Source organism: Leptospirillum ferrooxidans C2-3, assembly GCF_000284315.1.
In the GTDB taxonomy this organism is placed as follows: domain Bacteria; phylum Nitrospirota; class Leptospirillia; order Leptospirillales; family Leptospirillaceae; genus Leptospirillum; species Leptospirillum ferrooxidans.
Genome location: NC_017094.1, coordinates 1843317 through 1900987, shown reverse-complemented (window position 1 = coordinate 1900987; position 57671 = coordinate 1843317). Strand labels below are relative to the sequence as shown.

Here is a 57671-nt window from a genome sequence, read left to right as displayed (position 1 = left end):
GCGGGGAATCAGGGAGCTCATGACTCCGCCCATTGTTTCGATTCCCAGTGAAAGGGGTGTGACATCCAAAAGGAGCATGTCCTTTCGTGCGCCGGACAGGATATCACCCTGAACGGCTGCTCCTTCACCGACAACGAGATCGGGGTCATGCTCATCGTAAATGGGGCGATTGAAAAGGGCTCCTACCGCTTCCTTGACCCTCAGAAGTCTTGTCGCTCCTCCGACCAGGATCACACCGTCCACCTCTCCAGGCATGACTCCGGCATCGGAAAGGGCCTTATGGACGGGAATCAGGGTTCTCTGGACAAGCGGTTCGACCCATTTGTTCATTGACTCCCTTGTGAGGGTTGTCTCAAAACCCAAGGCCGGAATGGATACGGTGGTCTCCGTTTTTTGAGAAAGGACAATTTTGGCTTTTTCTGCTTCCTTTCGCAGAAGGTCCCTGACCTCAGGCCTGTCTTGATCAATTCCCTTTGGAAGGATCTTGAGCCATTGATCGATAATGGCCTGATCAAAATCATCGCCGCCCAGATGGGTGTCTCCACTAGTCGCCTTGACCTCGAAGACGCCCCTGCGGATGGAGAGAAGGGAAAAGTCAAAGGTTCCTCCGCCCAGATCATAGACTGCGTAAAGACCATCTTTTCCGGCTCCGAACCCGTAGGCCAAGGCGGCCGATGTCGGTTCATTGAGAATCCTGAGGACATTCAGTCCTGCCATCTCTCCGGCATCTTTTGTCGCCTGTCTTTGTGCATCATTGAAATAGGCCGGAACGGTAATGACAGCATCGGTCACTGTTTGGCCAAGGGCGACCTCTGCCCTCTTTCTAAGCTCGGAAAGAATCATCGCGCCGATCTGGGGGGCGGAAAGGTGTCGATTCCTGAAACGATCGGGAATCAGGGGAAGACCATCAATGTTTTCCACGGGGTATGCCAATTGCCGGATTTCACCTTCGACATCGGCAAAGGAGCGTCCCATAAGTCTCTTGGCAGAATAGATGACCACCGTTTCGGGGTCGTTGAGGCGGGCTTTTGCAGCAAATCCGACCTGAACACCTGAAGAGGAAAGGGCTACGACCGAAGGAAGAAGCTTCCTGCCTTCCGCGTCGGAAATAACACGAAGCTTGCCGTTTTCCATTATGGCGACAAGGGAGTTTGTTGTTCCCAGGTCGATTCCGATGACGGTTCTTGTCACGATGTCTCCTTAACTGTTGCTGGAGTTAAAATCTCTCGTCTGATGGACTGGATATATTTTCTATACTCAAGGTCTCTTGAAAGCCGGGCCTTTTTTTTCTGAAGAATCTCGATCATCCCATCCGGATCGGCCGGTCCTGTGGATGCGTTTTCCATGTCGGACTCGAGATGGTCGATCTCCATCATGCTTTCCAAAATGGCCTTTTCAAGGATACGTGTCTCTTTTTCAAGGCGCGCAAAAGCCTCTTCCTGATGTCCTACGGCAATCTCCGACTCAAGCTCCTCTTTCAGCTCCATGAGCTCCATCAAATCTTGTGGGTTAAGTCGCTTTTTGGGATCAATCACCGGGTTGCCCGGTTTTTGAAGGCTCAAGTAGTAGGCGGCCCGGAGAAATGGGTCCTTGAGCGTTTTGAAGGCCTGATTCAGTCTGGAAGCGTTTGTGAGACTGATTTCCTGTTCCACATTGACCTCCATTCGATGGAAGTCCGGGTGGAAAAGGCGACTTTTCTCATGAAATTTTTCGGTCAGGATCCCAGAATCGATCACAAGACTGTGAGGAAGACCCAAAATATCGAAATAGTCCCGACCCTCCTTGAATGGCTGGATCTTGACGCATGTTCCACAAAGATCGGCTTCTTCAAGAGTTCCCTTGCAATTCCAGCAAAGGGAATTGGCCATATCTCCAGAATGCCGATGGGCGTTTTTTCCCATGGATCGATACCTCCTGTCTGTCTTGCTGATTTCAATACTGGCAAAAAGAACGTAACCCCCGGCTTTTGGGCCGGGGATCAGGTGTCGGTTTGTTCCTAGACGGCAAAAGATGTTCCGCAGCCACAGCTGTGAGTGGCATTGGGGTTCTGAAACTTGAATCCGCCACCCATCAGCCCATTGCCCTGATAATCAAGAACGGATCCATCAAGGTAAACCTGACTCTTGGGGTCGATGAGCATCTTGATCCCCTTTGGTCCTTCCATCACATTGTCGAACTCGCCTGGCTCTTCTTCAAAGCGGATCAGGTAAGACATGCCGGAGCAGCCGCCTCCCTCAATTCCGAGGCGAAGAAATTTCCCTTCCGCTTTCTGTGTCCTGGCAAGTTTCAATACTTCATCGGCCGCTTTGTCTGTTACGCTGATCATGTGGCACCTCCTGGATTTGGTTGAAGTGACTGATCATCCGGACATCATGGTTGCCGGATGACGAGACGTGTTTAGCGGCTCTTTTTGTCCTGGTAGTCCTGAATAGCTCCCTTGATCGCATCTTCGGCCAAAACGGAACAGTGAATCTTGACAGGGGGCAGGTTCAATTCCTGGACGATGTCCGTGTTTTTAATCTTGAGAGCCTCGTCGATCGTTTTTCCCTTGACCCACTCGGTTGCAAGCGAGCTTGATGCAATGGCGCTTCCACAGCCAAAGGTCTTGAACTTGGCTTCTTCAATAATACCATCATCATTGATCTTCAGCTGAAGCTTCATGACATCGCCGCACTCGGGTGCGCCGACAATACCTGTGCCGACATTTTCGTCGGACTTGTCAAATGAGCCCATGTTTCTTGGGTTGTTATAGTGGTCGATGACCTTGTCGCTGTATGCCATTTGAATTCCTCCTGATGAGATTCTGTCGTATGTTGCTTGATGCTCCTATTAGTGGGAGCTCCACTGTACAGACTTGATGTCGATGCCTTCTTTTGCCATTTCATAGAGGGGAGACATGTCCCGAAGCCGGGAAACGGCCTCTTTGACCCTTCGAATGGTCGTTGTGATTTCTTCTTCCGTATTGAACCGTCCAAGGGAGAACCGAATGGAAGAATGGGCCAGATCGGAACCGACGCCTAGAGCTCTCAGAATATAGGAAGGCTCAAGGGTGGATGATGTACAGGCCGATCCAGAGGACAGTGCAATCTCTTTAAGACCCATGAGTAGAGCTTCTCCCTCGACATAAGCGAAGGAAAGATTGGAGACATTCGGAGCCCTGTGTTCTTTGTCACCATTGATGACAACGTAATCAAGTTCCTTGATAATTCCATTTTCAAGACGATCCCTGAGAGCGGCAAGACGGGGAATTTCTTTATTCCAGTTTTCCTTGAGGATCCTGCAGGCAGCACCCATTCCCACAATTCCGGGAGTATTGAGTGTTCCGGATCTGAGACCGCGCTCATGTCCACCGCCATCGATCATTGGTGTCAGCTTGACTCTCGGATTTTTTCTCCGGACATAGAGTGCCCCAACCCCTTTTGGCCCATAGATCAGATGTGCGTTAAGGCTTAAAAGATCAATATTCATTGTGTTGACATCGAGGGGAACCGTCGATGCTGCATATGCGCCATTGACGTGGAAAAGGATACCCTTCTCCTTTGTGATGGCCCCGATTTCAGCCAAGGGCTGAATCGTCCCGATCTCGTGGTTGGATGCCATCATGCTGACGAGAATCGTATCTGGCCGAAGAGCTTTTTTGAGCGTTTCAATCTCAACCCGACCTTCCTTGTTGACAGGTAGCGTGGTGATTTCATAGCCTGCGCGGGAAAGAGTGATTGTTGGATCAAGAATGGACCGGATGTCTGTTTCAAGGACAATGATGTGCCGTCCTTTTTCTTTGTACATTTCTGCGACACCCTTGATGGCCAGATTGTCTGACTCGGTCATTCCGGATGTGAAAACGATCTCCTTGGGGTCCGCGCCGATAAGGTTTGCGACTTCTCCTCTGGCCTTGTCGATGGCTTCTTCCGCTTTCCAGCCGAAAGGATGGTTCCTTGAATGGGCGTTTCCAAAGTCTTCAGTGAAATACGGGATCATGGCTTCAAGCACTTTGGGATCAACGCGGGTGGTTGAGTTGTTATCTAAGTAAATCAAGTCGTCCATGGGCTACTCCTAAGGCATCGGGTACATCGTGAATGAATTCATCAAGAGTCATTGTTTCGAGTAGCCAGAGAATCTTTCCCTGGATCCTCTCGAGAGGGGATCTGACATCACAGCTTGATATCTGCTGGCACACCCGGTCACCCCCTTCAGAACAGGAGAGAATGACCACAGGACCTTCCACTGCCGAAATGACATCCAAAATGGAAATTTCCGATGTCGCTTTCTTCAGCGAGTACCCTCCACGGGGGGCCTGATAACTTTGGATCAGGCCTTTCTTCGAGAGGGCGGTCAGAACTTTTGCCAGAATCTCCGGAGGGATCTGGTGGGCGTCTGCAATCTCCCGGATATTTGTAATGCTACCTTCCCCCTGATGGGACATGAAGTTTAGGGAAAGAAGGGCATAATCCACTTTTTTGGTCAGTTTCAACACAACCTTTTTTCTCCGACTTGTTTTATCGCAGACCAATTAGGTCCGAGATAAATTTACCAAGCAATCCCACTTGTGTCAAGGGCTGTCTTTTGCGAAGTGGAATTGGAGGACGTTTTTTAAAAACCAGTGGTGCTCCATGAGGAAATGAAAAAGGAGCACTGCACCGGTGGAAGAACACGATTGCTTCTTTTCAGGCTTTTGTCGGAACCGCCGGTTGGGGGATTGAAACCGGTTTCGAGTGGTCCCATAGGACATCAAAGGTCTTTTCCATTCTCCTGATACGTTCAAAAAGGATCAGGTTAGCCTGGATCACGAGTTGCCTCTGAAAGGGAATCGGGTCATCTGCCCAGCCTTTTGAGCCCTGAATCAGTATTCTCTTGTCAATGATGAGGTATGGTCTGAGCCATGAAGGAGTGTCTGGTGGCAATATCCGGACTTCGGCTCCTGCCCGGACAAGCTCCTGTATGTCTTGAGCGTTGACGGAAAGAGTTCCCGGTTTTACAAGAATTCTGACCGAGACCCCTTTTTTTCTGGCAGAAGTGATGGCCTCAACAACCCGATAGGGTTTGATGAGGTGATAGAAAATCAGGTCAATCGATCGATTGGTCATGCCAATTCTTTTGGCCACAATGTTTCTGGCGAAAAGCCCCCGTCCGGTGGCCTGGCTTCCTGCGTCCTCCATGCCAATGCCCATTCCGACAATGACCCCAATAAAAAGAATCATGATCATGGAGGTTCGACTAAAGGGAGTGAGGTTGAATGAGCCCATATGGGTTTTGGGAAAGGGGGGCTCAAGAGACAGAATGTATCGGCCAAAAAGGGGGAAAAAGATATTGGCCCCGATAAAGCCGGCAAAGACAAAAACGGTATTGGAGGATAGGGTCCATAGAAAGAGAAGCGCGCCCAAAAGCGAGATGACAAGCAGGTAGGCATTTTTTTTGATATTTTCGGAGATCAGTCCTCCAAGCCATATGCGCACGACAATCAGATGCAAAAGGGCTGCCGGAGTAAAAAGGGCCATCGACCAGGCGACAAGTCGAAGTCCCTTGACCTGATCGGCCATGAATGCGCTTGTGAGTCCGGACATGGCCAGAATCAGGGCGATGATCATTGTGAAGGAAACGGCCATGATGGTCATCATGAAGTTCTCGTTCCGAGCCCGAATCTCCGGATCTGGGCGAAAATCCGATTCCTCAAGGCCTGAACGGGTGTCCGTCAGTTTTCTGGTTGTATTTTCACGTTCCTGGGGAGGGGATTCGATATCGTTTGAATTTGTATTGTCTGTCACGAGGCGGATCCTTTTTTCACGGAAAGAGGTTTTGTCGGTATGGATGAGTTTTTTTGAAGTCCGGTCAGAGAGATGGATTTCATGTGGAATCGTCCGCCGATGCGTTCGGCCAGAAAAATGGTGACCGTTACCGGGTAGGAGGCAGGCTCTCCCGGAAACGTCAGGATGGATGTCATATGGTCTCCATTCTGAAAATGATGGTCCGGTGGTGGGTTGAATGTTCCCAGAATAAGTCCTCCCTGACCATCGACCATAGTCGGTGGTTCATAGGAGCCGATCTCGACATACGGGGTTCCAGCGGGAGGGTGAAATTCCACATTGATCTGCAGGTGGATATTCTTGGTGCCGGATTTCAATGAAATGGCAGAGAGGGAGATATTCGGGTCCTGATAGGTTCCGTTTTTTTGGGTCGAAAATGCCAGAGGAGCTTGTGTCGATGTAATTGGCCCCCCAGGTCGCTCCGCCGGGGGAGGGGTTTCCTTGAGTGTCATGGATTTGAACATGGCGGAAACGGCAAGACCCACGAACAGCCCCCCGAGGATGACGATCCAGTCCCTAGCCTTGAACTTTCGGAAAGGTGCCAACAGAAAATCAAACATCATTGTTTCCTTTGGGTGTCAGGTTGTTCTTTCGCAGGGACCGTTTCGGGCAAGGTTTCGGGAACAGGTTCGATCTTGACTCTCGAGACCCGGTGCTTGTCCATGTCGACAATCGTTATTTTCAGTTTGGGAAGATAAAAAAACTCTCCTCCCCTTGGAATGGTTTGAAGCTGTGAGAGAACAAATCCGGCGAGCGTTTCGTATTCATCTCCCTCCGGGATGGCAAGTCCAAAGTCTTCCCGAAGATCTCTCACGGATAGGGATCCATCGACGAGGTAGGAGCCATCTTTCAGCCGCTCCACGGGTTTTTGGATGTCATCGCTCTCATCTTCAATTTCCCCAACAAGTTCCTCAAGAAGGTCCTCCATTGTGACCAGCCCCTCAAGAGAGCCATACTCATTTAAGACAAGGGCCATCTGGGTTCTTCTCTTCTGCATCTCTTTAAGGGTATGGGCGACCTTCATGGTTTCGGGAATGAAATAGGGAGCATGGATCAATGTTTCGATTCGGGTCGGGTTTTTTCGGGCAAGCTGTTCAAGAATGTCCTTGTAATAGAGAATGCCGATAACATCTGGAGATCCTTCCCTGATGACGGGGTATCGGGAAAAGCGGTGATCCGCCAGAAAATGGATCGCCTCCTCCATCCCCATCCTTGCATCGATCGTGATCATCTTGACCCTTGGAATCATCACCTCCCTTACGGAGATGTCGGTAAACTTGAAGACGCTCTGGATCAGATCCTGCTCTGTCCGGTTGATGACTCCCTGCTCCGTTCCTTCCTTCAAAAGAAGGTCAAGCTCTTCCGGGCTGATGGGGTAGACGCTGCTTCCGGGTTTGATCCCGAAGGATCTAAGGATCCATTGGCTTGTTGTCGTTACCAGAAGAACCGGCACCCTTAAAAATTCGGACAGAAACAAAATTGGCCTGGAAAGGGAAAGGGCGATCTTCTCGTTTTGCTGGATGGCTAGGGTTTTGGGGGCAATTTCACCAAGGACCAGCATCCCGTAGACCTGCAGAAGAATGATTCCTGAAACGGAGAGTGGCAAAAGAAAGTGAAAGCGTTCAACCATTGGGGATGTAATGAGCAGGGGCTTCAAAATCTCATAGGTGACGGTTCCCGTCAGGGCTGACGCCAATGAGGTGATCAGCGTCATCAGGACCTGGACCGTCGCGACAAAACGTTCCGGATCCCTTCTGAGCTTCAGGAGGGCCTGTGCTTCCGGTGTCCCCGCCTGAGCGATCTGATGGGCTCTTGAGAGTCTCAGTGAAATGGTGGAAATCTCTGCCGCAGCAAGGATGGCGTTGATCAGAATAAGAAGAGCTATTGCCGTGGCATCAAGCCAAAGGGGAACCATACTCTCCTTAAAGAAAGATTTGAAAATTGAGGTGCATCAACCCGAAAATATGTTTAAATTTAAGTATTTATTGATGCAACTCCTGCCTTAGTCAAGATAGGCCAATAATTCATTATCGATGATCTGGTTCCGCTTGACAATAAAACACTCTCTTCCTAATATTGTAAGGGCAGGTCCAATGCTGGAGCCCTATGATTTTCGGCTTCCGGTAGTGGTGGAGGACTTATCTTAGGTAAGTATACGTTATTATTGTGTTTTGAGGTTTTGTGGGGTTTGGCCGATCCCGTCGATGGAGGATTAGAAAAATGACAGAAAACATGGTACCAAACAATGTGGGTCTCGGCTCATGGATGGCTCTTCTGGCTGTGGTGATCGTCCTTTTCTCTTGGGGAATCGTTACCTCTTCTTCCCAGAAGTAAATCCCCTTCCCCCGTTCACTCAGGGGGTCTTCTCTCCGGCCTTGCCGGGGAGTCTGTTGTTCCGGACGGGAGGTTTATCCTCCCGTTTTTTTTTCCTCGTTTCTCTTTAATCATTATCGAACAAATGATGAACTTCCGCATAATCCCCGATCATGGACTGCTTTGTGAATCTGCCGGACGCTCCGGTTCAAATGATGTCTGGAGGGGAACATTGAACCCGGCCTTGTTTTTGAATCGATTGTCAGTCTTTTTTCTGCTTCTTGCATGTTGTGGCTGTGTGGCCGTATCTCACCCGGCTTCGACCGGGCCCGACCCTTCTCTCGACTATATCGGTTCAGGCGAGTCCTCCACTTTTGGCAGATCTTTTGAAAAAGCCCAAAAGATAGCAAGGAAAGAGGCGATCGTTAGCCTTGTGACAGTTGTTTCAAGCGATGTCATTGATGTTCATTCGAGATTTTTGGGTCTGAACGGGAAGACCTCCTCGGCCAGTGCAAGTGTGCTTGTTTCGAAACTGAACCTTTCCGGAAAGGTCCGTTTTTATGAAACTCGGCCCCCCGGAAAAGTTCGAATCCTGGCCTATCTTCCAAAAGCCGATATCCTAAATGGAGTTTCTTCGAGAAATCGGCCGGCTCAGACTCCATCGGGGATGCTGAGTTCCGGTCAAGTGATCCCGGTCACCGGGACAGGCTTTGCAAGCCTTTCGGATTATGGCTTTTTGGATGCTCGTGAAATTGCGATGAGAAGGGCGATGAAAGATGCCCTGATGAAGGGGCGAATGCTTTACCAGGGTGATGTCATTGCCCAGAATGTCCAGATGGGATCCATTCATGAGCGATCTCTTTTTCTCCAAAACTCTTTTGATATTTTGGGGATGAAGCTTTCCGTTCTTCCGGAGATCGAAAAATCCATTGAAGGAATTCATGTCAGGCTGCTTGCGGTTCGCGTCAGCCTGACCCTCAGGAGGAAATCTCTTGATGGGCCTGTTTTTCAGGTTCGGCTCGATCATCCCTTTTACCAAGATGGAGAGAGCGCTCATCTTTCCTTTTCCGTCAACGAGCCTCTTTATATTGCGGTTTTTGACAGATATGGATTTTCCGGATCGGTCGTCGGGATCATTCCAACCGCCGAACATCTCCCGGAGAACGTTCATTACCGTTCAACACGGGAACAGTTTTTTGCCACCTCCCCGGGTGAGTTTCTCTATCCTCCGGATGATCCAACGGTCTCTCTCGTGGCATCATTACCCTCGGGGGTTACAAAAGTATCCGAGGAATATCTTGTCATTTTCGCCAGCAAGAAGCCCTTTCCGTTCCACCCCCGGTACGATCAGGGCAGCCCTTATTTCGAGCTGGACCGGAAGGTGTTTCGGACCTTTCTCCGAAAAATGCTGGAAAGACCCCTTTCGGAGTGGTCGATGAAAACGATCCCGTTTATTGTCTATGGAAAAGGCGAAAATGATTGAGCCTTTTCCATAGACAAAGGGCGTTCCTGTTTTTCTCAGACTTTTCCTGCTTCCATGGCTTTTGAGACTTGATTGAGCTTGCCTGTTTTGACGTCGTATACAAATCCGTAAATGGGGATCCTCTTGGGGACCAGATGATGGCCACGAATGCGTTGAACATCTTCGACAACGCTTTCTTCAAGATCCTTGAACGGGAGAAAATTGACATATTGCCCTTCAAGAGACCCAGGACCATGGCCATGATCAACCCATCCGGAAGAGCCAATGCTGGATGTTTCCAGACTCTTTTTGAGAAGTCCCCTCATGATGTCATCGGTGAAAAGCTGCATTCCGCAATCTGTATGATGGATCACAAACCATTCTTTTGTCCCGAGAAGCTTGTAGGAAATGACCAGGCTGCGGATGGCATCATCGGAGGCCCGACCTCCGGCATTCCTGATGACATGGGCGTCTCCTTCGGAGAGTCCGGCCATTTTTGCAGGATCAATACGGGCATCCATGCAGGTCAGAATGGCAAACTGCCTCGCCGGAGGCAACTGCAGGTCTTTTTTTGTTCCAAAGTTTTGAACATAGGCCTTGTTTGCGTCAATGACATCCTTGAGAACCTTGCTCATGTGATCCTCCTATTCATTTGAATTGCAATTTCCTCACATCTTCCCCCCAAAAGGATACCCCAAAATCCCTGATTTCCAAGGGGAAGAGTTTTCGAAAGGATTCGTCTTTAGGGTTCTGCTTGACGTATCAAGCTTTTCTCGTGAGAGAATGTTTCCAGAATCGTCTTGTCAATTCAAAATGATCTCTACCTGAAAACGGGAGTGCCCTTGTCAACACCAAATATTCTGGAGGTCAACTGGAGCCCGGAGAACATGTCGCAACAACCACGGGGCGCTTTTTCCATCTCCGATGTGGTTGCTTCTTTTACCTATGCGCTTGATTTGACGGAGGGACAGCCCCCCGGACACTGTCTGAGATCCTGTCGAATCGGGATGGCTATCGGTCGGGAGATGGGGCTTGATCAGAAGACTCTGTGGAATCTTTATTATTCCATCCTTCTGAAAGATGCCGGTTGCAGCAGCAACGCTGCAAGGCTTTTTGAACTGTATGCTTCTGATGACCGGCAGACCAAGAACGACTTCAAGAAGGTCGACACGGACAGTCTTTTTCAGGTGGCCCGCTTCGTCTTTTCCCATACGGCTCTGGGACACCCCTTGCGTGAGAAAATCGATCGTATCCTGAACCTTGTCAGAAATGGTGAGGAGTTGGCCACGGAAATGTTTATGGCGAGATGCGAGAGAGGTGCCCACATTGCTCTCGAGATGGGGTTTAATGAGGATATTGCCCATGCGATTCGATGTCTCGACGAACACTGGAACGGAAAAGGACGGCCAAGATCCCTCGAGGGGAAAGACATCCCCCTCTTGTCCAGAATCGCTCTTTTATCTCAGGTGGCGGATGTTTTTTCTTATGGAAGAAGCCCCTCCCAGGCGGTCTATGAGTTAAAAAAACGCAAATCGTCCTGGTTTGATCCTGAAGTTGTGGAGGCGTTTGGAAGTGTGTCCCAAAAGAGCGAACTTTGGGAGCCGTTGCCGCCGGAAGAACTTTCTGACCATGTCCGCAGTTTGGAGCCTTCGGAGTATTCTCTTCCAGCCAACGATGAGCGGCTCGATGCTCTCTCGAGGGCCTTCGGGAAAATCATCGATGCAAAAAGCCCCTACACCTATGGGCATAGCCAAAGAGTGGGCGAATATACAATGTCGATCGCCAGGGAAATGGGATTTTCTGAGGATCGCTGCCGTTGGGTCCGGAGGGGAGGCTTTCTTCATGACCTCGGGAAACTCGGAGTCAGCAATACCATTCTGGACAAACCTGGCCGTCTGTCTTCCGAAGAATATGATATCGTCCAGAATCATGCCCGTTACACGGAGGAAATTCTGGTTCGAATTGGCCCGTTTAAGACACTTTCCTTTGTTGCGGGTGCACATCATGAGCGTCTTGATGGAAAGGGGTATCCCAGAAAGCTCCTGGCGAAAGAGATTCCTCTTGAGACCCGGATTATCTCTGTTTCGGATATTTATGATGCACTGACTGAAGATCGTCCTTACCGGAAGGCGATGGAGGATGAAAAAGCGTTTTCGATTCTCCATGAACTTCGTGATTCTGCCCTGGATGGAAAATGTGTGGATCTCTTGATGGACTTGAAAAGACAGAACAGACTTCTGCCAAAGGATTACGGATTGGACGCCCGTTGAAACAATATGTTTTTCCTTCGAGAGGTCAATGAAAATGGACTCGTGGTTGTCCTGCAGCAAAAATGGACCCATTTTGGTTCATGGTGAGGTCGATATCGAGGATGCGAACGGCCATCATACCAAAACGGCAACGATGGTCCATCAATTGTGCAGATGTGGTGGCTCCAGAGTTGCTCCATTTTGTGACGGATCTCATGAAAATATATCCTTTGTGTCGGAATAGTCATCCGAGACTCGTGTGTTTGCGTCCCCCGTTCCCACCGGTTTGACGGAAAAGGGCACTTGACTTGGAGCCACTGTTTGGTGCATAAAATACCAACAGCACAAATGGAAGATAGCCGGAAGAATCCCTGAGGGGATTGGTCCAGCTATAAGCCGACTCAATGTTCATAATTGGGTCGGCTTTTTTTATTTGTCATATGCCGATAGCTTCACCGTTCAGAAAGAGAAACAGAAAGACGGTGTGGAAGGATGGCAAAGGCTTTGCCAAGCTCTTGGGGAAGGTTTTATGGGGTATTGCTCAGACGCCGGTCAGAATTAGGGAGTCCAATGAAAAAGACAAAAGGCCAGTTGGAAGCCGAAATTGGCAATGCCTTGATCCAGTTCGAAAAGGATTATATGGGTAGGGGGCCCCAAGAGACGAAGACTTTCATCATTGAAGACATGATCCTGATTCGCCTGAAAGGAGTTTTAACTCCTGCAGAGCAGCAGCTGGCCAAAAACCCTGAGGGAATGAATCTTATAAAGATGGTTCGTTCAAATCTTCTGGAGCAGGGTCGGGATCTTCTGACAAATGTGATCGAAAAAATTACAGGGTTCAAAGTTATCACGCTTCATACCGATATCAGCACCAAGACTGGTGAGAGAATGATTGTTTTTACTTTAAACAAAAATCTGGAAATCTCCTTCCGTGCGAAAGATCCAAAAATGATTCAGCAATAAGGGGTATCCCTTGATTTAAAAGATCGTACGGGTTTTTGAAGCAAGTGGATTCAGGTACGGAGTGTATTTGATTGAGCCACCGTTTTCTCTGGCCCCCGGTTTGCTGTATTCTAGAGCTGGAATTTGATGAGCCCGCAATGGCTTCGACTTTTTTGCCCGGAATATAGAATCGACAGTTTGGCACTGGTCGGCTGTGACAAAAGGAGTTCAATGAAGAAAACAAAAGGCCAGGTCGAAGCCGAGATCAGCAATGCTTTGATCCAGTTTGAAAAGGATTATAAGGGACGGGGGCCGGAGGAGACAAAGTCTTTCATTATTGAGGATATGGTTCTGGTCCGGTTAAAAGGTGTGCTGACTCCGGCAGAGCAACAACTGGCGAAAAACCCAGAAGGAATGAACCTCATCAAAAAGGTGCGATCCAATCTTCTGGAACAGGGCAGAGAGATGCTTGCTGATGCGGTGGAAAAAATTACGGGTCTTAAAGTCATGACCCTGCACACCGATATTAGCACCAAAACGGGTGAGCGCATGATTATTTTTTCCTTGAACAAAAATCTCGAGGAGCAATTCGCCAAGTCACCGAAGAAGACGGAAACACTGAAAAAATAAGGGGCACTTAAAGATCGCCCTGCATGAGTTTCCATTTGTTGGTGTTGGGGGTAGGTGATTCTCGGTCATCATCCGGGTATATCATAAGCGTTTTCTTCAGCTCAGGAGCTGTCCTGGGGGTCTTTTCCTGCGGCTTGTTGTTCTAGTTTGTTAGGCGAGGTAAAAGCGCATCACCAGCCCTGAAGTAGTGTCTGGATATCAGCATTTTTCTTCCAGTCTGCCGCGGGTTGGGTTTTGTTCCAGATGGTAATGTCAATTTCTATTCGACGGAAGATACCCCGAAAGTCCTGTCATGCAGGATCGGTCGGGGTGTAAGCCGGCTCAATTCATCATTGAGCCGGCTTTTTTTGTCTGAATCGGCAGACAGTTCGACGGCGCCAATGGAAATTCTCCAAGGAGGTGCCCTGAATTGTGGGCCAGAAGGTAACCCGTGGAACAAATGATTTTCCTGGTTGGGTGACGATCAGAGGGATCAGGTGGGCCAAGGATTTGATGCTGTGTTCGGCAAATGCCGGAAGAGGCAAGGATCAAGATCATCTCAGGAAATCTTGTCGGCCGGATCTTAAATGTTTTCGACTCAATCACATGAAGAGGAGTGTGTCATGGCAACCAATCTGAATCTTGTTCTTTCTATTCTCATCATTTGTGTTCCGTTGCTCGTTTTGGCGATGGGGCTTTTCGGGAGTCTTCTTTCCCCGAGACAGGCCCGGGTGATTGCGGGGTTAAGCACTGCAAGCTCGGGTCTTGTGTTTATCTGCGCGGTTCTCGCCTCTTTGTTGTATGCCATTGGCGGAAAAGTCCAGACGATCACCGCTTTTTCTTATCCATTGCCTAGAAACTCAGGACATTTTGCACTGAGTATCCTGATCAATCCTGTCACGGTGATGATGCTTTCCCTGGTTTCATTCGTAGGGTTTGTCGTTGCCCGCTTTTCGAGCAACTACCTTCAGGGGGAGCAAAATCAGGGGCGATTCTACACTTGGCTCAATCTGACGCTCGCATCCATCCTGACGATGATTGTCTCCGGGAACATGCTGATGTTCACATTTGCATGGATTTCCACCAGCCTTTGCCTGCATCACCTTCTGGTGTTTTATCCGGAACGTTCGGGAGCAGTCCTTGCGGCCCGAAAAAAATGGATTGTCAGCCGTGTTGCCGAAACAAGTCTTTTCATAGCTGTTTTATTGATCGGATCGACTCTCCACAGCATGCAGTTTGAGACCGTTTTTCATCTCATGTCGGCAGGAGTCGGGCCGATGCCGGTCGCCCTTCAATGGGCAAGCGGATTCATAGTGTTGACAGCGGCGCTCAAAACGGCCCAGTTCCCATTGCAAGGTTGGCTGATTCAGGTCATGGAAGCTCCAACTCCGGTGTCGGCTTTGTTGCATGCGGGAATTGTCAATGCCGGTGCTTTTCTGGTGGTGCGCATGAGTCCGATTATGTCCCAGTCGATAATCGCCTCTGATGTATTGGCGATTATTGGACTCTTAACGATTGCCGCTGCCGGACTGGTCATGATGACCCAAACCAGTCTCAAGGTCTATCTGGCCTGGACGACAACCGCCCAGATGGGTTTCATGTTGCTGGAATGCGGTCTTGGTCTTTACAGCCTGGCCATGCTGCATCTGGTCGGACATTCGTTATACAAGGCGCATGCCTTTCTTTCATCCGGCAGTGGCGTCGATCTCTTTCGTGCGCCGGCAGTCCGTCCTGCCCAGGACACTCCGACAGTGGGCCAGTGGATTGTCGTGGCAGCCTTCTCGGTTCTGGTCACCATTGGTATCGGGTCTTTATTTGGTGTGACGACAGAGCACCAGCCTGCACTTCTTGCATTGGGATCAATCCTTGGAGTCGCCATGACCCAGTTGATCCTCCAGTCTTTCAAGGCGGGAATGGGTGCAGCCTTTATCGCACGTGCAGCCTTTATGGGGGCGCTGGTTTGTACCTCTTATTTCAGTCTGCATGCCGCATTTCATTACATGTTGGCATCGAGTTTGCCGGCAGTGCGCTTGATCAACGGTCCCGCGCAGTTTGCCCTCATTGCCCTGGTGATGGTGGTGTTCCTTTCCATCCTGGTGATTCAGCAGAGCTTGCCGAAATTTTTGGGCAATCCATTCTCTCGCAGAGTTTATGTCTATCTTTATAACGGATTGTATGTCGATATCCCCTTTTCAAGACTGGTAAGCCGTATCTGGGGAATACGCTCCACTTCATTGACCCAAGCCAAAGGAGTCTGACCATGAGTCTCTCAATAACCCAAGACCGGGAAGAAAAAGCGAATCATCTATCTGTTTCACTGAAACCCATCATCGATTCGGTTTGCCATCGGATCGCTCCGCTCTGGCCGCTCGATGCTTTTGTGGCCGTAAGCCCTTATTTTGGCCTGAGGGATCAGGATTTTGAGAAGGCCAATGAAACGCTGGGCAGGGTTGCCGGATCCTCCCTTCTCATGTCCCGCCGTTACTATGCTGAGCAAATCTCTTCAGGGCGGATCGCCAAGGCCGATCTGGAGAAGTCTCTTAAAGAACATGGTTTGGATATGACGTTTTCCGAAGTGCAGAAAAGCCTGTCCGGAGACAGACCCATTCTTCCTGAGCCGATTCCGCTGGTTTCGGATGTTTTGGGACAGAGTGAGAAGACCGAATGGAGCGTCTTTATTGTGGAACAGATCAGCCAATTTTGTGCGGCCTACTTTGACCAGGGGCAAGCCATCTGGAAAGAGCCATCCGGGAAGGAAGGGCTTTTCGGGGCATGGTATCAGTATGCCAAAATCGATCTGGCTCCCAGGATGATGGGACTTCGCGATGTCGGGAGCTTTGTTTCCAGGCTTCCGATAAATGCGGAGGAGACGATTGCTCTTGTCGTCAAGAAGCTCGCCATTCCTGCGGATATGATCGAATACTATCTCCTTGCCAATTTGATGTCGGTGGGAGGTTGGGCTTCCTGGACACGCTACCTCCAGTGGGAAAAAGAACTGGTTGGCGGAGGGGAGAGCTCCATCATAGATCTTCTTGCCATCAGGCTTGCATGGGAGTTGATTCTGTTCAACGCCCGGAATGTGACTGAATGGGCAAAAATTTGGAAAAAAGTGGCGGGAGCCATCAGAAATTCTTCAGAGAAAGGGATCATGCCCCCTACGCAATTGGATTTTGCCCTGCAAACAGCCTTTGAGCTGAGCTATCAGAAAAGTGTGATTGCGGAGCTTTCCCATCCGAGTCGACAGTCAGGGACAAAGAGTTCTTCATCTGTCCGGCCGTCCGTACAGGCCGCATTCTGTATCGATGTGCGTTCGGAGATTTACCGTAGAGCACTGGAAACAGTTGCTCCGACGGCTCAAACGATTGGGTTCGCCGGATTTTTCGGGGCATTCATGGAGTTTGTTCCATTGGGGGCATCAGAACCGAGGATCCATCTTCCGGTCCTTTTGACGCCAGGTTGGCAGGGCCACGAGCGAATTCGCGGGGGCAGCGACCATGATGTCAAAAAGGCGATCCGCCAACGTCGGGAAAATTTGCATGGAGCGAATACCTGGAAGAGTTTCAAGAGTTCCCCATCCTCCTGTTTTTCTTTTGTGGAATCGACCGGATTGCTTTATGGGGCAAAACTGCTGGGGGATAGCTTCGGATGGAGCAGGCCAGTACCCCATCCATCAACCAAAGGAGTTCACTCCTCGGTCAAGGGGCGTCTTGTTCCAACGTTGGAGTCGGTTTCCCACGGACAGGATATTACGAAAACCAGGCAGAAGGCAGCGGAATCACCCACGGTCGGCATCCCGATGACAGATCGGGGGGGATTGGCAGAAATCATTCTGCGGGCGATGTCTATGACCAGTAATTTCGCCAGACTGGTGCTTCTGGTCGGCCATGGAAGCAGCACGTTCAATAATCCTTATGCAACAGGCCTGGATTGTGGTGCCTGTGCAGGGCAAACAGGTGAGGTGAGCGCCAGGGTCATCGCTGCGTTACTGAATGAATCGAAAGTTCGTGAAGAGCTTTCTCAAAAAGGGATCAAGATTCCCTCCGACACTCGCTTTGTGGGTGCGTTGCACGACACGACAGTTGACACAATCGATCTGTTTGATATCGAGGGACTGGAGTCGACCCACGCGGATGATCTGAAACAGCTGAAGCAGTGGTTGGCGGAAGCAGGGCAATTGACCAGAATGGAGCGTTCAACGCTTTTGGGGATCAATGATGCTGCTCCCGAGATAGTCGATGCACTGGTCCATGAACGCAGCCGGGACTGGTCGCAGGTTCGTCCGGAATGGGGGCTTGCCGGAAATGCTGCCTTTATCGCTGCTCCACGAACGAGAACAGTGGGGATCAATCTTTCGGGAAGATCATTCCTGCATGATTACGACTGGCGGAAAGATGAGGGTTTTGGAGTTCTGGAGCTCATCATGACCGCGCCAATGGTGGTCGCCAACTGGATCAACATGCAGTATTACGCTTCGGTTGTGGATAACAGAAGATACGGTAGTGGAAACAAGGTGCTGCACAATATTGTCGGGGGGGCGATCGGTGTGCTGGAGGGAAATGGCGGGGACTTGCGCGTCGGTCTTCCGATGCAGTCGCTTCATGACGGAGAGCGTTGGGTGCACGAACCCCTTCGACTGAACGTCTTTCTCGAGGCACCGAAGTCGGCAATCGATAACATTATCGCCAAACATGAACTCGTACGCGAATTGATCGAGAATCGATGGCTGTTCGTTTTCGAAATCGACAATGAACAAGGAGGAATCTACCAGAGAACAACGGACAAGCAATGGAAACGAGTGTCATAAGAGGTCGAATGGCTGACCTATAGCAAGTTTCAGGGAACGGCCAGAAGGGGATGGGGTTCATCTTTCCTATGATATGGAGGGAAAGATGGCCCCTGATCTGAATCAACGTGATCTGATCCGCTTGCTAAAGAGAACAGGTCTGTGGAGTTTTCGGAGCTCATCACGAGTCTCTTTGATTATGGTCGGGGAAATCTTTATTCCCAATGCGGCACGCATGAAGGGTGTCTCATTCGGAAGATCACCCGCTATCAGAGATTCTGAAGCGGCGGGGAAATGAGATCCGGACGTGGGCACTTTGTTGAGCCATTTTGAAAAAACACGGGGGTTCCAGAAAATTATGTCTCCATCCCGGAAATATCATTTCAGCGACCAGGGCGTGTTTCGTCAGAATCGACTTTGCCGAGCTCTTGCACGCATTGATCGTTTGATTCTCACCGGCCCATCACAGGAGAGCCTGCTCCGGATGACCTGCTTCATTCTCTTTGAAGAATTGCAGGTCTTTTCGGTCCGGATTGCCCTTTGTGATCCGGAAAACCGGTCAGGGAGATGTGTCGTTTATGAAGGGCAAAAGCTTAAGGATGACACCAGTTTCCGGGATCAGCGGCTATTGGAAGAGATTATCCAAGCCAGAGAAACGATTGTCTGGACAGATGCAATGGAGATCCAGTCCGGGGATTTACAGAGGAATGACCGCTATGGAAGCGGAATCGCTTCCATAGCCGCTTTCCCCCTGATTTCAGGGGAAACAGTTCATGGGGCGCTGATCGTCGAATCGGATGAGACGGATTATTTCGATCCGGATCTGATCTCCCTTTTCATCTTTTTGTCCGGGAACATTGCCTTGTTCCTCGACAACATGGTGAAAGAGGTGAGACGCAAACATCATGAAAGCCGGGCAACGATCCTTCTGAAATGGATGGAAGAGCTGACCCGGGAAACAGAACTTCCGGATCTTTTCAAGGGAGCGCTGGAGGCCATTTGCCATTTGACCAATTCCGACAACGGGGAGGTTGTTCTCTGGAATCCTTCCTTGCGTGCTTTCTCATTGCGGGCAGTGATCTCGCGCGATCCGGTCATTTCCATGGAACCGCTCCTCGAAAAAACGCTGAAAATGGGAGAAGGGGCAGCCGGAAGGGTCATAGAAACAGGAACGTCACTCCTGATAGAAGATTATCAAAGCTTCTCATGGGCTCTTCCTGAAGTCAGGACATTGGGAATGATGGCGGAGATCGCTGTTCCGGTCAAGAACCGCCAAAGGACGGTCGGAGCGCTTGTGGTCGGTACGTTCGGGCAAAAGAAGCTTGATGTGCAGGACCTTCCTTTTCTGGAGGCGATGGGGAGACAGCTTGGGGCGGTTCTGGAACACGTTCGTCTGGCAGAACACCAGGCAACCCTTCTGGAGACGATCAAGGAGATCGCTCTTGAAAAAGAGGTCGACGGGCTCATTGAACGGGCGCTGGATTCTTTTTGCCGGATGACCGGAGCGGATTATGGAGGGATTTGTCTTGCGGAGAAGGAATCGGGACATTTTCTCTGGAAGTCCCTCTTTCGGGCGCATCCGGAATTTCCGGATCCTTTTGAATTCCATAATGGAGTTTCGAGTGATTCTCTGTCCGGCAACTTTTCTCAATCGGGAAAGGGAATCCTGATTGATGATTCTCCCGGATATGAGGCTCTTTTTCCAGAGCGTTCCATGTTGGGAGCAAAGAGTTTTATGGCAGTTCCCTTTTTAGAATCACAGGCAGTGTGGATTGCGAGTACTCATCCGATTTTCCGTTTTGACCCTTTCGATCTCTCCCTCCTTGAAGTTCTGGTTCAGGAGATAGCGATTGCCCATAGAAGGATTCTTTCCGAGCAGGCACGTTTGAAATCGGAGGAAAGGCTGAGCATCCTGATCGAAAACCTTCCCGAAGCCATTTTTTTTAAGGACGGTGAAGGGCGATGGGAAACGGTCAATCCCTCCGGACTGCGTCTGTTCGGACTTGAAGAACAAAGCGAATGGATAGGTAAAACGGACAGTGAGATCTGCTCGGGATCTTCCCGTATGGCTCCGATCATTAAGGGATGTATCCGCTCGGATGCTCTGGCATGGGAATCCGGAAAGGCTACAAAGGAGATCGAGGTCTTTTCTGATTCGGATGGAAATATGGTCATTCTGGATGTTGCAAAGGTTCCTCTTTTTCATCCGGACGGATCGCGAAAGGGGCTTGTGATCTCTGCCCAGGATATTACAGAGAGGAAGAGAAATGAAGAGCGTATCGAGCATATGGCGGCGCACGATGCCCTGACAGATCTCCCCAACCGGCGTGTTTTTATCGAGCGTATAGGTCAAATGCTCCACCGGTCGGGTAGGGAGCATGAACGCTTTGCTGTTGGAATTCTTGACCTGGATGGTTTCAAGGTGGTGAATGATCGTCTGGGTCATCAAAAAGGGGATGAGCTTCTTGTCCAGGTCGGAAAAAGATTAGGATCTCTCTTAAGGAAAACGGATACCTTGGCTCGTCTGGGCGGCGATGAGTTTGGACTTCTTCTGACCGACCTAGGACATGGAAAAACTCCGAGTGATCTGTTCTCGAAAATTGTCCAGGCCCTTCTTGATCCGTTCGAGGTCGGCCATGGCTCCGGGGAAATAGTCTGGATTTCCGGGAGTTTGGGGTTGACTCTTTGTCCCCCTGATCATGGAGATGCGACCTCCCTGATTGCCCACGCCGATATGGCCCTGTATCGGGCAAAAGATCTCGGTCGAAATGGCTGGGCGATTTTTGAAAGCGAGATGGCTCATTCCCTTCAGCTCCAGCATCAGATTCTAACCGAATTTGGACAAGCGCTCCGGAACGGGGAGCTTTGTCTCTATTATCAGCCCCAGGTCAATATGGAAACCGGACAAGTGGTCGGGGTCGAGGCTCTTGTCCGCTGGAACCATCCGGAACGGGGTCTCCTTACTCCGGAATCTTTTATCGGGGTGGTCGAAAAAAGCGAGTTGATCGCAGCCATGGGCCGATGGGTTCTCGAAAGCGCTCTGATCCAGCAGAAAGAGTGGGAGCGAATCGGTATCCACCTTCGTATCAGCGTGAATATCGGCGCGCGACACTTCCTCTCGGACGGATTCGTGGAAGATCTTGCTCAAATCTTACTTCGACAGGAACGGACGGAACAACCTCGAATCGAGATCGAGGTGACGGAAACGGAGGCTCTCAGGGATCTGGAGCGAGCCAGAAAGACGATCGATTTGTGTCGGGGTTTGGGTGTTTCTGTCAGTCTCGATGATTTCGGCACAGGACAGGCATCCCTGACATCCCTTCAGCAACTCGACATCAAGGAAGTCAAGATCGACAAGTGCTTTGTCCACCGAATAATGGCGAGCCAGAAGGATCTGGCAATTGTGTTCAGCCTCTCCGTAGCAGCCAGAATGATGCTGATAGACGTAGTGGCTGAGGGGGTCGAGACTGAGGAGGAAGGGGCTCTTCTCATTCTGATCGGATGCACTGTTGCCCAGGGTTTTGGAATTGCAAGGCCAATGCTTCCATCGATGATTCCGGATTGGCAGAAGAAATGGAAGCCATTTTCATCATGGAAAAGTCAGACAACAAGGAATATGGGATGGTTGAAAGACAGTCCCCTTTTGATGCTTTGGCAAGCTCTGGGCATTTTTCAGAAAGGACTTCTGGATGGACTCGATACCCCGGGAAATTTGAACAAAGAGTGGACGGATGATCATATCGCTGTTTCTGAGAAGTGGATGAGCCATACGGGAACGGTGAGACACAGGGGCACAGACGGGTTCGATGTGCTGAAGGGGATTCACGATGATCTCTGTTCGTTTGCGCCGGAGGTTGCTTCGGCCAGGGAGAGCAACAATAAGGCGGAAATGGAGCGCCTCAGGTCAGAGTTGTCCGAGATTCATCAGGCGTTACAAAAGCTTCTTCTCTGAGCGGAGGTTGTTCTGGTGGATCAAGATTGACGGATAGGTTCTGGGGTCTATTGTGATGGAGAAGTCGGGGAGATCCGTCTGAAGGAGCGATTTTCCATCTTCTCTTCTGGAGTGGTTCTGTCATATGACATTGAAAGCAAAAGGGGTCTGAAATGGGATGGTTTGCCAAGGCTCCTGAAAGTGAACCGCCTGTCCAGGCTGGTGAGACAAATTTCGGTGATGGATTGATGAAGGATCCCCTGATCGCTTGGGAAATCCTTGATTCCCTGGAGAGTTTGGGAATAGCGATTTCTTCTTCCGACATGGGATCAGGAATATCCGGGAATCGCATTGTTTACATGAATCGAAGCATGAAAGAGATCGTACGCCGGATGGAGCCGGACCTCCTGAAGAGATTTGGAATATCCCCTTCCCAGGTGATGGGAGGATCGATTCACCGTTTCCACAAGGATCCGGACTTGATTCGGGAAAGACTGGAAAAAATACGACCTGGAGAGATCCGGAGAAATGCGGTGATAGAGATTGGAGAAGTGAGCCTTCTTTCGACGATACAGTTGATCAGCGATCCTTCCTCAAAACGGATCGTGGGATATATGACGATTTTCAGGGATATAACCAGTGACCGACTGCACGAAAGAACCTCGGTCGAGGCCCAGGAGAAATCCTCAGTGCGGCTTGCTCAGTCAATGGGGATTCTCGACTCGGGAATCCGGGAGATCGTTGAAACGACCGGGAAGGTTTCCGATGAGGCACAGAAGACCCGTTTGGAAGGAGAGGCCGGCCGGAATACCCTGAAAGATCTTCTCTCCCAGGTACGTGAGGCAGAGGGAGCGATGAAGGATCTTGGTGAAGTGGTCAGCGAACTCAATGCCCGGAGCCGGGACATTGGAATGGTTGTAGAGGTGATCGACGACATTGCCAGCCAGACCAATCTTCTTGCCTTGAATGCGGCGATCGAGTCTGCCAGGGCCGGGACGCAGGGGAGAGGGTTTGCTGTCGTGGCAGAAGAGGTCCGGAAGCTTGCGGAGCGCACGATCGGAGCTACAAAGGAAATCGCCGCGACGATCAAGAAATCACAAAACGATACGGCACAGACAGTGGATCTGATATGCAGAACGCTGGGAACGGTTGCAGAGAGCCAGCTGAAGGCGGAGGGAGTCAGGACGGTATTCGAGTCGATCGTTAGCCGTGCAACGGTTTTGTCCGATTCGCTGAAGTCTATTGTTGGCGTTACGGAAACACAGTTTAGAAGTGTGACGGATGTCCGCCATCAGGTTGATCAGCTGGTTCTGGAGCTTAAAAAGAGTATTGAAAGGGTCCAGACCGTGAAACTGTAGGAAACACTGCGATCTGCGCCCGTCTTGGGCCCTTTGTGTGTCACTGTTATGGTTGTTCAGTTGCAGGAAAGGCGTAAGGATGCCAACAGAAAGGGATGTCTCTTTTTACCGTGGGAAGAAGATTGCCCTGTTGACCCAGCATGGAAAGGAGCGGGTCATTTCTCCGGTTCTGGATCCTGCGCTCGGGTGCCATGTGGAGAGAGTCGAGGGCTATGACACGGATCTCCTTGGAACTTTTACCCGGGATATCCCAAGGGCAGGAATGCAGATAGAGGCGGCCAGAAAAAAGGCGCGGATCGGAATGGATCTTTCAGGACTGCCTTTCGGGGTTGCAAGCGAAGGAGCTTTTGGTCCTGATCCTTTTTCAGGGATGCTTCCATGGAATCTGGAGCTTCTGATCTTTATCGATGACGAAAGGAGTCTTGAGATTCTTGGGGCCTATCAGGGAAAAGCGAATTTCTTTCATTCGCTGGCATCGGAATGGTCTGAGGCAGAAACTTTTGCCCGGGAGTCAGGATTCCCCGGGAACTATCTCGTTATTCGTCCCGAAGGGGAGAATGATCATCGACTCCGGAAGGGAATCCGCTCATGGCCGGAGCTTGAAACGGCTTTTTTCTGGGCATTGGGTCAATCGGACAGTGGTCAGGTCTTCCTGGAAACAGATGGCCGTGCCCATGCCAATCCACTGAGGATGGAGGCTATTCGTTTGGCATCCGAGGATCTGTTAAAGAAGATCCGGTCCGTATGTCCTGTTTGCGATACCCCGGGGTTCTGGATTGTCGAACGGCTTCCGGGACTCCCCTGCAGAAACTGCGGGGGAAGGACACAGGGGATCATGGCTGAAGTTCACGGCTGCCTCAAGTGCGACCATCGCGTCACACTCGAACGCTCCGGGCGGAAGTATGCCGATCCGGCCCACTGTGACTATTGCAACCCCTGATGGGAAGAAGTTTGTCGACCGGCTTTTTTCTCACAGTGAATCAGTGTCCATCATTATTGGCCTCCAGGGGGTGAATCGTGTCTGACAACCACAGAAGCAAAAACGTCACACAGGGGGTGCAGCGTTCCCCCAACCGTGCCTTGTTGAGGGCGGTGGGATTCTCGGATCGGGACTTCGAAAAGCCCATCGTCGGTGTGGCAAGCGCGCACAGTACCATCACTCCCTGCAACATCGGGATAGGCGCACTGGCATCGAGAGCGGAGGCGGCGATGAAAGCGGCCGGCGCCATGGCTCAGGTATTCGGGACCATCACGATTTCAGATGGAATCTCCATGGGCACCGAGGGCATGAAGTACTCACTGGTTTCAAGAGAAGTGATCGCCGATTCCATCGAAACGGTCTGCAACGGTCAGAGCATGGACGGAGTTCTTGCGATCGGGGGATGTGACAAGAACTTGCCGGGAGCAATGATCGCGATGGCACGAATGAATATTCCGTCCATCTTTGTATACGGGGGCACCATCAAACCGGGCCATTACCATGGCCGGGACCTAACTGTCGTCAGCGCCTTCGAAGCGGTCGGGGAGTTCATTGCCAAACGGATCGACGAGCAGGAGCTACTGGAGATCGAACGACATGCCTGTCCGGGAGCCGGCTCCTGCGGAGGCATGTATACCGCGAACACCATGGCAGCCATTTTTGAGGCCATGGGGATGAGTCTGCCTTATTCCTCGACAATGGCGACTGAAGACGATGAGAAGTCCGACAATGCAGCCTGTTCGGCCGAGGTTCTGGTCCAGGCGATTCGCAAGCAGATCCTGCCGCGGGATATCCTGACCCGAAAGGCGTTTGAAAATGCTCTGGCCATTTTAATGGCTCTTGGTGGCTCTACAAACGCTGTGCTTCACCTTCCAGCCATCGCGTATGCCGCAGGAGTGGAGCTTTCGCTCGATGATTTTGATGACATGAGCCGGAAGGTCCCGGTGTTGTGCGATCTGAAGCCATCCGGGCGTTACGTGACGACAGAACTGCATAAGGCTGGGGGGATTCCCCAGATCATGAAAATGTTGTTGTCTCACGGTATGCTGCATGGAGATGCGCTCACGATAACCGGACAGACCATTGGCGAGGTATTGCAGGATGTTCCGGAGGAACCGCCTGTCGGACAGGATGTCATCCGGCCATGGGGGAGGCCAATGTACCAGCATGGCCATCTCGCCATTCTCAAGGGGAACCTTGCCAGCGAAGGCGCTCTGGCCAAAACCAGCGGGGTGAAGTTTCCCAGGATGACAGGACCGGCATGCGTGTTCGACTCCGAAGAGGAGTGCATGAGCGCGATCCTTTCCCGAAAGATCGAGGCCGGGGATGTGATCGTGATCCGTTATGAGGGTCCGAAAGGCGGTCCAGGCATGCGTGAAATGCTTTCACCCACTTCGGCCCTTGTGGGTGAGGGGCTTGGCGACAGTGTGGGTTTGATCACAGATGGCCGTTTCTCGGGGGGAACTTACGGTATGGTTGTGGGCCATGTTGCGCCGGAAGCGGCGGTGGGTGGCACGATCGCTCTGGTCAGGGAGGGGGACCTCATCACCATCGATACAGAAAAGCGGCTTCTGGAACTTCACGTGGCTGAAGAGGAGATCGAACTCCGCCGGGCTGGGTGGACGGCTCCTTTTCCTCGCTACACGAGAGGAGTCCTGGCAAAATATGCAAAGTCTGTTTCCTCTGCCAGCAAGGGTGCAGTGACTGATTGAAGTGATTTCAGGAGAACGGGATATCCATTTTCAATGTTCAGGAGGTTGGGTGGGACATGGCGTAATGATCACCGGAACGGATACAGGGGTCGGGAAGACTGCGATTGGGGTGATGTTGTGCGAATTGCTTTCCCGTCAGGGAGTGAGGGTTCGTCCCCGAAAACCCGTGGAATCCGGTTGCATTGAATCGATCGATGGATTGGTTGGATCCGATGGATTGGCCTACTATAAGGCTTCGGGTGGTGTCGAGCCGCTTTCGCGCATCTGCCGCTATTGCCTTAAGCCGCCTCTGTCTCCGGCTCGGGCTGCATTTCTTCAAGGTGTCGATATTTGCCTTCAAGATATGATCGAAGCTTGTCACGATGGCGTTGATGCCGGTGATTTTCTGCTCGTGGAAGGGGCGGGAGGATTCTGCTCTCCAATGGCCAAGGATGGATTGAACTCAGATCTTGCTCTGGCATTGGGGCTCCCGGTTCTTTTGGTGACGTCGGACCGCCTCGGTGCGATCCATCAGACAATATCCACCGCAGAGGCCATCGCCCATCGGGGTCTTGCCCTGGCCGGCGTGGTGCTCAATCAAGTGGCCCCTGACATTGATCCCAGTATGAGAAATGCCGATTTTCTCTCCCGCTGGCTTGGAAGGGATGTCATAGAGGTTGCCCATTTACCCGTTTGTGAAGTCTCCGGCCGGCTCGATTACCCGCCTGGTCTTGTTGATCTGGCCACCCGATTGTCGGATGGCTCGGCCATGGAGTTTTTTTGAGTCATGGGGAAATGGTCTCGTTGATCTGGCGAATGAAATTTCTTTTGGCCATCGGTTTGGCCACAACCCTTTCCGGCAGACATGGATAGTGAAACCGGCTTGAACGGCTTCATGATGAATCGGAAAACAACGCATTGCATTCAGTTGAAGGGCATACCGATGAAATATCCAAACGATTTTAGAAATGCGATGTCAGCCAGACAGGCAGGTGGTAGGGAGGATTCCGCGGGTCCGTTCGTTCCGGATTGTCCGGATGTTGATGGTTGGAAGGATTCATCCGAGGGTGGGTGTGCCCTCTCTTCCTTTGCCCGATTCGACAGGGTAAGTCCTTCAAAAGGGCAAAACATCTCTGACGGGGAGGGATTTGGTATGATGATAGGCGGGAGTTCATCCCGAAAGGGATCTGACTCGGCAAGGCTCAGCCTGGTGAATGCGAGCAGCAAAATTTCTCAAACCGGGCTCCTTTCCGGAGAAGGCAATCTTGGTTTTCAGAACTCATCATCTCCATCGGCATCTTTTTTGGGTGTTCCCGCCCGGGATGGCTCAGAAATATTTGCTCAGACATCCCTTCCGCTGATTCTTGAGGGAGAGACGGGAACGGGCAAGGAGTTCCTTGCCCGGATGATCCATGAAAACAGCCCTCGCAAAAAGGGGCCATTTATTGTTCTGGATGCGACACATTTTTCCAGCGAAATCGCCGATGCCCTTCTTTTTGGCCATAGAAAAGGAACTTTTACGGGGGCGACAGGAGATCAGAAGGGCCGGCTGGAATTATCAGACAAGGGAACTCTTTTCATCGATGAGCTTCAGAATATGTCGCTTGAGATCCAGATGAAACTATTGAGGTTCCTCGACCGCAAGACATTGCAACCGCTTGGTTCGTCGACTGAAATATCCATTGATGCGAGGATCCTGGTAGCCACCAATGAACCCCTTTCCTCCCTCTTGTCGAATGGTCGATTAAGACCGGACTTTTTCTACCGGATCAGGGGGAAAACCATTCGCATCCCCTCACTTCGGGATCAGCTTGGGGAGATCCCTTCCCTGATCGAATGGAAATGGAGAAAATGGCAGGAGGAAAACAAGAGCCAGCCGCCCATTCTCTCAAAGGAGGGAATCAGGGTGTTGCAATCCTATTCATGGCCTGGAAACATCAGGGAGCTCTTTTCCTTTCTGGATTGTCTTTTGGCCACATTCTTGCCTCAGGAAAAAGTGCCAATGGACTGGATCAGGGAGGAACTCAAATCCCTCCAGATCGATTTATCAGGATCCCAATGTCCCGACAAATGGGAGGATCTGGCAATCGAGAGGGAACTGATCGTTGGGTCTCTCAGATCATCTGGGGGAGAGATTGCAAAAGCTTCCGAGTTGATGGGAATGAGCCGGACAACCTTGTGGCGGAAAATGAAAAAGCTGGGGATCCGTCCATTTGAAGGTGTATAGCCTTTTGATGGAGAAAGGGCGGATGCTAGAGGTTTGCTGCCCTCTCGCGCGGGACTCCCCACCGCTTGTGTGGGCCTGTATCGGATGAAGTCAGATCGGCCAGGAAAAAGAGTGCAGGGTTGCAGGGAGGCTGGAGCATGATCTTCGATTCAAAAATGGAAAACGATATTCGTGCAGGAGCGGCTCTCCTGAAAGCAGGGGAGACGGTCGCTTTTCCGACGGAGACGGTCTATGGGCTTGGAGCGGATGCGTCGAATCCTCTGGCGATACAAAAAGTGTTCACGATCAAGGGGCGGCCTTCGGATCATCCACTGATTGTTCATATTGCTGATGTGACACAACTGGATTTGTGGGCGGAGAACATTCCCCGCGTCGTATGGAGATTGTCAGCCCGTTTCTGGCCGGGTCCCTTGACATTGATTCTGCCCCGGCGAAGGGAGGTCCCGAAAGAGGTTACGGGTGGTCAGGACACGGTGGCGGTTCGTATCCCGGATCATCCGGTCGCGACCGCTCTGCTTCAGGCATTTGGTGGCGGAATTGTGGGACCTTCGGCCAACATGTTTGGTCGGGTGAGCCCAACAACGGCCCAGCATGTGAGGGAAGGACTTGGTTCGAAAGTGGGAATGGTCCTTGATGGGGGACCTTGCCGTGTCGGGGTGGAATCGACCATCCTCAGCTTTCTTGACGGTCAAGCTGTGCTGTTGCGTCCCGGAGGCCTATCGATTCCGGAGCTCGAGGACACGCTCGGCCAGCCAATTCTTGTGAATTCAGGGGAGCACAAGGTGCGCGCTCCAGGAATGCTGGCTTCACATTATTCTCCCGTCACTTCCCTTGAAGTTCTTCACCAGGATGCATTGTCCCGTCGTGTTCTTGAAATGGTTTCACAGGGAAGAAAGGTGGCCGTTCTGAAACTCGGAGACGATGGGAAGGATTTCGAAATTCACAAGACAACGACCATTTTTATGCCATCAAGTCCGGTCGAATATGGGCGTGAACTCTATTCGACGCTTCATCGTCTTGATCGGGGAGCCTTTGACTGTATTTTGATTGAATCGCTTCCCGATGAAGCCGAATGGATGGCGGTGAATGACCGGGTTCTCCGTGCCGCTCATGTCTTTCCCATGGTTTTGGAGTAGCCCCAGGATTTTTTGGAGTTTCTCTTTATTTTATTTGAACCTTGCATTTTTCTCCCTCTCCCCAGTCTCCGGCCAAGATCTCCGATAACCCTTCCGCTTTCCCCCCAGAGGACAAGTTTTCAGTGGTTTCTTTTAGCCCATTGAGCGCTTCATTTCTCTTGTGAAACGGCCCTGTCTCAAGCGTTTTGTTGTGAGATGATCACTTCCACCTCCGTCTTTTTTGCCATATGGAGTCCATGAGGAGTGATGAATAGGGTATTTGACAGAACTCCTATTTATGTTTATAGTAGTTATTAGGTTAGTAACAATAAAATATTAAACTGATTTCTTTTGGAGGAGAAATGGTCAAGCGTCAAATTCACGAGACAGACCTTTTGATCATTGGCGGGGGGACGGCCGGTTGCTTTGCGGCCATCAGTGCAAGACGGGCGTCTCCCGATATCAGGGTTCTTATTCTTGAGAAAGCCCATATCGATCGCTCCGGTTGTCTTGCCGGAGGAATGAACGCCATCAATGCCTATATCAATCCAGGTGAAACGGTCGATTCTTTTGTGGATTATGTTCGTTTCGACTCCATGGGAATTTTGAGGGAAGACCTCGTGAGAACCCAGGCGGAACTTTTCTCCGAAGTTGTCAGGGAGCTTGAGCAGATGGGCCTGCCCATCGTGAAGGGTGAAAATGGCCAGTATTCACCGCGTGGCCGATGGAACATCAAGATTCATGGAGAGTCACTCAAGTCCATTCTGGCCAGAAAGGTGATTGAGTCCGGGGTGACGGTTCTGAATCGTGTTGTGGTCACGAACCTCATGTTACAGGATGGGGCTGTGACCGGCGCCATGGGATTCGGAGTTCGGGACGGTGAGTTCTATATAGCAAAGGCCAAAAAGACGATTGTTGCCACCGGCGGGGCATCTGGGCTTTATCGCCCCAATAATGAAGGAGCCGCTCGCCACAAGATGTGGTATTCCCCCTTCAACACCGGTGCCGGATATGCGATCGGGATCAGGGCCGGTGCCGAGATGACAAGCTTCGAGCATCGTTTTATCGCTCTGAGGACGAAGGAGACACTGGCGCCAACCGGGACGCTGGCGCTTGGATTTGGTGCCCCACAGGTCAATGCCGTTGGGGAAGAGTTCATGAAGCTCAGGTGGTCAGAGTGGGGAGGAGAGGGTGCTCCGACTCCGATCCGGCTTGCGGCTCCGATGAAAGAGATCGAGGAGGGCCGGGGGCCATGCTTTATGGATACCAGGCATCTTTCCGCCGATCGGGTAAAAAAGCTCAAGGAAGCCTACCTGGATATGTATCCCAATACCGTTCTTTACTGGGCTTCGGCAGATATCGATCCGGGACGTGACCCGATCGAGATTTGTGGAACCGAACCTTACGTTGTTGGCGGTCATTGTCAGGCAGGTTATTGGGTCGATGCCGGGAGACGGACAACTCTTCCCAACCTTTTTGCCGCGGGAGATGTGGCAGGGGGAGCTCCCTATAAATTTGTTTCCGGGTGCTTTGCCGAAGGGAAAATTGCAGCCCTTACGGCCATTTCAGAGATACGGAGCGAACAGTCCAGTATGGCGGACCTTGACCTTGCCCAGGTGAACGAGGAAGAAACACGTGTGTTCTCTTATTTGGAGAACGCGAGCGGGGAATATTCTCCAGAAGAGCTCGAGGAGCGCATGCAGAAAGTCATGGACGAATATGCCGGCGGAATAAGGACCGCCTATAAAATGAATGAGGCTGGTCTTGCCATGGCGGACAACTACCTTCAGCGAATTTCGTCGGACCTTCCCCGCATGAAAGCCAGGGATCTTCATGAACTGATGAATGCCCATGAGGTTGTCGACCGGATCGATGTTTCACTAGTTCTCGTCTCCCATCTTCGGGCCAGAAAGGAAAGTCGATGGCCAGGCTTCCAGAGCCGTACGGATTTTCCAGAGACAGATCCGTTGAACTGGTCCGTTTTTGTCAATTCCGTTAGGGATCTCCGGACGGGAGAATTGAAGATCATCCTGAGACCCCTTGACGGAGGAGAGAGTGTCAGAAATGGTCATCTAGAGGATAAGGAGGTTTTCCATCATGGGAATTCGCATTGATCTCAATGTTTGTCATGGGTGTGTTAAATTGCCAGAAGCCAGATGTGTCATGGCTTGTCCCGGGGATCTGATCGGGATCCGGAAGGACGATCAGAAAGCTTTCATGCGTGTTCAGGCCGATTGCTGGGACTGCTATGCTTGCGTCAAGCCCTGTCCGGTTGGGGCGGTTGAAGTGGTCCTGCCCTATTCTGTCGCAGCGGAGAATGCCCGTCTGATGCCGAAAGTGAGGAGGGAGACCATACGATGGACTCTTGAAACGGTCAACAGGGAACCGGAGTTCTTTGACGCTCCAACCCGTGTTCCGGATGATCTGATTGCCGAAATGGGGGGAGCCTGATTGCTTGTGAGGTTCCATTGTTTCTTTGGACATAGCTCTTCTTGATGATTGAAATCTTTTATCTGAAAGGAAAAAAATGACGTTGTCTGTGCCTCACGGCGGATCTCTTGTGATCAATTCCGTGGATTCCCAGGAAAGAGACTCTCTTCAACGGGAGCTGAAAAAGGCTCCATCAGTGACACTTGATCCACGGGAAATTTCCGACCTCATCTTGCTCTCCGAGGGCGGACTCTCCCCCCTCGACGGATTTATGGATGAAGCCGCCTGGACCTCGGTTGTTGAACGCATGAGACTCCCGAATGGCCTTCTCTTTCCGCTTCCTGTTGTTTTGCCCGTGGCGGAAGAATTGGCAAAAACCTTTAAAAAAGGGGATCTTGTCGCACTGAAGGATGAGAATGGAAAAATTTTGGCAGCCCTTAACGTCAGCGATGTATTCAGAAGGGATGTGCAAAAGGAGGCTCGGGAGGTTTATCGCACAACAGATTCTGCCCATCCTGGTGTCCATTATCTTTTGTCCGTCTCTCCATTCGCCGTTGGCGGCAAGGTTCGTGTGGTCGAGAATCTGTCCGGAGGGGTTTTTTCAAACAGACGAATGACCCCAACCGAAACCAGAAATTTGTTTAATCACCACAGCTGGTCCACTGTTGTGGGTTTTCAGACCAGAAATCCCATCCACAGGGCTCATGAATATATCCAAAAATGTGCACTTGAGCTGGTCGACGGGCTTCTTGTCCACCCTCTGGTGGGGGAGACAAAGGAAGATGATGTCCCGGCCTCTGTGAGAATGGATTGTTACGAGGCCCTCCTCTCCCGATATTACCCTTCCAACCGGGTTGTCCTTGGTGTTTTCCCCGGTTCGATGCGTTATGCCGGACCCAGGGAAGCTCTCTTTCACGCCCTGATCCGCAAAAACTATGGATGCACTCACTTTATTGTTGGCCGGGATCATGCGGGTGTCGGTTCATACTATGGTCCTTTTGAGGCCCATGACCTGCTGAAGGAGTTTGATTACGACGATCTGGGAATTGTTCCGATCTTTTTTGATACAGCCTATTACTGCCGCTCCTGCGAGGCAATGGCCTCCCACAAGACCTGTGGGCACCCTGAAGATTCAAGGATACTCCTTTCGGGAACCCAGGTTCGAAAGATGCTTCGCGAAGGCATGGCGCCCCCTCCGGAGATGACACGACCGGAAGTGGCCAAAATCCTGATCAACCATTATTCAAAAGTGGCAACTCCTGTTTCATGACCTCTTTCCTTTTGATGACCCGGAAGGGACCGTCTTTCCTTCCGGGTTTCCCTTCAGCCATTCTTTTTTGATCCTGTTTCCGGATTTTTGAGTCCCGATCCACCCCGGATCAATCTTCCTCCCTATCGTTCAATGGCCTTTTACGGTTTGACCTCATAGTGTTTTTTGGGGGAAAATCATGCCGATAAATATAGACGATGGCGGATTTTCAAAGAGAGGAACTCGAAGATGATCGAAACGAAAGGTTATGCGGCAATGAAGGCGGGAGGGCCCCTGGAGCCTTTTTCATTCTCCAGAAGAGAGCTCGCCCCCAATGATATTTTAGTGGAAATCCTGTATTGCGGAATTTGCCATTCTGATATCCATCAGGTGAAAAACGAATGGGGTGGGGCAACATTTCCTCTTGTTCCCGGACATGAAATCGTGGGTCGTGTTTTAAAGGGTGGCTCGCAGGCGAAGCGTTTTGCTGTCGGGGATGCCGTCGGCATCGGGTGTTTTGTCGATTCCTGCGGAACATGTGAATCCTGCAGGGAAGGGTTGCAGCAATATTGTACGGGTGGTCTGGTCTGGACCTACAACTCAAAGGACAGGGACGGGAATATGACCCAAGGGGGATATTCCCGAAAGATAGTGATCCGGGAAGACTATGCTCTTGAAATTCCCCGGAACCTTCCCCTTGAAAGGGTTGCGCCGCTTCTCTGCGCGGGCATCACGACCTATTCACCCCTTCGAAGGTTCAAGGTCGGAAAAGGAAGCCGTGTCGGAGTCATGGGTCTTGGGGGGTTGGGGCATATGGCTGTGAAGCTTGCTTCCAGAATGGGGGCGGATGTCACGGTCCTTTCCCATTCTCCCAATAAGGAAGCTGACAGCAGGGTGCTAGGAGCGACCGGGTTTGTCAGGACAAATGATTCAGGTGGCATGGCACGCCTTTCAGAAACCCTTGATGTGATGATCGATACGATTTCGGCGCCCCATGATCCGAACCTTTATCTCGGACTCTTGAAACGCGATGGGGCGATGGTCCTTGTTGGTGTTCCCGAAGCTCCGTTATCTGTTCACGCCTTCAGTCTGATTGGCAGAAGACGAAACCTGACGGCTTCCCTGATCGGTGGACTTCCTGAAACGCAGGAACTTCTGGATTTCTGCGGACGGGAGGGGATAGGTGCCGATGTCGAGGTTATTTCCCCCTCCGAAGTGAACAAAGCTTATGAGAGGACCCTCTCCGGAGATGTCCGCTACCGCTTTGTTATCGATATGAGATCTCTGGATTGAGGAATGACTGACAATATTGACAGGATCATGACAACTTCTCCTGAAAAGCTGGAGCTGTTCCTTAAAACAAGGACGGGAGGGCTTCTTCTGGCCCTCGTGTCCTTCTCTTCCCTTTTGCTTTTTCCTCATGTTTCTTCCGCACTGACAAAAAAAGAAGCCATTCTTCTTGGACGGAAAGCGGAAAAAGGTGATCATCGAGCCTTTTCCCGGTTAAGGCATCTTGCCCGGACGGGCGATCTCTGGTCCGAAATCGTTTTGGGGGATTACTACTTGAGAGGGAAGAGCGGCCTGAAAGATCCGGTCAAATCGTTCAAGTGGTATCTTGCCGCGGCAAAAAAGGGAAATCCCGATGCCGAGACCGATGTTGGCGCTGCGTATTTCTATGGGGAAGGGGTTCCTGCAAATTATTTGATCGCCAAGGAATGGTTCCATAAATCGGCGATCCAGGGTTTTGTCAACGGGGAAAGCTGGATGGGAACGCTCTATGCTTCAGGTCTTGGTGTTTCAAAAGACATTCCCGAAGCGATCAGCTGGTATCGGAAAGCTGCGGCAGGCGGAGATGCCGGTGCGGCAACAGATCTGGGTGTCATCTACGAGAACGGGCTTTTGGGCCGTAAGGATTTTTCCAGAGCAAGAAAATGGTTCGATGTAGCGGTTTCCCGCAATGATCCCCAGGCGATGGCGATGCTTGGCTCGCTCTATAAATATGGACAGGGTGTTCCCAGAGATTTCTCCAAAGCGGTTTTCTGGTATAAAAAGTCCGCTGCTCTCGGCTCTGTTGTCGCGGCCTACGGTCTTGGCATCTGTTACGCACAGGGGCAAGGAGTGCCCAAGGATCGAATCAGGGCCTATGCATGGCTTTCGCGAGTTTTCAATGCTTCGAAACCACATTCCAAAACCTGGATGGTTGTCCGAAGGGAAATGGTCTATCTTTCCAGAAAAATGTCTCCTGAACAGTTGTCACAGGCCAAGGCCTTATCTCTAAAACTCCCCCGCACGTGAACTCCTGTCCCGTTCTATCCGGCCTTTCGTTTGCGGTCCATGTGCGCTCTTTTTCATCGACCTTGACAAGGGTCGTTTCGGGTGTACCCTGAAGCCATTCCCCTATCTGAACTCATTCATAATGGCTTTCCCTTTTTGGTGGCCGGGCTCCGTCTTCTTCCCTGCGGGTGGAAGGTACGGTTCCACTTAATCCGAAGGGAGCTATAGGGGGGGATTTCAGGCAAGTTATGGATCGGTCTTTGGACAACAACTTCTCATTGCAGGAGGGTAGGCCATGGAAACGACACAGGTTAAAAAAGAAGAGATTATCATGAAAGCCGAGAAAAAAGGGAGACTTGCATTGATTGATCCGGCTCCGGATCCCACCGAGGATGGTCTGATTTCCTGGAAACAAAATGTGAGGGGGTATTTTGGAGCGGTTTGTGATGATCTTGTGATGGAATACCATGCACCGGAGCTGAGGGGAGAAATCCTGGACGCTCTCGAGCGGGGTTGTGAGGTTTTGATCAACCGGCAGCCAGTCATGGATGTTCCTCATGAAGAAGCCATCCGACATCTGAAAGAAGTTTTTGCGGAGCTTCATTAAAGGGACCCCAAAAGTGAACGATTGAAAGGGGAGGCCTTGGGTCTCCCCTTTTTTTTGTCTTTTTTCTTCAGTCCTGACTTGAAGCTGTATGGGGAGGTAATCATTGGTGGTGAGAGGAGACTGTTTGACAAGGAGAGAAGGGAAAGGCAATCTGATGGGATATGTCTATTGATATCAGCGTTCTGGACAAGTCTCTTCCCTGAGACGGGAGATTTCAGCAGAAGGGGAATGACCGGAATATCGAAACACAAGAGCTCAATCGACAGGAAACTTGCAAGCGATTTTCCAACCAGGACAAAAGGAGTAAGTCATGCCCGAATACCGTTCCCGTACCACCACCCATGGACGAAACATGGCTGGCGCACGATCACTATGGCGAGCCACCGGCATGAAGGATGGCGATTTCGACAAGCCGATCATCGCCGTGGTGAACTCTTTTACCCAATTTGTGCCAGGCCACGTTCACCTGAAGGACCTGGGCCAGCTGGTCGCACGTGAAATTGAAGCGGCAGGCGGTGTCGCAAAGGAGTTCAACACCATTGCCGTTGATGATGGTATCGCAATGGGCCACGGAGGCATGCTGTATTCCCTTCCGTCAAGGGACCTGATCGCCGATTCGGTCGAATATATGGTGAACGCCCATTGCGCGGATGCGATGGTCTGCATCTCCAATTGCGACAAGATCACACCCGGAATGCTGATGGCTGCCATGCGCCTCAATATTCCGTCGGTGTTTGTGTCTGGCGGCCCGATGGAAGCGGGAAAAATCTTGAAAGTTGTCAACGGGGGGGAAAAAGTCATCAAGCTCGACTTGGTTGATGCGATGATCAAAGCCGGAGACAACGCTGTCAGCGATGCTGATGTCGAGGAAATCGAGCGCTCGGCTTGTCCCACCTGCGGTTCATGCTCCGGAATGTTTACGGCCAATTCGATGAACTGTTTGACCGAAGCGCTGGGGTTGTCGCTGCCGGGAAACGGTACCATCGTTGCAACGCATTCGGACCGGAAGGATTTGTTCCTGCGCGCCGGCCGGCTGATTGTCGATCTGGCCAAGCGCTATTACGAGCAGGGTGATGCATCGATTCTTCCCCGGAACATTGCCACCATGGCGGCTTTTGAGAATGCGATGGCTCTGGATGTCTCGATGGGAGGTTCCACCAATACCGTTCTCCATTTGTTGGCTGCTGCTCATGAAGCGGGTGTTCCGTTCAGGATGGCGGATATTGACCGAATTTCCCGGAAAGTCCCCTGTTTATGCAAAGTTGCCCCAATGACGGACAAATATCATATCGAAGACGTGCACCGCGCCGGGGGCATCTTCGGTATCCTGGGTGAGTTGGAACGGGCTGGCCTTCTGGATACATCGGTGGCTTCCGTTCATGCAAAGACTCTCGGAGAAGCTATCAAAAAGAACGATGTCATGTTGAGCCGTGATCCGGCCGTTCACCGGCTGTTTATGGCGGCTCCCGGCGGTGTTCCGACTCAAGTCGCCTTTTCCCAGTCGGAGCGTTTCGAAGCCCTGGATCTTGACCGGAGTGGCGGGTGTATCCGGGATCTTGCCCATGCGTATTCAAAAGATGGGGGGCTGGCGATTCTTTCCGGCAATCTTGCGGAGAAGGGCTGTATTGTCAAAACAGCCGGTGTGGATGAAAGCATCCTGAAATTTTCCGGAAAGGCCCGCATTTTCGAAAGCCAGGATGCGGCTGTGGATGCGATTCTTGGCGATCATGTTCATGCCGGGGATGTCGTCGTCATCCGTTATGAAGGTCCAAAAGGCGGTCCGGGAATGCAGGAAATGCTCTATCCGACCTCCTATATCAAGTCAAAAGGTCTTGGGAAGGTGTGCGCGCTTTTGACCGATGGTCGGTTCTCCGGTGGCTCGTCGGGGCTGGTGATCGGACACGCTTCACCGGAAGCGGCTGAAGGGGGGGCGATTGGGTTGGTCGAAGAGGGGGACGTGATCGATATTGATATTCCCAACCGCTCGATTAGCCTTCGGGTTTCGGACCAAGTGCTTTCTGCGCGCCGTGCCGCCATGGAAGCGAAGGGTGACGGGGCGTGGCTTCCGGTCAATCGGGAACGACCGGTTTCCCAGGCTCTCAAGGCATATGCGGCCATGACTACCTCCGCAGATCGTGGTGCAGTGCGAGACTTGTCCCAGCTGAAGCGGTAATGTGGCTGCCGGGTTATCCTCTTTGGGGTCACCCGGCCCTATCACATCATCAGAATTTTGTCCTAGCCGTTGAGGGAACGGTTCGGTGAGTCTTTCTGACTTCTTCCTGGGGGGGTGCATCCGGTGAAAGTGCTTGTCGTCAACCCAGGTTCATCAACTATCAAGCTGTCATTGTGGAATGGCAATAAAAGAACCGTAACTTCCACGGTGCCATTTCACGATCGTCCGGATATTCTGGAAAAGGCGATATCCACTTCTTTCTCCGGAATATCGGACAGTTTTCCGGGGGCAATCGGAGTGAGGGTTGTTCACGGTGGGCCTGCATTCGGAAACCCGGTCCTTGCAGGGGAAGGAATCCTTGAGAACCTCGAGGCTCTTCGCCCTCTTTCGCCTTTGCATACAGATGGTGCTATTCGTACGATCAAGGCTTTGAAGCAAACTTTTCCGGGTTGCCCTATTGTGTTGTCCTTTGATACAGCCTTTCATCGAACGCTCCCGGCAATCTCGAGCCGATACCCTGTTCCGGAAGCTTGGGTTCGGGATCATGGAGTCAGACGGTATGGCTTTCATGGACTGTCCTACGATTATCTCTCCCACCGTTTGAAAGAGCTTTTTAAACCAGAGAAAATCGAGCGTACGGTTGCTCTCCATCTTGGCAATGGAGCTTCTGCTTGCGCGATTCATTCCGGGATCTCTGTGGATACAACAATGGGACTGACTCCGATGGAAGGACTGATGATGGGGACACGGTCCGGTTCCATCGACCCCGGAATTCCGTTTTATCTGGGGACAAAAGGTCTGTCATCCGGGGAGATTGAACAGGATCTGAACCATCGCTCAGGTCTTTTGGGTGTCTCCGGCCTTGATAGTGATCTGATTATTCTGGAAAAAGCCTTCCATTCAGGACATAGTGGGGCAGGGTTGGCGTTGTCCATGTTCGCAAGAAAAGCGGCGCAGTCGGTTTCCCAGATGGCGACATCCATGGGGGGCCTTTCCTGTCTGGTTTTTTCCGGTGGAATCGGAGAGAACTCAAGTTTGATGAGGGAGTGGATTTGCCGGGATCTGGGGTTTTTGGGGATCTTCCTTGATTCAGTCAAAAACGGGGAGAGCCTGGAGACATCGCCTGATAGAGTGCTCTCGCATGCCGGCTCCCGAGTGTGTGTGGTTGTCATTTCCGCACAGGAAGACTGGACCATTTCGAGAGATACCCATCTTGTTCTAGGACATTCTTTTTAGGTGTTCTCATTCAGTTACTACGGATTTTTATGGTCTCTTCCTATCCATTTTCTCTCATCAGGGTTCTTGCCGGAAAATCAGAATTCCTGTACCCGCTCAAAATATCCATGATGGATGTTCTGGAGATCCCAAAAGATAGATTTTATTATGAAGGACAAGTATATCTTGTAATTTTGATTTTATTATACTATAAGATATGTTTTTTGGCCTTGTGCTTTCCTCCCTGAAGTGATAAACCTAAAAAGTAGTCTTTCTTCCCAGTATTTCCGGAAGGCTTTTCTCCCGTTCATTTTACCTGCCAGAAACAACCAAAGGAGGTTTGCGATGAAGCCATTGATCAATCGACCACACTTGGTGACTACAGGGGTTATGCTTTTATCGGCCATTGCGCTTGGCGGATGCATGAGTTCCGGTCCAAAGCCGGATGTTGCGATATCCCAGGCGAAGACGGCTGTCGATCAAGCGGATAGGGAGGGAACACGGAACTACGCGAATTATGATTTGACCTTGGCGAAAGACAAGTTGAAAAAAGCCAGGAAGGAAATGAAGGAAGGAGACTATAAGGAAGCACGTTTCTTGGCCAAGGAGGCAAAGGTTGACGCAGAACTTGCCGAAGCCAAGACCCAGACGGCGAAAACCAAGGAAGCAGAGGCAGAATTGAAGAAAAGTATGCAGTCGCTCGAAAAGGAAGTGACTCAACCCGGAATGTCATCTCAGTAAGTGACTGGAAACCGATGGGTAGAGGATGACTTTTATCGATGGATTTTCTGCAAAGGAGGTTTGTAATGAAAAAAAATTCTTTTCTTGCCTTGATCCCGGGATCGATTCTGGTTTCTGTCTTTTTGACCGGTTGTGCCAGTGCTCCACCCCATAACACGAACCTTGATGCGGCTATGTCAGCATACCAAACAGCAAGTCAGGATCCTAGTGTGATGCAGGCGGCACCAGAGCAGTTGCAGAAGGCCTCTTCCGCAATTGACAAAGCCAAGAGTCTTTATCAAAAAAATCCTTCAGATACTGATGTTGATCATTATGCTTACTTGGCAAAAAGAAGGGTGGAGATTGCCAATGAAAAAGCGGAGAACGACACGATTCAGGCAAAAATCAAGAAGGCCGGAGCACAACGGGATGCCCTTATGCTTCAGTCCAAACAACAAAAAATAGATCAGCTGAGAGACCAGCTTTCAAGCATGAAGGCTAAAAATACGAACCGTGGTCTAGTCCTGACTTTGGGGAGTGTTCTCTTTGATGTGAACCGGGCCTCATTAAAATCCGGAGCAACACAGAATGTGGACAAGCTTGCCCAGTTCATGAATGCCGATCCCAAGAGGAATGTCATGATCGAAGGATATACTGATAACACAGGGAAGGCCCAATATAACAAGATTCTTTCCCTGAGACGTGCTGAGTCCGTTCGGGATGCCCTGGTCAGTGACGGAATCAATCCTCAAAGAATCATCACGAAGGGATATGGGGCAAAGTATCCTGTAGCATCCAACAAGACCTCTGCCGGACGGCAGGAAAACCGACGTGTCGAGGTGGTCATTTCCGATGAAAACGGTCGATTCCCAAAAACCCGGTAATCGTCATGCAAGGGGTCTTGTGAAGGCGATTGTATTCAGCTGAAGAATGATGGTCTTCGTTGTGGCATCCTCATTTCTTTTTCGATTGTTTTTATACGGAAAAAGAATGAGGATGCTTTTACCTGTTTGTTTTCCCGGCATCACCTCCCTGTTCAATCCGGTTTAAGCCATTTTTCTTTTTCCTGGTCGTACATGAATGACCAGACTGAGCAAGATAAATCTTTATAATAAGCGGAAGCGCTCCTGCTGGTTGTAAAATTTCCTTTAATGAGAGAGGATGGAAGAACGTATTTCATTCTTTTACTGGTGAACTCCTTCTTTGTGTCTGCTGTTCGTCTTCTCTTTTAGTTCTTGAGATTTTAGAAAAAATCATTCATTTGCGGGTTTTGGTAGATTTGCTCCGATACATTGGAAACAACAGGCGTAAGGTTCGCTTCAAATCTCAAAAGGAGTGATGAATGCCGATCAACCCTCTTGCGGGAAAGCCCGCGTCTCCTGATGTTCTGGTCGATGTCTCGAAACTTGTCACAGCCTACTTTACGGAAATGCCCGACCCCAGAGTGCCCTCAGAGAGGGTTTCTTTCGGAACCTCTGGACACAGGGGATCTTCTTTTTCCCGATCATTTAATGAAGAACATATCTTGTGCATCACCCAAGCGATTTGCCTGTATCGAAAATCCCAGAAGATCGATGGCCCTCTTTACCTTGGCATCGATACGCATGCCCTTTCCGTTCCGGCGATGGTCACAGCCCTTGAAGTTCTCTCTGCCAATGACATCGATGTCTATCTGGCCTATAACGACGAGTTTACTCCGACTCCGGTGATTTCCCATGCGATCTTGACTTACAACGCCAATCGAAAGACTGGATTGGCCGACGGAATTGTCATTACCCCGTCACATAATCCTCCCCACGACGGAGGGTTCAAGTACAATCCGCCTAACGGTGGACCGGCGGATACCGCTATTACCTCATGGATTGAAAACAAGGCCAATGGTTTTCTGGAGGATTGTCTTCAGGGGATCAAGCGGATCTCTTATGCCAGGGCACTCAAGTCCCCCACAACGCATCGACATGATTTCCTGGGCTCCTATGTCGGGGACCTGGGAAATGTTGTCGATATGGAGATGATCCGGAGTTCTAAAATCCGGATGGGGGTTGACCCGCTTGGAGGGGCCGGCGTGCACTACTGGAACCGGATCGCTGAACAATACAATCTGGATCTGACGTGTGTGAACCAGACCGTTGACCCAACATTCCGCTTCATGACCCTTGATTGGGACGGTCAAATCCGCATGGACCCATCCTCCCCCTATGCAATGGAGTCTCTGGTGGCTATGAAGGATCGGTTTGATATCGCATTTGCTGCGGATACCGATCATGATCGACATGGTATCGTCACAAAAAGCTCTGGTCTGATGGCCCCCAATCATTATCTCTCCGTTATGGTGAGCTATCTTTTTACTCACAGGCCAAAGTGGGCTGCTAAAGCCCGAGTTGGAAAGACGCTTGTTTCTTCGAAGATGATCGATGCTGTGGCGAAGGATCTTGGAAGAGATCTCTATGAAGTTCCCGTTGGGTTCAAGTATTTCGTGGACGGTCTGATCGATGGGAGCCTCGGTTTTACAGGGGAGGAAAGTGCCGGGGCCTCTTTTCTCCGAATCGACGGAGGAGTCTGGTCGACAGACAAGGATGGAATCATCCCGGGGTTACTGTCGGCAGAAATGACTGCCCGGACTCAGATGGATCCCGGAGAGTCCTATCGGCATCTTTGTGAACGATTCGGAAATCCGGCGTATCGCCGGATCGATGCCCCCGCGACCGACTGGCAGAAATCCTTGTTGAAGAATCTCACTCCGGAAAAGGTCCGTTCAGGAGAGCTTGCCGGAGAAAAGATCCTTGAGTGTCTGACAAAGGCTCCGGGAAACAATCAATCCATTGGAGGATTGAAGGTCGTGACGAAAAGCGGATGGTTTGCTGCAAGACCTTCAGGGACTGAAAGCATCTACAAGATTTATGCCGAAAGCTTTGGGGGAGAGGAGCACCTCGGACGGATCTTGTCGGAAGCGCAGGAAGTCGTGAACAAGGCACTGTCTCAATAACTCGGTTTGCAAACCATTCACAAGTTCACAAGATAGAGGGGTGTAATGGTCAGGAAAACAACGATACCAGAGTCGACCAACCTGCGTTATACCACCAGACATTCAGATGTCGAGGGATTTGATTCGCTCGCAGAGCTGGCGCTCGATATGCGCTGGTCGTGGAATCATGCGGCGGATTCGGTCTGGCGGCTGCTTGATCCTGATTTGTGGGAATTGACCCATAACCCATGGGCGGTTCTCCAAACCGTTTCGCGGGACAGGATCTTGGAGGCTTTTTCGGATCCTTCTTTCCGGAAGGATGTGGCAAGGCTTTTGAAAGAAAAAAAGAAGTCCACGGAAGCTCCTGCATGGTTCCAGATGGCTCACCCGAACTCCGCCCTTTCCACAGTGGCCTATTTCAGCATGGAATTCATGCTGAGCGAAGCTCTTCCCATCTATTCCGGCGGACTTGGAAATGTGGCGGGTGACCAGCTCAAGGCGGCAAGTGATCTGGGTGTCCCTGTTGTGGGTATCGGTCTTTTGTATCAACAGGGGTACTTTCGCCAGGTCATCGACAGCGGGGGGAATCAACAGGCCCTTTATCCCTATAACGACCCAGGAAGTCTTCCGATCACACCCGTCCGGGAACCGAATGGAGAATGGCTCAGACTCTCGGTGGACATGCCATCAGCAAAAATGTGGCTCAGGGTCTGGCACGTCAAGGTTGGAAAGGTGAGTCTGTACCTTCTGGACTCCAATGATCTGGCCAATCATCCCTCCCATCGTCAGGTGACGAGCGAGCTTTACGGTGGTGGAGCTTCTCTCCGGCTGAAGCAGGAAATTGTCTTGGGAATCGGCGGCTGGAGACTTCTCCGAAAGCTCGGAATGGACGTAACGGTCTGTCATCTGAATGAGGGGCATGCGGCTTTTGCCATTCTGGAACGATCGAGAGACCAGATGGAAAAGACCGGGCAATCTTTTGATGAAGCGTTGGCGACCACCAGGGCGGGGAATCTTTTTACGACTCATACTGCAGTATCTGCCGGATTTGACCGCTTCGAGCCTCTCTTGATGGATCGCTACTTCAGAAAATACGCCGAGAACGATTTGAAAATTGGCTTTGAGGAGCTTCTTTCTCTGGGACGGATCCATCCTGAAGCGACCGATTCGCTTTTCAACATGGCACATCTTGCGATGCGAGGGAGCGGCCATGTCAACGGTGTGAGTGCGCTCCATGGGCGGGTCAGCCGGCACATTCTGGGAGATCTTTTTCCCAGATGGCCTACACCTGAGGTTCCGATCGGATCTGTGACCAATGGAGTCCATGCTCCCAGCTGGGATTCTGAGGGAGCCGATGCCCTGTGGAGCAATTCCTGCGGAAAGGATCGGTGGCTTTTGCCGACAGAGTCTCTTGAGAACGATATCCACCGCCTGTCAGATGAGTCCATTTGGGAGTTCCGGAACGCCTCGAGAGAAACATTCATCTCTTACGCCAGAAGGCACCTTACCCGTCAGATGAAGGTTTCCGGGGAATCGGCAGAGCTGATTGAACGTGTGTCCTCATTTTTTTCCCCTGATGTTTTGACGATCGGATTTGCCCGGCGATTTGCAACCTACAAGCGACCCAATCTCCTTCTATTTGATCCGGATCGTCTGATCCGTCTTCTTCATCATCCAAAGGGGCAGGTTCAGCTGGTGATTGCTGGAAAGGCTCATCCAGCGGATCTTGCAGGTCAGAAAATGGTCCGGGAATGGATTTCTTTCATCAGAAGACCAGAGGTTTTTGGACGTGTAATGTTCCTGTCGGACTATGACATGCTTTTAAGTGAACGGCTTGTCCAGGGCGTCGACCTCTGGCTCAATACACCCAGAAGACCCTGGGAGGCTTGCGGAACGAGCGGGATGAAAGTTCTGGTCAACGGAGGCCTGAATTTTTCAGAACTTGATGGATGGTGGGCAGAGGCTTATTCGCCCAAGGTCGGTTGGGCTCTTGGTGACGGCCTTGAACATGGAGATGATCCTGTATGGGACCAGGTGGAGGCTGAGTCGCTTTATGAAAAGCTCGAGCAGGAAGTTATTCCTGCGTTCTACGAACGCGACAGAAATAATCGGCCGTCAGGCTGGATCCAGCGGATAAGGGAAAGCATGGCTTGCCTGACACCCCGATTTTCAAGCAATCGGGCGGTCCGGGAATATACGGAGTCCTACTATCTTCCCGCATCAGAAAGTGTGCGATCTCGATCCATGGAGAATGGAGCTTCCGGAACCAGAATCGCTGCCTGGAAAAAGAAAGTGGCGAACTACTGGGCAACGCTAAAAATCCGGAATGTGTCATTATCGAACAAGGAGAGTCAGTTTCTCTTTACCGTTTTAATAGATCCCGGAAACTTGGACCCTTCAGAATTTTCCGTGGAACTTTACGCCGATGCTGGAGGAGATTTTCCAATGTTCCGGCAGAAAATGGAAATGGACCCTGCGGCCATATCAGGTGATCGCCTTTATTCGGCGACCGTCCCCGCCAACAGGCCACCGGGGGACTATACCGCACGGATCATTCCATCTTTTCCTGGTGTTTCTGTACCGCTTGAGGCATCACAGATCCTGTGGCAAAAGTAAAACAAGGAGGTTTATCTTGAACGAAGAGAAAACAGGCAGTCGTTTTGAACTGGGCATGATCGGTCTTGGAGTGATGGGGCGCAACCTCCTTTTGAATATGGCTGATCACAATTTTCCTGTGGCTGGATACGACAGGGATGTTGCGAAGGTCCAAGCTTTTTTGAAGGAAGGGGCGAATCACGATGTCAGTGGTTCAAATGATCTTGGCACTTTTATCGCTCTGCTGAAAAAACCGAGGGCTGTCATGATGCTCGTTCCCGCGGGTTCGGCTGTTGATTCTGTCATCAATGAGCTTCTCTCTTTCCTGGAACCGGGGGATTTGATCATTGATGCGGGGAACTCTGACTATAAAGATACCGATATCCGGGAGAAGTCGCTCTATGCAAAAGGGGTGTGGTTCATGGGAATGGGTGTGTCGGGCGGTGAAAAGGGGGCCCGTTACGGGCCAAGCATCATGCCAGGTGGACGCCCGGAAGCTTATGGACGGGTGAAGCCGATTCTTGAGGCGGCCTCTGCAAAGGTCAATGGAGAGCCTTGTGTGACCCATATCGGACCAGGGTCTTCCGGCCATTTTGTCAAGATGGTTCACAACGGGATCGAATATGCCCTGATGCAGTTGATTTCAGAGTCCTATGATCTGATGAAGAGGGGGCTTGGTCTGGGCAATCGTGAGCTGGAGCAGGTTTACAAAGACTGGAACAAGGAAGGTTTGACCGGTTATCTGATGGAGATCACCGGTGAGATCTTTGGCCGGAAAGATTCCGAAACCCAAAAAGACCTGATTGATGAAATCAAGGGTGCTGCAGCTCAAAAGGGAACGGGCATGTGGACGTCTGAAAGCGCTATGGAACTTTCAGTACCGACTCCGACGATCGATGTGGCTGTTGCGATGAGGAATTTATCCGTTCTTCACTCTGAAAGGTCCATTGCAAAGTCCAATCTTTCCCGTCCCGCGATACCTTATGCTGGGGAGAAGGCCGAGTTTGTCTCAAAGCTCAAAAGCGCGATGATTGCTTCCATGCTTCTGGTCTATTCTCAGGGGATGGCCCTCTTGTCGGTCGCATCCTTCCATCAAGGGTATGGGCTCGATCTTGAAGCGATCGCGAGAATCTGGCGCGGAGGGTGCATTATCCGTGCCACCATCCTGGAAGATATCAGGAGTGTATACCGACGTTCTCCCTCTCTTCCCAATCTTCTCCTTGATCCCGCTTTTGCAAAGATCGTGGCCGATCATCAGGAGCAGCTGAGATTGGTGAGCATTGAAGCCATCAAAATGGGGATCCCTGTTCCGGCTCTCTTGTCGACTCTTTCATACCTTGACGCTTATCGAAGTGAATGGCTTCCGTCCAACCTGATTCAGGCCCAGCGGGATTTTTTTGGATCCCATACTTATGAGCGAATCGATCGCAAGGGTGTCTTCCACACAGATTGGGATGAGTCATGATGGCCCCGAATCACGACAAGGCTCCATCGACGATCTTTGTCATTTTCGGGGGTGGAGGAGATCTGACCTGGCGAAAGCTGGTGCCGGCCCTTTTTGATCTGTACCGGGCCAAAAGCATCACGAATCACTTTGCAATCATCTGCGTCGATCGAAATGATTTTGCGGACGATAAGATCAGAAAGCACTTCTTTGATGGAGTGAACTCTTTTTCCAGGGTGGGGAAAGTGACCCCCGAGGACTGGGATGCGTTTTCAAGCCAGATTTTTTATCTCAGGGGAGATTTTAAAAAGTCAGAAACGTATTCCGCTCTTGCGGCTCGTTGTAACGAGATTGATGCTCTATGGAAAGAAAAGACTCAGCGCATTTTTTATATGGCGACGCCTCCAAGTCTTTTTGGGGAGATTCCCAAGTATCTGAAAGGTGCCGGTTTATCCGATGATCTGGAGTGTTCAAGGCTGGTGATCGAAAAGCCCATCGGCTATGACCGGGAATCCTCCCGGGCATTGAATCAGACACTCTCCGAGAGCTTCGACGAGTCCCAGATTTTCCGTATAGACCATTATCTGGGGAAAGAAACGGTCCAGAATATCTTGGCGTTCCGCTTTGCCAATCCGATCTTTGAGCCTCTCTGGAATCGTCACTATGTGGAATGTGTCACGATCACGGTTGCTGAAACAGTGGGTGTTGAGCACAGGGGGTCTTATTTTGACGGGGCCGGAACTCTCAGGGATATGGTCCAGAACCATTTGATGCAACTTCTGTGTCTTGTGGCAATGGAGCCAATGGTTGATTTTGATGCCGATGAAATCCGAAACAAGAAGGTTGATGTTCTTCATGCTGTTCGTCCGATACCAATGGAGCTGGTTCATTCGGTGGCGGTCAGGGGACAGTATGGAGAAGGCTGGATCGCTCAAAAAAAAGTGCCTGGATATCGCCAGGAGGAAGGTGTTTCGAAGGATTCCGGAACGGAAACCTTTGCGGCACTGAAGCTTTTTGTGGATAACTGGCGGTGGCAAAATGTTCCCTTTTATCTCCGTACGGGCAAACGACTTCCCCGTCAGATTTCAGAAATTGTCATTACATTTCGTCAGGTACCCCATCGTTCATTCCCGATGGAAGCTTCCCTCGGCTGGCAGCCGGCAAGGCTTGTGATCTCCATTCAGCCGGAGGAGGGGATCATCCTTCGTTTTCAGGCAAAATATCCGGGCCAGAAGCTCCATCTCAGGCCGGTCGAGATGAAGTTTTCTTACCAGGAGTCGTTTATGACACCCTCTCCGGAAGCGTATGAAACACTTCTCTGGGATGTGATGCGAAATGATGCCACATTGTTTATGCGTTCAGATCAGATAGATGCGGCGTGGAGTCTTCTTTCCCCGGTCATTGAAACTTGGTCCATGGCACCTCCGAGTGACTTTCCCAACTACCCGGCAGGTTCCTGGGGGCCTGAAGCAACTCTTGGTCTTTTGGAAAAGCCGGAACATTTTTGGCCGATTTACAATGAGCCTGACGGGCTGTCCAAGAAAAAGCATTCATGAGTTCTTCCCAAAAAAGGGAGAGGTGGTGCTGGTGAAAAAACGGTTTGCCCAATTCCAGGTCAAAGAAGGATCCCGGGTCGACCTGGCTCAGTATCCAACCCGGACAGAGCCCCTGTATAAGTCAAAAAGTCAGTACGAAAAGCTTTTGTCCAAGCATATAGCGGAGCTTTCAAGTCAACAATATCTCCTTTATGCCTCAAACAGCCACTCTCTCCTGTTGATTTTTCAGGCGATGGACGCAGCTGGAAAAGATGGAGCGATTTCCCATGTAATGTCTGGTGTCAATCCTCAGGGGTGTCAGGTATACAGTTTTAAACACCCCAGCGCTGAAGAGCTTGAGCACGATTTTCTCTGGCGGACATCAAGATGTCTCCCGGAAAGGGGAAGAATTGGAATTTTTAACCGCTCCTATTATGAAGAGGTCCTGATTGTCAGGGTTCACCCGGAGATCCTGAAAGCCCAGGGGCTTTCTGACCTTCCCAAAGATGAAAACAGCATCTGGGCATATCGTTATCAGTCCATTCGGGAGCTTGAAAAGCATCTCACCAGAAATGGGACAAGAGTCATCAAATTTTTTCTCCATCTTTCGGAGGAGGAACAAAAAAAACGATTTATTGAGCGCATTGACAACCCGGCCAAAAACTGGAAGTTTTCAGAAGCGGATATGACAGAACGGAAGTTCTGGGGAAAGTACATGCAGGCGTATGAAGAGTGTCTCTCCCATACCAGCCTTGATCATGCACCATGGTATGTGATTCCCGCCGATGACAAAAAAAATGCCCGGCTATTGATCTCCGGTATCATTCTTGAAACCATGAAGGGTCTCGACATGAAAACTCCGGAGGTGGGAGCGGATCGTGTCCGGGAGCTCAAAGCCATTCGAAAGCAACTTGAATCTTGACCGTTTTCTCAAGTTTCTGGCTTTCTGATTTTTTCGTAGACTCCGTAAATGAAGGGTGTGTTCTGGATCAGGAACCGGTGCTGCTCTCTTAAGCCAAAAAAGATTTGAAGCTCTCTGTCGATATCCCGGTCAAGGTGGCAACCGTCAGCGAGGTGTCTCCAGATGGGTGTGATGGCCCTTTGAATGGTTGCCATCCATCCTTTTTCACTGACAACATGTTCAAGCACCAGAACCTTTCCCCCAGGTTTCAGGACCCTATCGATCTCTTCGACAGTCTTCGGTAAGTTTCCCACAGAACAAAGAACAAGTGTGATCAGTACAGTATCGAAGGAGCCTTCCCTGAAAGGAAGTTCGGATCCAGATCCAATAACTGGATCTCCAAGTTCTTTTAGGGATTTTTTAAGAGATTCCCGGAGCATCCATGGATTATATTCCAGAAAGACTTTCCGTCCTTTTGGGGGAAGATAGTGGATGTTGGCCCCGGTTCCGGATCCGATTTCGAGAAGATCTCCTTCGATGTTTGGCATGAGGGATTCTCTGACAGGAGAAAAGTAGGTCCTTTCCATCCTGCGGATCATCCGGTCATAGAATTGCGCGAATAATTTGGAAGCCATTCCTTCTCCTTCAAATTGATTTTTACGATAATATTATTTTATTTATCGTATTGAAATCTCTTTTTGTCTTGTCTGTAGGCTCCATCGATTTTCTTCTTCCTTGTTCGAAGATCCAAACTAGTGCAGAATGAACAAGAATTGATTTTTATGGAGTCTGTTCATTCTGAATATTGTCTGCGCAAGGAGTAAAAGTGCGAAGCACTCATTTTAAGGAAATCCTTTCACGACTTGAGCGCAGGGAAGATCATTTTGTTGGGCATTTTGGTGGATACATTCTCGAAAGTGTTTTTCAGCCAATCTTTAGTTTGTTCCATTGTCGCACAGGTGGATCCGAGGCTCTTGTAAGAGGCATCGCCCCGGATGGGCGTACGGTCTCTGCGATGGAGATTCTCTCTTTACCCGGGAAAAACGGAGGAGATAGGGTCTTTCTGGACCGCCTCCTAAGGTCACTGCATCTGGCCAATCTTTCTCTTCGCCCGAAAGAAAAGCAATGGCTTTTTTTAAATCTGGATCCCTATGCGGCGGTTGCAGGTCGTGAATATGGCAGTTTTTTTGAAGATATTCTTTCTCACTTTTCTGTTCTTCCCTCTCAGGTGGTTGTCGAGATTCTCGAAAGTGGAATCGATGATGAAAAACTCTTGTCGGAGGCCGGTGAGTATTATCGGCAGATAGGATGCCTATTGGCGATTGACGATTTCGGTGCGGGACATTCCAATTTTGACCGGATCTGGTCGTTCAAGCCGGACCTTGTGAAAGTGGATCGATCGATGATCCGGGGCGCTGCAGAAAATAAAAGGATTCGACGGCTGCTTCCGGGCATCGTTTCTCTTCTTCGCGAGTCCGGGTCGCTTGTTGTTCTGGAGGGTGTTGAGACAGAAGAGGAAGCTAGGGTGGTGTTTGAGACAGAAGCGGATTTCGTGCAGGGGTTTTATTTTGCAAGACCGGGTCCGGTTTTTTCCAGAATAACCCCGTTGTCGGACAAGAGAATGGATGAAACGCTTCTCCTTTCCATGCGAAACAATAAGAGCGAAGCTTCGGTTTTAAATATTGCGGAATCCCTTCTGTCATTTGCTGGCAAAATGCCTTCAACAAGTCATTCGGAAGTGTTGGAAGCCGATGTCTTTGACACCTTCAGCGCTTTTGGAGTCATTCGATTCTATATGCTTGATGGACAGGGATTTCAACTGGGAGAGACCATAACCCTGAGAGATGTCCAGAACTTTTGCGATAGCCGTTTCGATCCGATTCAGGATGCCAAAGGAGCAAACTGGGCTCGGAGAGGGTATTTTCAAAGCGCAATCAGCCACAAGGGGGTGCCCCAGATTTCTCCACCCTATCTCTCCCTGACAGGGGCACATCTTTGCCGGACTGTTTCCCTCGCATTTGAAAGCTCTTCTGACGCTGTTGTTTTTTGTGTCGACGTCGATTGGTCAGATAGCTCCGGATAACTGTTCCTGCGGGTGTTCAGAAAGTCCAGTTTGAAACAGGAGGAAGCATTTCGAAGCCAGGTCGAGCGAAAAAATATCCTTGAAAGAGATAGACGCCCATATCTCTCAGAATCCTTGCTTCTTCAACGGTTTCCACACCCTCTCCAATCACCTTGACTGAAAGAGTCTGGCAGAGTTTGACAATTGCTTCGACGATGATTGCCTTGGTTTTGTCATTCTGAATTTCCGAGATCAGCAGTCGGTCAAGCTTCAGATACTCCGGTCGCAACTGGGCCAGAAGGTTCAGGCTGGAATAACCCTCTCCAAAATCGTCGATAGCAATCAAAAGGCCGTGCTTTCGGTAGCCATCGAGAACCTTCCGGAGAAAATTGGGGTCTTCTATTTTTTCTTCCTCTGTTGTTTCAAGGATAATCTTCTCCACAGGAAAGTTCATTTTTCGGGCGACTTCAAGGGTGAGCTGGATGCAGTGGTCAGGGTTATAGACGGCATTGACAAGAAAATTGATATTGAGAAAGGTATCGACTCCAAGCTGGCTCGCGAGTGTTATGACTTTTGCCCGGCAAAGCTGGTCAAATCGGAATCGGGTCTCCCAGTCAACTCGGGATAGGATTGTCTGGGCTCCTTCACCATGAATTCCGCGAATCAGTGCTTCATAGGAATGAGTTGTTCTTGTATTGATATCCACAATTGGCTGGAAAGCGAAGGTAAAGTCAAAAGGGAGAAGATTGCCCATATCACATCGATCGCAAGTCAGTGTTTCCAGTTTGGCGGCAATCTCGTCAACGCTTGGTGCAACGGAAAGTTTGGCATTGATCATTTTTCTGATCTCCAAGGAACATGTACGTTTTTTTGGAGTGTAACATCTGATATGGTGTATTGCCTAGATTCCATCAGTCATGATTAATGGGCAGGGATATTGAAGAGATGTCCTGTGGTTTTTTTGGGGAGAGATTGGTTGTACGGAAACGGATGGCGTCCCCAACCGGATTTGAACCGGTGTTACCGCCGTGAAAGGGCGATGTCCTAGGCCTAACTAGACGATGGGGACGTGAGTGTGCTGTGAATTGAAAAGCCAAATGATTCTAGGCAAGGGAAAGGAATTTGTCAATCGGCTTGAATAAGGATGAAATTGCCAACTGATTGACTGAATGGAAAAGATTAATGTAGGATGCCCGTATTTTCCAATTCTGGAATGAAATTTCATCCATCAAACAATCTGGATCCGTTTAGCCCCCAAGGAGCCGTTCTGCATGAAACTTTATGAGCATGAGGCACTCGAATCTATCTATAAGAAATTTCAGATTCCTGCGCCAAAGTTTGTTTTTGCTACTGAGCCAACAGAGAAAGTCCGTGAATTTATCGAAAAGCAGCCAGCGGTCGTTATTAAATCGATGGTTCTTGTCGGGAAGAGGGGGAAGGCCGGAGCGGTAAAAGTTGTCACCGACAAATCAAAGGCAGTAGAGGTATTCAAGGATCTTGCAACTCGTGATGTCTATGGTGAGAAATCTGTCGGAGCGATTGTCTGTGAAAAACTGGACATCCAGAAAGAATATTATTTGAGCGTTACCTATTCGACCAAGGATCGTGCTCCTGCCATTACATTTAGTGAGCATGGCGGAATGGAGGTCGAGGAGATCGATCACAAGCTGATCCATACTTATATTGTTGGAGATGTCCGTTCTGTCTATCCGTACCAGATCAGAAAGTTTTTGGTTGGAATCGGATTTTCTGATCCAGAGATGCTTCGTCCCCTTTCTGAAGTCATTGTCAATGTTTATAAAGCATTCTGGGAAACGGAGTGCCGACTTCTGGAGATTAATCCGCTCGTTGTTGCCAAGGTCGGAGACAAGAAAAAACTGGTCGCCGCTGATGCCGTTGTCCTCTTGGACGATGATGCAGCAGTCCCACCATCCGTTCGTTTTTCTGCCCGTGGTGACATGGGTCGTCCCCTTTCCCAGAGAGAGCAGGATGCCATCCTGATCGATCAGGGGGATCATCGGGGTAAGGCCGGTTCTTATGTTGAGCTCGACGGGGATGTTGCTCTGATGACATTTGGCGGTGGCGGTAGCACTGTGACTGCAGAGACAGCGATCGAAGCCGGCCTTCGCGTGGCAAACCTGACCGATATTGGTGGTAACCCACCCGCTGAAAAAATGTACAAGATCGCCCGTATCATTCTATCAAAGCCGGGACTGAAGGCTGTTCTGGTTTGTGGAGGAACGGCCAGTAATACCAGAATCGACGTCACTCTTGGGGAAGGTCTTGCCAAGGCTCTTGATGACATGAATGCCGAAGGTGTGTTGAACAAGGATCTGATTTGGGTTGTTCGTCGAAGTGGTCCGGAATATGTGAAGGGTTTGAAAATGTTGCATGAGTGTTTTGTTCGCAACGGCATAAAGGGGGATATCTATGATTCCCAGCTTCCCATCACGGAAGCACCTCTTCGACTGAAAGAGCTTTTGATCAAGCATGTCAATTATCAGCCAGAGCAAATTGTATAATCCACTATAGGATTTTCCCGGACTTATTGGACAGTTTTGTCTAAGGAGGAACGTTTGAAGGGCCCTGTTTATCTCAATGAAAATACTGGAATCATCGTGATCGGAGCGACCGGAAGGGAAGCGTCTCAGGTGATCAAGGAGTCTGAAGCTCTTTATCCCGGAATCATCAAAGCTGGCGTGACACCTGGTAAGGGCGGCTCGACAGAGCTTGCTGTTCCCGTTTTTGACACTTTGTTTCAGGCAAAAAAAGACCCCGCTATCGGTCCAAAGATTAATACTGCGTTGATTTATGTGCCACCAGCATCTGTCCTTGATGCTGTCATGGAGTGTCTGGATGCAGAGATCAAGGTGATCTATATTATCACGGAGCATGTTCCCATTCGCGACTCTGAAATCATCTATCAGGAGAAAATTCGCCGCAATGCAATCATTGTCGGGGGAACAAGCCTTGGCTGTTTTGTGCCATCCGTCGGGAGAATCGGGGCTATTGGCGGTAAGGATCCAACGGTCGCATTCCGTCAGGGAGGTCTGCTGATCATCTCAAAGAGTGGTGGTCTGACGGTGACAACGGCTGAGATGTTCAAGCGAAGAGGCTGGGGCACCTATTGTGCGTTGGCTATCGGAGGAGATATTATAAGTAATACCACCTATGCGGATGTCCTTATGCAAGTCAAGGATGATCCAAATGTCAAGGGTGTGGTGATGTTGGGTGAGCCTGGTGGCTCCTATGAAGAGCAGGCTGCCGAGTTGATTACCTCTGGAGTATTCAAGAAGCCTGTGGCGGCTTTTATTTCCGGTCGATTTCAGGAAAGAATGCCTGAAGGCGTTGCCTTTGGTCATGCAGGGGCCATTGTGGAAAGAGGAATGGGAAAGGCGACTGACAAGATTGAACGTCTTGATGCTGCAGGAAAAAAACACCCTGTCAAGGTTGCTTTTTATTATCATGAGCTTGTTTCTGCGATCGAGAGCCTTGGTGTCCCCAGGGATTTTGAAGACAGCACCTCAGCTCATGTTGCTCCTCTCTACTCTACAATCAGGTAGTTCAATATTAATCGGGAGGAGGTGATTCGAAATGGCAGAACAGCAATCTCAGGGAATGGGAAAGAATCTGGTCCTGGCAGCAATCGTTGTGGGTGGTACGCTATTTTTTATTTTATTTTTAGGGAAATCTGCTGAAACCAATGCTGTAGTGTCTCATCACATGATTTGGCCTTGGCCCTAGTTTTAAATTGTTGAGTTGTTGACCTGTCCGGGATTCCCGGGCAGGTTCCCTTCTCATGTGCGGCGTGTGAGCCGTGATGAGGACTTCGTCTGATTTGGATGATTGATGCGAATTGGCGATGATGCCTTTTGTCGCAATAAATCTCTGATCCCTTTCGAAGGATGACCTGTTTTCCCCCTTTGTCCAAGCCGAATCAATCGGCCCCTTCCATGACCGGAAGGAATAGCCAATCCAATCGTAACAATTCCATTAAGGAGTTTAAGCAATGGCGCTTAATCTGACGCAGAAGATTTTTAAAGAACACCTCGTTTCCGGAGAAATTGTTGCCGGAAAAGAAGTTGCCATACGAATTGATCAGACACTCACTCAAGATGCGACCGGGACAATGGCCTATCTTCAGTTTGAAGCTCTCGGCCTTGATCGCGTTAAGACAGAGCTCTCTGTTTCCTATGTTGACCACAACATGTTGCAAACAGGCTTTGAAAATGCGGACGATCACCGCTATCTCCAAACTGTTGCTGCCCGTTACGGAATTGTTTTCTCCCGTCCTGGCAATGGTATCTGTCATCAGGTGCATCTCGAGAGATTTGGTAAGCCAGGGAAGACCCTCCTTGGTTCTGACAGCCACACCCCGACCAACGGTGGCGTTGGAATGATAGCCATTGGTGCTGGCGGTCTTGATGTTGCCTTGGCAATGGGAGGCGAAGCCTTTCACCTCTCGATGCCAAAAGTTGTCCAGGTGAAGTTGACTGGTCGTTTGCAGCCTTTTGTTTCGGCAAAAGACGTGATTCTTGAGCTTTTGCGCCGTCTGACCGTCAAGGGCGGTGTCAATAGGATCTTTGAATACACCGGGGAAGGTGTCCTCTCCCTTTCTGTTCCGGAGCGTTCTACTATTACCAATATGGGTGCCGAGCTTGGGGCAACGACTTCAATTTTTCCAAGCGATGAGAGAACACGGGAATATCTCAAGGCACAAGGACGGGAAAAGGATTATCGGGCTTATGCAGCTGATCCCGGCGCCTCGTATGATGAGACCGTCGAGATTGATCTGGATACCCTGGAACCTTTGATTGCTCAGCCTCATTCCCCTGATAATGTTGTAAAGGTTCGCGATATCCAGGGAATCCCTGTGTCTCAGGTTGCGATCGGCTCATGTACAAACTCTTCCTTCAAGGACTTGATGACGATTTCCCATCTGATGAAGGGGAAGATGGTCAGCCCGGGGGTTAGCCTTGGTTTTTCTCCAGGATCCCGTCAGACACTTGAAATGATTTCACAAAATGGTGTTCTTGGGAACATGATCACTGCAGGAGCCCGTCTTCTTGAAAGTGCCTGTGGTCCGTGTATCGGGATGGGTTTTGCTCCTCCATCCGGCGGTGTTTCCGTCCGTACGTTCAACCGTAATTTTGAGGGACGTAGCGGTACCAAGGATGCAAAGGTTTATCTGGCCAGTCCTGAAGTGGCTGCAGCCTGTGCCATAACAGGTGTGATTACCGATCCCCGCGATCTGGGTGTCAAGTTCGAGCAAATCGAAATACCATCCGAGTATGTCCTAGATGATCGTATGTTCATCTTCCCCCAGGCAGATGGTAAAGATGTTGAGATCATGAGAGGACCGAATATCAAGCCTCTTCCGACGCGTGACCGGATTGCCTCTCAAATCAAGGGTAAAGCCCTTCTCAAGGTTGGCGATAACATCACAACCGACCACATTATGCCGGCGGGTGCAAAGGTGCTGCCCCTTCGTTCAAATGTGCCGGCAATCAGTCAGTATGTTTTTGAAGCAATTGATCCGACTTTCCCGAAAAGGGCAAAGGAAGAAGGTGGTGGCTTTATCATCGGCGGGAACAACTACGGACAGGGATCCAGCCGTGAACACGCCGCACTCGCTCCGATGTATCTTGGTATCAGGGGTGTTATTACGAAATCATTTGCCAGGATCCATCTGGCAAACTTGATCAACTTCGGTATCCTGCCACTCACTTTTGTCAATGAATCTGATTATGACAAGATTGATGCAGGAGATGTCCTTGAACTGGAAACAGCAAATCTGGATAAAAAGCCCCTCACACTGAAAAATGTGACGAAGGGAATCTCCATTCCTGTGACCCACGCCTTGAGCAGCCGCGATCTCGATATTGTGGCAGCAGGTGGGACACTGTCCTATGTGAAATCCCGCACTGCCTAAGCTATGAAAAAGGGCCTTCCTCATAAGGGAAGGCCCTTTTTTTGTTATATCCCCCCTAAAAAAGCTGATTAACCTTTTATTGTTTCATTTAACTCGGGAGTCTTCTAAA

The 57671-nt window shown here is 50.4% G+C and carries 46 protein-coding genes and 1 tRNA gene (1 of these 47 only partly in view); 34 read left to right on the top strand and 13 right to left on the bottom strand.

Translation table 11 applies throughout. The features are described 5' to 3' along the window. From hscA to LFE_RS09515, 9 genes are all read right to left on the bottom strand, one after another. A protein-coding gene (gene hscA / locus LFE_RS09555) for a Fe-S protein assembly chaperone HscA (RefSeq protein ID WP_014450013.1) crosses the window boundary here: on the bottom strand, positions 1-1191 show its 5' portion. It extends 633 nt beyond the left edge of the window; the window shows 1191 of its 1824 coding nt (coding positions 1-1191); the start codon lies at positions 1189-1191; the stop codon falls past the left edge of the window. After that, positions 1188-1901, bottom strand: a complete 714-nt coding sequence (gene hscB / locus LFE_RS09550) for a Fe-S protein assembly co-chaperone HscB (RefSeq protein ID WP_014450012.1) — start codon at positions 1899-1901, stop codon at positions 1188-1190. The genes hscA and hscB overlap by 4 nt, the downstream gene beginning before the upstream one ends. A gap of 95 nt (positions 1902-1996) precedes the next feature. Then, positions 1997-2326: a HesB/IscA family protein gene (locus tag LFE_RS09545; RefSeq protein ID WP_014450011.1), complete on the bottom strand. Its 330-nt coding sequence runs from the start codon at positions 2324-2326 to the stop codon at positions 1997-1999. A gap of 71 nt (positions 2327-2397) precedes the next feature. Beyond that, complete coding sequence (gene iscU, locus LFE_RS09540) at positions 2398-2781, bottom strand: Fe-S cluster assembly scaffold IscU (protein ID WP_014450010.1); 384 nt, start codon at positions 2779-2781, stop codon at positions 2398-2400. A 48-nt stretch (positions 2782-2829) separates the two neighbouring features. Next, positions 2830-4044 carry an IscS subfamily cysteine desulfurase gene (locus LFE_RS09535; protein ID WP_014450009.1) on the bottom strand — a complete coding sequence of 405 codons (1215 nt, stop codon included), beginning with the start codon at positions 4042-4044 and terminating at the stop codon, positions 2830-2832. Continuing rightward, complete coding sequence (locus LFE_RS09530; RefSeq protein WP_148272616.1) at positions 4019-4474, bottom strand: RrF2 family transcriptional regulator; 456 nt, start codon at positions 4472-4474, stop codon at positions 4019-4021. The genes LFE_RS09535 and LFE_RS09530 overlap by 26 nt, the downstream gene beginning before the upstream one ends. A 190-nt stretch (positions 4475-4664) precedes the next feature. Continuing rightward, positions 4665-5762: a phospholipase D-like domain-containing protein gene (locus tag LFE_RS09525; protein WP_014450007.1), complete on the bottom strand. Its 1098-nt coding sequence runs from the start codon at positions 5760-5762 to the stop codon at positions 4665-4667. Continuing rightward, entirely contained in the window at positions 5759-6361 is a 603-nt protein-coding gene (locus tag LFE_RS09520; protein WP_014450006.1) for a hypothetical protein, read from the bottom strand. Before LFE_RS09520 ends, LFE_RS09525 begins: the two co-directional genes overlap by 4 nt. Next, positions 6361-7716, bottom strand: coding sequence for a hemolysin family protein (locus tag LFE_RS09515; RefSeq protein WP_014450005.1), 1356 nt, complete (start codon positions 7714-7716; stop codon positions 6361-6363). Before LFE_RS09515 ends, LFE_RS09520 begins: the two co-directional genes overlap by 1 nt. A gap of 630 nt (positions 7717-8346) precedes the next feature. Here LFE_RS09515 and LFE_RS09510 point away from each other — a divergent pair. Beyond that, positions 8347-9597, top strand: coding sequence for a hypothetical protein (locus LFE_RS09510; protein WP_014450004.1), 1251 nt, complete (start codon positions 8347-8349; stop codon positions 9595-9597). A 35-nt stretch (positions 9598-9632) separates the two neighbouring features. Here LFE_RS09510 and LFE_RS09505 read toward each other — a convergent pair whose 3' ends face one another. After that, on the bottom strand, positions 9633-10211 hold the full coding sequence (locus tag LFE_RS09505; RefSeq protein WP_014450003.1) for a beta-class carbonic anhydrase: 579 nt from the start codon (positions 10209-10211) through the stop codon (positions 9633-9635). Between the two features lie 207 nt (positions 10212-10418). On the opposite strand from LFE_RS09505, the gene LFE_RS09500 reads away from it, so the two are divergent. From LFE_RS09500 to LFE_RS09350, 28 genes are all read left to right on the top strand, one after another. Then, entirely contained in the window at positions 10419-11846 is a 1428-nt protein-coding gene (locus LFE_RS09500) for an HD-GYP domain-containing protein (RefSeq protein WP_014450002.1), read from the top strand. A gap of 28 nt (positions 11847-11874) precedes the next feature. Beyond that, positions 11875-12069 (top strand): CDGSH iron-sulfur domain-containing protein, encoded by a 195-nt coding sequence (locus tag LFE_RS13745; RefSeq protein ID WP_320409190.1) that lies wholly within the window; start codon positions 11875-11877, stop codon positions 12067-12069. A gap of 326 nt (positions 12070-12395) precedes the next feature. Then, entirely contained in the window at positions 12396-12788 is a 393-nt protein-coding gene (locus tag LFE_RS09495) for a DUF2294 domain-containing protein (protein ID WP_014450001.1), read from the top strand. A 210-nt stretch (positions 12789-12998) separates the two neighbouring features. Continuing rightward, positions 12999-13397, top strand: a complete 399-nt coding sequence (locus tag LFE_RS09490; protein WP_014450000.1) for a DUF2294 domain-containing protein — start codon at positions 12999-13001, stop codon at positions 13395-13397. A gap of 602 nt (positions 13398-13999) precedes the next feature. After that, positions 14000-15634 (top strand): NADH-quinone oxidoreductase subunit L, encoded by a 1635-nt coding sequence (locus tag LFE_RS09480; RefSeq protein ID WP_014449999.1) that lies wholly within the window; start codon positions 14000-14002, stop codon positions 15632-15634. Positions 15635-15636: 2 nt separating this feature from the next. Then, positions 15637-18180: a YbcC family protein gene (locus tag LFE_RS09475; RefSeq protein ID WP_014449998.1), complete on the top strand. Its 2544-nt coding sequence runs from the start codon at positions 15637-15639 to the stop codon at positions 18178-18180. Between the two features lie 286 nt (positions 18181-18466). Beyond that, positions 18467-22111 carry an EAL domain-containing protein gene (locus LFE_RS13210; protein WP_050989520.1) on the top strand — a complete coding sequence of 1215 codons (3645 nt, stop codon included), beginning with the start codon at positions 18467-18469 and terminating at the stop codon, positions 22109-22111. A 152-nt stretch (positions 22112-22263) separates the two neighbouring features. Further along, a complete protein-coding gene (locus tag LFE_RS14560; RefSeq protein ID WP_014449995.1) occupies positions 22264-23448 on the top strand; it encodes a methyl-accepting chemotaxis protein in 1185 nt (394 codons plus the stop codon). A gap of 79 nt (positions 23449-23527) precedes the next feature. Then, the gene (locus LFE_RS09455) at positions 23528-24388 is read left to right on the top strand and encodes a DUF6671 family protein (RefSeq protein ID WP_014449994.1); all 861 of its coding nucleotides are present in this window, start codon (positions 23528-23530) and stop codon (positions 24386-24388) included. 77 nt (positions 24389-24465) lie between these two features. After that, positions 24466-26139 (top strand): dihydroxy-acid dehydratase, encoded by a 1674-nt coding sequence (ilvD, locus tag LFE_RS09450; RefSeq protein ID WP_014449993.1) that lies wholly within the window; start codon positions 24466-24468, stop codon positions 26137-26139. 49 nt (positions 26140-26188) lie between these two features. Then, positions 26189-26902, top strand: a complete 714-nt coding sequence (gene bioD / locus LFE_RS09445) for a dethiobiotin synthase (protein ID WP_014449992.1) — start codon at positions 26189-26191, stop codon at positions 26900-26902. A 159-nt stretch (positions 26903-27061) separates the two neighbouring features. Beyond that, on the top strand, positions 27062-28345 hold the full coding sequence (locus tag LFE_RS09440) for a sigma 54-interacting transcriptional regulator (protein ID WP_041774321.1): 1284 nt from the start codon (positions 27062-27064) through the stop codon (positions 28343-28345). Positions 28346-28482: 137 nt separating this feature from the next. After that, positions 28483-29481, top strand: coding sequence for an L-threonylcarbamoyladenylate synthase (locus LFE_RS09435; RefSeq protein ID WP_014449990.1), 999 nt, complete (start codon positions 28483-28485; stop codon positions 29479-29481). 341 nt (positions 29482-29822) lie between these two features. Next, positions 29823-31574, top strand: coding sequence for an adenylyl-sulfate reductase subunit alpha (locus tag LFE_RS09430; protein ID WP_014449989.1), 1752 nt, complete (start codon positions 29823-29825; stop codon positions 31572-31574). Beyond that, positions 31558-31911: a 4Fe-4S dicluster domain-containing protein gene (locus tag LFE_RS09425; protein WP_014449988.1), complete on the top strand. Its 354-nt coding sequence runs from the start codon at positions 31558-31560 to the stop codon at positions 31909-31911. The genes LFE_RS09430 and LFE_RS09425 overlap by 17 nt, the downstream gene beginning before the upstream one ends. 76 nt (positions 31912-31987) lie before the next feature. Then, on the top strand, positions 31988-33160 hold the full coding sequence (gene sat, locus LFE_RS09420) for a sulfate adenylyltransferase (protein ID WP_014449987.1): 1173 nt from the start codon (positions 31988-31990) through the stop codon (positions 33158-33160). A 228-nt stretch (positions 33161-33388) separates the two neighbouring features. After that, on the top strand, positions 33389-34432 hold the full coding sequence (locus tag LFE_RS09415; protein WP_014449986.1) for an NAD(P)-dependent alcohol dehydrogenase: 1044 nt from the start codon (positions 33389-33391) through the stop codon (positions 34430-34432). A gap of 3 nt (positions 34433-34435) precedes the next feature. After that, complete coding sequence (locus LFE_RS09410; RefSeq protein ID WP_014449985.1) at positions 34436-35434, top strand: tetratricopeptide repeat protein; 999 nt, start codon at positions 34436-34438, stop codon at positions 35432-35434. Positions 35435-35708: 274 nt separating this feature from the next. Continuing rightward, entirely contained in the window at positions 35709-36020 is a 312-nt protein-coding gene (locus LFE_RS09405) for a hypothetical protein (RefSeq protein ID WP_014449984.1), read from the top strand. Positions 36021-36330: 310 nt separating this feature from the next. Beyond that, positions 36331-38193: a dihydroxy-acid dehydratase gene (gene ilvD / locus LFE_RS09395; RefSeq protein ID WP_014449983.1), complete on the top strand. Its 1863-nt coding sequence runs from the start codon at positions 36331-36333 to the stop codon at positions 38191-38193. 123 nt (positions 38194-38316) lie between these two features. Further along, positions 38317-39429, top strand: a complete 1113-nt coding sequence (locus tag LFE_RS09390; RefSeq protein ID WP_014449982.1) for an acetate/propionate family kinase — start codon at positions 38317-38319, stop codon at positions 39427-39429. Between the two features lie 324 nt (positions 39430-39753). Beyond that, on the top strand, positions 39754-40149 hold the full coding sequence (locus LFE_RS09380) for a DUF4398 domain-containing protein (protein WP_014449981.1): 396 nt from the start codon (positions 39754-39756) through the stop codon (positions 40147-40149). A 65-nt stretch (positions 40150-40214) separates the two neighbouring features. After that, positions 40215-41012 carry an OmpA family protein gene (locus tag LFE_RS09375; RefSeq protein ID WP_014449980.1) on the top strand — a complete coding sequence of 266 codons (798 nt, stop codon included), beginning with the start codon at positions 40215-40217 and terminating at the stop codon, positions 41010-41012. A 458-nt stretch (positions 41013-41470) separates the two neighbouring features. After that, entirely contained in the window at positions 41471-43114 is a 1644-nt protein-coding gene (gene pgm / locus LFE_RS09370) for a phosphoglucomutase (alpha-D-glucose-1,6-bisphosphate-dependent) (RefSeq protein WP_014449979.1), read from the top strand. Between the two features lie 45 nt (positions 43115-43159). Further along, positions 43160-45709, top strand: a complete 2550-nt coding sequence (glgP, locus tag LFE_RS09365; protein WP_014449978.1) for an alpha-glucan family phosphorylase — start codon at positions 43160-43162, stop codon at positions 45707-45709. Between the two features lie 16 nt (positions 45710-45725). Beyond that, complete coding sequence (gndA, locus tag LFE_RS09360; protein WP_014449977.1) at positions 45726-47153, top strand: NADP-dependent phosphogluconate dehydrogenase; 1428 nt, start codon at positions 45726-45728, stop codon at positions 47151-47153. Further along, positions 47150-48688, top strand: coding sequence for a glucose-6-phosphate dehydrogenase (gene zwf, locus LFE_RS09355; RefSeq protein ID WP_014449976.1), 1539 nt, complete (start codon positions 47150-47152; stop codon positions 48686-48688). The genes gndA and zwf overlap by 4 nt, the downstream gene beginning before the upstream one ends. A 31-nt stretch (positions 48689-48719) precedes the next feature. After that, complete coding sequence (locus LFE_RS09350; RefSeq protein WP_014449975.1) at positions 48720-49589, top strand: ADP-polyphosphate phosphotransferase; 870 nt, start codon at positions 48720-48722, stop codon at positions 49587-49589. An 8-nt stretch (positions 49590-49597) separates the two neighbouring features. Here the strand turns inward: LFE_RS09350 and LFE_RS09345 are convergent, their stop codons facing one another. After that, positions 49598-50203: a class I SAM-dependent methyltransferase gene (locus LFE_RS09345; protein WP_014449974.1), complete on the bottom strand. Its 606-nt coding sequence runs from the start codon at positions 50201-50203 to the stop codon at positions 49598-49600. Positions 50204-50394: 191 nt separating this feature from the next. Here LFE_RS09345 and LFE_RS09340 point away from each other — a divergent pair, with 191 nt between their 5' ends. After that, positions 50395-51651, top strand: coding sequence for an EAL domain-containing protein (locus tag LFE_RS09340; protein WP_014449973.1), 1257 nt, complete (start codon positions 50395-50397; stop codon positions 51649-51651). Between the two features lie 16 nt (positions 51652-51667). Here the strand turns inward: LFE_RS09340 and LFE_RS09335 are convergent, their stop codons facing one another. Both LFE_RS09335 and LFE_RS09330 read right to left on the bottom strand, forming a co-directional pair. After that, positions 51668-52468 carry an EAL domain-containing protein gene (locus tag LFE_RS09335; RefSeq protein ID WP_014449972.1) on the bottom strand — a complete coding sequence of 267 codons (801 nt, stop codon included), beginning with the start codon at positions 52466-52468 and terminating at the stop codon, positions 51668-51670. Positions 52469-52621: 153 nt separating this feature from the next. Next, positions 52622-52699: transfer RNA gene (locus tag LFE_RS09330), tRNA-Glu, on the bottom strand. Between the two features lie 202 nt (positions 52700-52901). On the opposite strand from LFE_RS09330, the gene LFE_RS09325 reads away from it, so the two are divergent. The 4 genes from LFE_RS09325 to LFE_RS09315 all read left to right on the top strand — a co-directional run bounded on the left by LFE_RS09325 (position 52902) and on the right by LFE_RS09315 (position 57562). Next, complete coding sequence (locus LFE_RS09325; RefSeq protein WP_014449971.1) at positions 52902-54152, top strand: ATP-grasp domain-containing protein; 1251 nt, start codon at positions 52902-52904, stop codon at positions 54150-54152. 54 nt (positions 54153-54206) lie between these two features. Beyond that, positions 54207-55193 carry a succinate--CoA ligase subunit alpha gene (locus LFE_RS09320; protein WP_014449970.1) on the top strand — a complete coding sequence of 329 codons (987 nt, stop codon included), beginning with the start codon at positions 54207-54209 and terminating at the stop codon, positions 55191-55193. Positions 55194-55224: 31 nt separating this feature from the next. Beyond that, positions 55225-55374, top strand: coding sequence for a hypothetical protein (locus LFE_RS14155; RefSeq protein ID WP_014449969.1), 150 nt, complete (start codon positions 55225-55227; stop codon positions 55372-55374). 265 nt (positions 55375-55639) lie between these two features. Beyond that, on the top strand, positions 55640-57562 hold the full coding sequence (locus LFE_RS09315) for an aconitate hydratase (protein ID WP_014449968.1): 1923 nt from the start codon (positions 55640-55642) through the stop codon (positions 57560-57562). Positions 57563-57671: the final 109 nt, after the last annotated feature.

Bases quoted from the DNA above. Each gene is read 5' to 3' on its own strand.
- zwf (WP_014449976.1), top strand. From the start codon at position 47,150: ATGATGGCCCCGAATCACGACAAGGCTCCATCGACGATCTTTGTCATT.
- LFE_RS09535 (WP_014450009.1), bottom strand. From the start codon at position 4,044: ATGGACGACTTGATTTACTTAGATAACAACTCAACCACCCGCGTTGAT.
- LFE_RS14560 (WP_014449995.1), top strand. From the start codon at position 22,264: ATGGGATGGTTTGCCAAGGCTCCTGAAAGTGAACCGCCTGTCCAGGCT.
- LFE_RS09405 (WP_014449984.1), top strand. From the start codon at position 35,709: ATGGAAACGACACAGGTTAAAAAAGAAGAGATTATCATGAAAGCCGAG.
- LFE_RS14155 (WP_014449969.1), top strand. From the start codon at position 55,225: ATGGCAGAACAGCAATCTCAGGGAATGGGAAAGAATCTGGTCCTGGCA.
- LFE_RS09480 (WP_014449999.1), top strand. From the start codon at position 14,000: ATGGCAACCAATCTGAATCTTGTTCTTTCTATTCTCATCATTTGTGTT.
- LFE_RS09475 (WP_014449998.1), top strand. From the start codon at position 15,637: ATGAGTCTCTCAATAACCCAAGACCGGGAAGAAAAAGCGAATCATCTA.
- LFE_RS09545 (WP_014450011.1), bottom strand. From the start codon at position 2,326: ATGATCAGCGTAACAGACAAAGCGGCCGATGAAGTATTGAAACTTGCC.
- LFE_RS09430 (WP_014449989.1), top strand. From the start codon at position 29,823: ATGGTCAAGCGTCAAATTCACGAGACAGACCTTTTGATCATTGGCGGG.
- LFE_RS09490 (WP_014450000.1), top strand. From the start codon at position 12,999: ATGAAGAAAACAAAAGGCCAGGTCGAAGCCGAGATCAGCAATGCTTTG.
- glgP (WP_014449978.1), top strand. From the start codon at position 43,160: ATGGTCAGGAAAACAACGATACCAGAGTCGACCAACCTGCGTTATACC.
- LFE_RS09505 (WP_014450003.1), bottom strand. From the start codon at position 10,211: ATGAGCAAGGTTCTCAAGGATGTCATTGACGCAAACAAGGCCTATGTT.
- LFE_RS09455 (WP_014449994.1), top strand. From the start codon at position 23,528: ATGCCAACAGAAAGGGATGTCTCTTTTTACCGTGGGAAGAAGATTGCC.
- iscU (WP_014450010.1), bottom strand. From the start codon at position 2,781: ATGGCATACAGCGACAAGGTCATCGACCACTATAACAACCCAAGAAAC.
- LFE_RS09440 (WP_041774321.1), top strand. From the start codon at position 27,062: ATGAAATATCCAAACGATTTTAGAAATGCGATGTCAGCCAGACAGGCA.
- ilvD (WP_014449983.1), top strand. From the start codon at position 36,331: ATGCCCGAATACCGTTCCCGTACCACCACCCATGGACGAAACATGGCT.
- LFE_RS09415 (WP_014449986.1), top strand. From the start codon at position 33,389: ATGATCGAAACGAAAGGTTATGCGGCAATGAAGGCGGGAGGGCCCCTG.
- LFE_RS09410 (WP_014449985.1), top strand. From the start codon at position 34,436: ATGACTGACAATATTGACAGGATCATGACAACTTCTCCTGAAAAGCTG.
- LFE_RS09425 (WP_014449988.1), top strand. From the start codon at position 31,558: ATGGGAATTCGCATTGATCTCAATGTTTGTCATGGGTGTGTTAAATTG.
- LFE_RS09315 (WP_014449968.1), top strand. From the start codon at position 55,640: ATGGCGCTTAATCTGACGCAGAAGATTTTTAAAGAACACCTCGTTTCC.
- pgm (WP_014449979.1), top strand. From the start codon at position 41,471: ATGCCGATCAACCCTCTTGCGGGAAAGCCCGCGTCTCCTGATGTTCTG.
- LFE_RS09520 (WP_014450006.1), bottom strand. From the start codon at position 6,361: ATGTTTGATTTTCTGTTGGCACCTTTCCGAAAGTTCAAGGCTAGGGAC.
- sat (WP_014449987.1), top strand. From the start codon at position 31,988: ATGACGTTGTCTGTGCCTCACGGCGGATCTCTTGTGATCAATTCCGTG.
- LFE_RS13745 (WP_320409190.1), top strand. From the start codon at position 11,875: ATGAAAATGGACTCGTGGTTGTCCTGCAGCAAAAATGGACCCATTTTG.
- LFE_RS09375 (WP_014449980.1), top strand. From the start codon at position 40,215: ATGAAAAAAAATTCTTTTCTTGCCTTGATCCCGGGATCGATTCTGGTT.
- LFE_RS09335 (WP_014449972.1), bottom strand. From the start codon at position 52,468: ATGATCAATGCCAAACTTTCCGTTGCACCAAGCGTTGACGAGATTGCC.
- LFE_RS09435 (WP_014449990.1), top strand. From the start codon at position 28,483: ATGATCTTCGATTCAAAAATGGAAAACGATATTCGTGCAGGAGCGGCT.
- LFE_RS09345 (WP_014449974.1), bottom strand. From the start codon at position 50,203: ATGGCTTCCAAATTATTCGCGCAATTCTATGACCGGATGATCCGCAGG.
- LFE_RS09515 (WP_014450005.1), bottom strand. From the start codon at position 7,716: ATGGTTCCCCTTTGGCTTGATGCCACGGCAATAGCTCTTCTTATTCTG.
- LFE_RS09325 (WP_014449971.1), top strand. From the start codon at position 52,902: ATGAAACTTTATGAGCATGAGGCACTCGAATCTATCTATAAGAAATTT.
- LFE_RS09495 (WP_014450001.1), top strand. From the start codon at position 12,396: ATGAAAAAGACAAAAGGCCAGTTGGAAGCCGAAATTGGCAATGCCTTG.
- hscB (WP_014450012.1), bottom strand. From the start codon at position 1,901: ATGGGAAAAAACGCCCATCGGCATTCTGGAGATATGGCCAATTCCCTT.
- LFE_RS09380 (WP_014449981.1), top strand. From the start codon at position 39,754: ATGAAGCCATTGATCAATCGACCACACTTGGTGACTACAGGGGTTATG.